Origin of the sequence: Bifidobacterium sp. SO1, assembly GCF_018555335.1 — a bacterium.
Taxonomy (GTDB): domain Bacteria; phylum Actinomycetota; class Actinomycetes; order Actinomycetales; family Bifidobacteriaceae; genus Bifidobacterium; species Bifidobacterium simiiventris.
The window spans coordinates 1-57,671 of record NZ_JAFEJR010000010.1 but is presented as its reverse complement, the minus strand read 5'-3'; the positions used below and the strand labels follow the sequence as shown (position 1 = coordinate 57,671).

The window sequence follows — 57,671 nt, the reverse complement described above, 5'->3', positions numbered from 1 at the left end:
GTGGGCCGACCGCGCCCGCGCGATCGTGTGGAACTGGTACAACGGCTGCGAATCCGGCACCGCGCTCGCCGAGACGCTGCTCGGCCGCGTCAACCCGAGCGGCCACCTGCCGGAGACGTTCCCGATCGCACTCGCCGATTCGCCGGCGCACTCGGTCGGCACGTTCGGCCCCGGCCTGCACGTGCGCTACGACGAGGACATCTACGTCGGCTACCGCTACTTCGAGACGCGCCACGTGCCGGTGCGCTTCTGCTTCGGCCACGGCCTGAGCTACACGACGTTCGCGTACTCGGATCTCGACGTGCGCCGCGTGGACGACGAGGTGCGCATCGCGTTCACCGTGACGAACACGGGGGAGCGGGCCGGCAAGGCCGTGCCACAGGTGTACTTCGGCCTTGAGGGTACCGGCGAAGACCGCCCGGTCAAGGAGCTGCGCGGATTCGAGAAGGTGGCGCTGGCCGCGGGCGAGAGCCGTCAGGTCGAGATCGCGCTGCCGGCCGCCGAGGCGCTGCGCTACTGGGCCGTCGGCGCCGAGGGCAAGGGCGCGTACGGTCCCGGCGCGTTCGCTGTGGCCCCGGCCGCCGCGGTCTATGTCGGCGAGTCCGTCGACGATATCCGCTTGACCGGTCATCTCGACTGATCCGACCGGAAGTGGCGGAAAACGCTCGCTGAGGCCTGCCTCAGCGAGCGTTTTCCGCCACGCGATCCAGCTGCAGCCGGTGAAATCCGTCAGGCGAAATTCGCGACCGCGGCGTGTCGCATCTTGTTATTTATAGACTTATAAATAAGATAAAAAACAAGCAAGGCCGTCTTCCCACGGAAGGGTCGTCGGCAATCTCGCAACGAAGGAGAAGCAACAATGAAGTTCCTCAACGGCGGCTGGCTCGTCAAGGACGGCTTCAGCGTCAAGTACGCGGCCAACGTGTACACCGCGAACGTCGAGCCGAAGAAGCTCACCCTGTTCTGCCCGTTCGGCGTGCCGATCCACCACCCGGGCCAGACGCTCGACGGCGGCATCCTGACCATCGAGGTCACCTCCCCGCGCGAGGACATCATCACCACGCGCCTGATCAACTTCAAGAAGGATCGTCGCCACTGCCCGAAGTTCGCGCTCAACGAGTCCGACCCGGTCGTCACCATCGACGAGACGGACGACAAGTGGTCCTTCACCTCCGGCAAGCTCACGCTGGAGATCTCCAAGGGCGAGACCATCGACTTCACCTACAAGTACGACGGCAAGACCATCGCCCACTCCGGCTGGCGTGCCAAGGGCCTCGTCACCGATCCGGAAGGCCGCCTGCACGTCTCCGAGCAGCTCGACCTCGGCGTGAGCGAGAAGATCTACGGCCTCGGCGAGCGCTTCACCAACTTCGTCAAGAACGGCCAGACCGTCGACATCTGGAACGAGGACGGCGGCACCGGCACCGAGCAGGCGTACAAGAACATCCCGTTCTACCTGTCCAACAAGGGCTATGGCCTGTACGTCGACAACCCGGGCAAGGTCAGCTTCGAGGTCGGCTCCGAGAAGGTCTCCCGCGTGCAGTTCTCCGTGCCGGGCGAGGAGATGAGCTACTCGGTCATCGGCGGCAAGGACTTGAAGGGCATTCTCAACACCTACACCGACCTGACCGGCAAGCCGCCGCTGGTTCCGGACTGGAGCTACGGCCTGTGGCTGTCCACCTCGTTCACCACCGACTACGACGAGAAGACTGTGATGGAGTTCGTCGACGGTATGGCCGAGCGCAACATCCCGCTGTCCGTCTTCCACTTCGACTGCCGTTGGATGAAGGAACTCGAGTGGTGCAACTTCGAGTGGGACGAGACCAAGTTCCCCGATCCGGAAGGCCTGCTCAAGAAGCTGCACGACCGCGGCCTGAAGGTGTGCGTGTGGATCAACAGCTACATCGGCCAGAAGTCCCCGCTGTTCGAGGAGGGCGCCAAGAAGGGCTACTTCATCAAGACCACTGACGGCGAGGTCTGGCAGTGGGACAAGTGGCAGGCCGGCATGGCGATCGTCGACTTCACCAACCCCGAGGCCACCAAGTGGTACCAGGACAAGCTCAAGCACCTCGTCGCGCAGGGCGTCGACTGCTTCAAGACCGACTTCGGCGAGCGCATCCCGACCGAGGGCGTCCAGTACTACGACGGTTCCGATCCGGAGCTGATGCACAACTACTACACCTACCTGTACAACAAGGCCGTCTACGACGTGCTCGTCGAGACCAAGGGCGCCGACCAGGCGATCCTGTTCGCCCGTTCCGCAACCGTCGGCGGCCAGCAGTTCCCGGTGCACTGGGGCGGCGACTGCTCGTCCAACTACCCGTCGATGGCCGAGTCGCTGCGCGCGGGCCTGAGCTTCGGCATGTCCGGCTTCGGCTACTGGAGCCACGACATCGCCGGCTTCGAGGACAAGCCGACCCCGGACCTGTTCAAGCGTTGGACCCAGTTCGGTCTGCTCTCCTCCCACTCCCGCTACCACGGCTCCACCGAGTACAAGGTGCCGTGGCTGTACGGCGACGAGGCGGTCGAGGTGTCGCGCGAGTTCACCGAGCTCAAGCTGCAGCTCAAGCCGTACCTCGAGGCGATGGCCAAGGAAACCCACGAGACCGGCGTGCCGATGATGCGCGCGATGGTGCTCGAGTTCCCGACCGACCCGGCCTGCGAGGACATCGACACCCAGTACATGCTGGGCGACGACCTGCTCGTGGCCCCGGTGTTCTCCGAGGACGGCACCGCGCGCTTCTACGTGCCGGACGCCGGCGGCGATCACGCGGGAGAGGCGTGGGCCAACCTGCTGACCGGCAAGACCTACGAGCCGGGCAAGTGGTACACCGAGCAGTACGACTACCACACCCTGCCGGTGCTCGTGCGCCCGGGTTCCGACCCGCTGCACGTCAACGCCTGATCGGTTCCGGATTTCCGGCTAAGACGGCATTGATCTGATTTCGCGGCGCGAATCGTTGTGTTCGATTCGCGCCGCATTTCGTACTGTCATCTCACTACAAGGACGTTTTCCATGACTCTGTTCAACTGCAAGCCGGCGCGCCGCATCGCGTCCGGATTCCACCCCGATCCGACCATCTGCGAGACCCCGCAGGGCACGTACCTGATGGTCAACAGCTCGTTCGAGTTCTTCCCCGGCCTGCCGGTCTTCGAATCCGAGGACGGCATGCACTGGCGCAAGATCGGCGACGCGATGAACCGTCCCGGCCAGTTCCCGTACGAGACGATGGGCAACAGCCAGGGCATCTATGCGCCCACTCTGCGCTATCACGACGGCGAGTACTACCTCATCGTCACCAACGTGAACAAGGGCAACATGATCCTCACCTCGGCCGATCCGCACGCCGGCTGGTCCGAGCCGATCTGGGTTGAGGGCTGGCCGGGCATCGACCCGAGCCTGTTCTTCGACGACGATGGCACCGCATACATCTGCGGCAACGAGGGCGGCGAGCCCGACGAGAACGGCGAGCGCGAGCCGGCCGGCATCTACCTGTCGAAGATCGACGTCAACACCGGCACCGTGCTCACCAAGCGCCAGCGCATCTGCGGCGGCATCACCGGCTCGAATCCGGAAGGCCCGCACATGTACAAGCGCGGCGGCTTCTACTACCTCATGTGGGCCGAAGGCGGCACCGAATCCGGCCACATGGAGAACATCGCGCGTTCGACCAGCCCGACCGGCCCGTACGAGATGTACCCGGGCAACCCGCTGATCACCAACCGTTCCACGCACCTGACGCTGCAGGCCATCGGCCACTGCGACTGCGCGCATTTCGACGGCGACCGCACGCTCATGGTGTTCCACGGCACGCGCAACAACGACGAGTACCCGGCGCAGGGCTGGGTCGGCCGCGAGCCGTACGCCGTATGGTTCGAGTGGGAAAACGATTGGCCGAAGCTCGCCGACCAGTCGTACGACTGCGAGCTCAACGGCTGCGGCGAGTCGCTCGAAAGGGACGTCGAGTGGATCACGCCGGCGATCGACAAGACCGGACGGTTCACGGTCGGCGGCGGCGACAAGCGCATGACCGCGGGTCCGGTGCCGCGCGAGGATGGTTCGCTGTGCGATTCGAACGGCGTGACGGTCGACATCCACGCGGCCGAACAGGACTTCTCGCTGGACGACGGTCCGACGATGGTTGGCACACGGCAGACCGATTTCCGGTTCGAGTTCGGCGCGACGCTGTCCGACGCCCGCGAACTGACCGACGGCGAGACCGGCGTGGCCGTGTACGCGAACGCGAACCACTACCTGACGATCACCGTGCACGCTGCCGACGACGAGGATCTGCTGCGCGTCGAAGCGGTCGCGCACAACGCCGGCCTCGTCTCGGTCGTTGGCTCGGTCAACGAATCCGCCGACGCGACGCTGCGTCTGATCGTGCGCGGCGACGACCGCGGCTACGCGTTCGCCGTGAAGAACACGTTCACCGGCGAGGAGCAGCCGCTCGGCCGCATCCCCGGCAAGGTGCTCAGCTTCGTAAACGCCGGCGGCTTCACCGGCATCCTGCTCGGCGTCTACGCGCACGGCCGCGGCGAGATCACGTTCAGCGACGTGCGCTACACGGTGTGACCCTGCCGGCGGCGTAAGGAAAGGAACGGAACCAATCATGACGAAGCCCTTATTCGACAGCTTCCTGTTCGGCGGCGACTGGAACCCCGAACAGTGGCCGGAAGACACGTGGGAGCACGACATCGAGATGCTCGAGCACGCGCACATCAACGAGGCCACGATCAACGTGTTCTCGTGGGCGCTGCTCCAGTCCGACGAGGAAACGTACGATTTCGGCAAGCTCGACAAAATCGTCGGCCTGCTCGTCAAGCACGGTTTCCGCATCGTGTTCGCCACCGCCACCGCGGCACTGCCCGCATGGCTCGTGCGCAAGCATCCCGAGACGATCCGCACCACGTTCAACAGCCAGCGCCGCGTGTTCGGCGGTCGTCATAACTTCTGCCCGAACTCGGCCGTCTACCGCGAACTGTCGGCCGCGCTCGCCGGCAAGCTCGCCGAGCGCTACGCCGGCACGCCGGGCCTGGTCGCCTGGCACATCTGCAACGAGTACGGCGGTGGCGGCGGCCTGTGCTATTGCGAGGCGTGCGCGGCCGCGTTCCGTGAGTGGCTCAAGGCCAAGTACGGCACGCTCGACGCGCTCAACCACGCGTGGTGCGCGAATTTCTGGAGCCACACGATCCTCGACTGGAACGACATCGTGCCGCCGGTCGAACTCGGCGACGGCATCGGTTCCGACTGGGATTTGAAGAAGTGCGTGATCTCCGGGCTCATGATGGACTACCGCCGCTTCCAGAGCGAATCGCAGCTCGGCTGCTACGTGAACGAGCGCGACGCGGTGCGCAAGTACGATGCGACCACGCCGATCACCACGAACCTCATGGGATCGTTCAAGGACCTCGACTACTTCGCGTGGGGCCGTGAGATGGACGTGGTGAGCTGGGACAACTACCCGGGTATGGGCATGCCGGCCAGCCGCGTGGCCATGAACCACGACCTGATGCGCGCCGTGGGCGGTGGCAAGCCGTTCATGCTCATGGAACAGACGCCGAACCAGCAGAACTGGTTCCCGTTCTGCAAGGTCAAGAAGCCGGGCGAGGTCGCGGCGCTGAGCTGGCAGGCCGTGGCGCATGGCGCCGACACCGTGCAGTTCTTCCAGATGCGCCAGTCGCTCGGCGGCTGCGAACGCTTCCACGGCGCCGTGATCGCGCACGACGGCACCGAGGAGTCGCGCGTGTTCCGCTCGGTCAAGGCGCTCGGCGCCGATCTGGCCAAGGTCGCGCCGCGGATCATGGGCTCGGACGTGAAAGCCCACGTGGCCGTCATGTTCGACTGGGAGAGCTACTGGTCGCTCGAAGGCTGCGTCGGCCCGACCGCCGGATTCGCGTATCCGGAGGAGGTGCACCGCTTCTACCGCGCGTTCAACAAGCGCGGCATCGCCGTCGACATCATCGAAAGCACGACGCCGGCCGACAGACTCGCGCAGTACGCGATCGTCGTCGCGCCCGCGCTCATCATGGTCAAGCCGGGCGTCGCCGAAGCGGTCGATGCGTACGTTCGCGGCGGCGGACGGTTCGTCACCGGCTACATGAGCGGCATCCACGACGAGCACGACCTCGTGATCCCCGGCGGCTACCCGGGGCCGTTCCGCAAGCTCGCCGGCGTGTGGGCCGAGGAGATCGACGCGATCGAACCCGGCAAGACGATCCCGGTCGAGTTCTGCGGCGGCGCCGATTGCGCCGGCCGCGCCGACGCGTGCGCCCACTGCGCGGGCCGCACCGCGTCCGTCGAGGCGAGCGGCGAGATCGTGGCCTCCATCATGCACCTCGAGGGCGCGCGTGCGCTCGCGGTCTACGGCGGTGACGAGTTCTACGCCGGAACCCCGGCCGTCACCGCGAACACGACCGGCGAGGGCGTGACCTACTACGTCGGCACCCCGCTCGACGAGGCCGGCATGGACGCGTTCGTCACGCCGGTCATCGCCGAGGCCGGACTGGCCGCGCACGACCTGCCGGACGGCGTCGAGTTCGCCGAGCGCGTCGCCGACGACGGCCGCACGTTCACGTTCGTGCTCAACATGACCGACAAGCCGCAGACGGCCGCCGTGCCCGAACTGGCCGGTGCCGCCGACCTGATGGCCGACGGCGCGGCGCTGGGCGGGCAGCTCGAGCTCACGCCGTATCAGGTCGTCGTCGCTGCGCGATAACCGCCGCGAGCGGCGGCTATGATGATGCCGCCGGAACCCGGAACGATGCCCGTTTCCCGGTTCCGGCGGCATCTTGCTATGTATGGTGCGGGCGCGGTCGGAATCGCGTCGCAGCTGTGTGAGCAGAAAATTCTTGGGCTTTATTTATAAAGTTATAAATAAAGCCTGTGAACGGGCGTATAATGTATGCCATACAACACAGCCGGGGCTTGTTATGACGCGGGCCGCCGGCGACCGCGCGGCCGGACGACGACCCGTACATGGCGTGCTGGTAGTGTGTACCGAGCCGCGCAAGCAACGACAAGGAGGTTACGATGGCGCGTAAGGAAAGCAGCCGGGTGCTGACGTTCGACATCGGCCGTCGCTTCACCCGTCACGCCGTGGTGACGAACGGCATCCAGGATGTGCCGTCCTCGTTTGCGACCCCGACGGAACATTCCGAGGATTTGTTCAACGCCATCGCCAACGTCGTCCGGCAGCAGCGCGACACCATCGACGGCGTCTCGCTAAGCATGCCCGGCTTCATCGACGTCAAACGCCAGCGCTGCATCCTCGGCGGCGCGATCAGCTCGCTGAACCGCCAGGACGTCGGCGCCGAACTGCGCAGCCGTCTCGGCGACGATCTGCCGATCTGGATCGAAAACGACGCGAACTGCGCGGCCATCGCCGAAAAACATGCTGGCAATGCGCGCAAACTCAACGATTTCGTGGTCTTCACCGTCACCGACGCGGGTGTCGGCGGCGCGCTGTTCCTCGACGGGCACGTCCGGCGAGGCCGCGACTGGCGTGCGGGCGAACTCGGCATGATGGTCACCAACTACCAGCTCGACGGCGCCCGCTCGCTCCACGAATACTCCTCGACCGATGCGCTGAGCCGCCGGTACGCCGAACGATTCGGCGGCCAGGCGGAAAGCATCGTGCCGTCCAGCCTGATGCGGCGCATCGCCGAGCCGGGCATCCGAGAGCTAGTCGACGAGTGGATCCGCTACATCGCCATCGGCATCTACAACATCGTGGTGTCGTTCGATCCCGAATGCGTGCTGCTCGGCGGTTCCATCTGCCAGGAGACGATCTTCCTGCCGCTCGTGCGCGAATCGCTTGAATCGATCCCCTCATGGAAGGATTTCAATACGCCGATCAAACGGTGCCGCAACGTGAGCTACGCGGGACTGATCGGCGCGTACTACGCGTTCGTCGAGGAAGTCGTACACGCGCAGCTGACCACGGCCGACTGACCGGCCGATCGCGTCGCTCCGCCTGTTGACGAGACCGCATGACGCAACCGACAACACGAACGAAAAGGCCGTCGGACATCATCGCGGATGTCCGACGGCCTTTTCGTCATCGTTCGGTCTTAGTGATCAGCCTTCGCGCGCCTGCAGTGTGAACGGCATCAGGCACTGTCCGCTGGCCGGATCGTATTCGCTCGGATCACGGAACCCGTGCCACGTCGCATCGGGGAAGATCTCGTCGGAGAACGCCAGCCATTCCTCGAGCAGGTTCACGGAATGGTCGGCGAGCCAACGGTACTGCAGGCCGTCCATCGCCGACATCGCCAGCGTGTAGACGTGATAGAAGCGTTCCTCGTCGTAACCCTCCGGCAGGATCCAATCCATCGAACCAACCTGCTCCCAGTTGCGCAGGTGTCGGCCGATGAAGAACCGGTGCGCCGGATGCGCGGGATTGAGCGCCTCGCCGTTGAGCATGGCGAACAACTGCACCATCTCAGGGCGCTGCAGGTTGTAGAGCACCACGTTGACGCAGTAGCGGGGGAAGCAGTAGAAATGGTGGCCGTCGCAGTCGGTCACGGTCGAGGTGGTGGCGTTGTACTCGTCGGCTTCCGGCGTATCGTAACCTTCGGCGAGCACCATGTTGAGCAGCTCGTTCTTCGAATCGATGTAATGGTAGAGCGCGGCCTCGGTGATGCCGATCTCGTCGGCGATGTCCTGCAGCGACATGCCCCAGAAGCCCTTGGATGCGATGATCTTTGTGGCGGCCTGCATGATCTGCAGGTGGCGTTCCTCAGGGCTCATGCGCTTGCGTTTGGTGAACGTGGTGCCCGAGGTCGTGTCGCGCACCATCGCATGCTCCGTGGTGCGCGAGGCCGCCGGCCAGCTCGCCTCGTCGTTCAGGAACCGTTCCCAAGCCGCAACGGTCATCGTCATCTCCTTTGGATTCACGGACGATTCCTCAGTCTACCCCGACCGGAATGGCCCATATGCGCATCGTCTGTGATGCCGGAAACGACCGTAGTTGAATCGTGATTGCTGATGGGGACTCAGGTACGGTCGCTATTCGTGTCGCGACGACCATAACCGAGTCGGGATGGTATGGCGTGGACCCAGTTACGGTCGCCACCGACGTGACGACGGTCGTAACCGAGCCCACATGATGCAGGTCAGCCGAAGAGGCGGCCGAGCCAGTCGATGGCGAGCTTGGGCCAGATCTGGATGCAGGGGAAGATGTTGCCCTTGCCGCCCCACGCGGTCTCCTCGGTGCCAAGCGCAAGGCCGTGGCCGCCTTCGGGGAACAGGTGCGCCTCGACCGGCACGCCGGCCGCCTTGCACGCGGAAATCATCATGAGCGTGTTCTCCATCGGCACGCAGTCGTCCGGCACGGTGTGCCACGCGAACACCGGCGGGGTCTTCGCATCAATGTGCTGCTCGATCGACAGCTTGTCGAGCCACGTCTGATCATCCTTTCGATCCGGGCCGAGCAGCGCGTCGAAGCTGCCGCGGTGGGCGAGCGGACCGGACGTGATGACCGGGTAGCCGAGCATGAGCGCGTTCGGACGCACCGCATCCGGGTCGTAGCCGTGCGCGGCCAGATCGTCGTCGCCGGCGGTGGTGGCGAGGTTCGCGGCCAAATGACCACCCGCGGAGAAGCCGATCACGGCCACGCGATCGGGATCGGTGTGCCATTCGTCGGAGTGCGAGCGGATCAGCCGCATCGCTTCGGCCGCCTCGCACAGCGCGGTCGGATACACGCTCGGCATGCACGAGTAGCGCAGCACGAACGCGTTGTAGCCGGCGCCCACGAACTTGAGCGCGATCGGCTCGGCCTCACGGTCGGAGGTCATCGCATAGCCGCCGCCCGGAATCACGAGCACGGCCGGACGCTGGCGCTTCGGATCGACCTCGTCGCTGTTGTCGATCACATAGCCGACGAACTTGGCTTCGGTACCGTCGATGCCGGTGATGGTCTGATCGATGTATTGCATGAATCCTTCTTTCCCCAAACACTATGACAGCAGATCATTTCGACCGAGCGATAGCGAGCGGAGCAATCTTATATTGCAACAGCTTCGAAAGATTTCTCCGCTCGGCTACGCCTCGGTCGAAATGACACGGTCGAAATGACACGGTCGAAATGACACGATATGGCTGAAATGTATCAGCCGATCATCAGAACGTGGCCACGACGTCCACGGTGGTCGAGCCGTCGGTCGGCACCGGCACCGTGGTGCCCTCGACCGTGGCGCCGTTCACCGTGAGCGTGCGCTCGCCGGTGCGCTGCAGCTTGATGCGGTAAGTCACGCCGCGGTACACGCGGGTGACGGTCAGGTCGGTGTACTCGGCCGGCAGGTGCGGCTCGATCGCGAGACCGTCGAGCGTCGGACGCACGCCGAGCAGGTACTGCGACACGTCGACGAACGTCCACGCGGCGGTGCCGGTCAGCCACGAGTTCTTGCCCTCGCCCGGAATCGCGGCCTCGGGGCCGGCGACCATCTGGCAGTAGACGTACGGCTCAACCTTGCGGATGTCGGACTTGTCCTCCAGCCAGGCCGGGCAGTTGCGGCGGTAGACAGCGAACGCCTCCTCGTCGTTGCCGGCGAGCGCGTTGGCGATCGACACCCACGGGTTGTTGTGGCAGAAGATGCCGCCGTTCTCCTTGTAACCGCGCGGATAGGTCGAGATCTCGCCCAGTTCGATGCGGTAGGTCGAGTACGCGGGCGCGAGGATCGCGGTGCCCCACTCGCAGGTCAGACGGTCCTTGACGGACTTGAGCGCGGCCTGCGCCTTGCCGTCGTCCAGGCCGATGCCGGCCATCACGCACATGCCCTGCGGCTCGATGTAGATCTGGCCCTCGGTGTCGGTGTGCGAGCCGACCGGACGCGAGTACGCGTCGTACGCGCGCACGAACCATTCGCCATCCCAGCCGGCGGTCTTCACGGCCTCGGTCATCGCGTCGATCGCGGTGCGAACGTTCGCGACCTCGGCGGCGACCTCGTCGGCGCTCATGCCGCTCGCCTCGCCGTAGTGCGCGAGGATGTCGGCGTACTGGCCGCCGTAGAGCACGAACATGCCGCCGATGAACACGGATTCGGCGACGCCCGTATCGTTGTTCTCCACGGTCTGGAAGCTCTCGCCCGGGGTGGCGGAGAAGCAGTTGAGGTTCAGGCAGTCGTTCCAGTCGGCGCGGCCGATGAGCGGCAGCTTGTGCGGACCGAGGTGGCTCATCGTGAAGTTCGCGGAGCGGCGCAGGTGCTCGAGCAGCGGAACCTCGGAGCCCTCGACGTTGTTGAACGGCACCGGCTCGGTCAGGATCGACGCGTCGCCGGTCTCGGCCAGGTACGCGTTCACGCCGGCGATGAGCCACAGCGGATCGTCGTTGAAGCCGCCGCCGATGTCGGCGTTGCCCTTCTTGGTGAGCGGCTGGTACTGGTGCCACGCGGAACCGTCCTCCATCTGTGTGGAGGCGATGTCGATGATGCGCTCGCGGGCGCGTTCCGGCACGAGGTGCACGAAGCCGAGCAGATCCTGGTTGGAGTCGCGGAAGCCCATGCCGCGGCCCATGCCGGACTCGTAGTAGGACGCGGAGCGCGACATGTTGAACGTGACCATGCACTGGTACTGGTGCCAGATGTTGACCATGCGGTCGAGCTTCTCGTCGCCGGACTCGACGCTGTAGATGTTCAGCAGGCCGTTCCAGTAGTCCTTGAGCTCGGCGAGCGCCTTGTCGACCTCGGCGACGCTGTTGAAGCGCGAGAACAGCTCGTGGGCCGGCTTCTTGTTGATGATGCCGACCTTGGCCGGATCGTTCGGATCCTCCCACTTTTGGTCGTTCGGCACTTCGATGTAGCCGAGCATGAAGACGAGGGACTTGGTCTCGCCCGGGTCGACGGTGACGCGCACGCGGTTCGCGGCGATCGGGTACCAGCCGTGGGCCGCGGAGTCGTGGGCCTTGCCTTCGGCGATGACCTGCGGGGTGTCCCAGCCGTTGAACTGGCCGAGGAACTCGTCGCGGCTCGTGTCGAAGCCGACGACCGGGGCGTTCACGCCGAAGAACGCGTAGTGGTTGCGGCGTTCCTTGAACTCGGTCTTGTGGTAGAGCAGGGTGGCGTCCTCGAGGCGCTCGACCTCGACCTCGCCGGTGGACAGGTTGCGCTGGAAGTTGCTGGAGTCGTCGACGGCGTTCCACAGGCACCATTCGACCAGGCCGGTCACGTCGACGGTCTTCGGGGCGCCGTTGATATTGGTGATGTCGAGGCGGTTGATCTCGGCGTTGGTATGCAGCGGGACGAATGCGGTCAGCTCGGTGCGGATGCCGGACTTGGTGGCCTCGAAGACGGTGTAGCCGATGCCGTGGCGGCACTTGTAGCTGTCGAGCGGGGTCTTGACGGGCAGGAAGGTGGGGGAGAAGGTTTCGAGCGGCTTGGCGTCCGGGGCGTCGCTGCTCATGATGCTCACGTAGTAGTTGCGTGCGCCGTTGTCGAACGGGACGTTGTTGTAGCGGTAGCGGGTGATGCGGCGCAGCTTGGCGTCCTTGTAGAAGGAGTAGCCGCCGCCGGTGTTGGAGATCAGCGAGAAGAAGTCCTCGTTGCCGAGGTAGTTGATCCACGGCAGGGGCGTGGCGGGGGTTTCGATCACATATTCGCGGGCGGCGTCGTCAAAGTGACCGTATCGCATGGGTGGTGTCCTTTCGACTGCTTCGTTGCGGTGCCGTCGGCTGCGCGGGCGTGCGACGTGCGGTGTCTTCTCCCGATTGGCCTGCGGCGGCGTTGTTATTACTGAATCGTCCCCTAGTATAGCACGTTATTTATAAGGTTATAAATAAGGACGATTCGGGAGTGTTGCGGCGGTGACGGCGGGCGTTCGCCCTTTGCGGGGGCTGGCGTTTGCTCAGGGTTGTTCTGGCGGAAAACGGACGTGCGGAGGCATTCCAGAGGGTGTTTCCCTCTAGGGTTCATTGGTCTTGGTGGAAAACGGACGCAGGATGGCGTCCTAGAGGGCGTTTCCGTCCAGATCGGTACGGTTCCTGGCGGGAAGCGGACGCTGCCGGTCGCTTGAAGGGGCATTTTCCGCCAGATACGGCGTTGTTCTGGTGGAAAACGGACGCACGGGCCGAGCTATGGCGGGATAGGGCGGCATCCGATACGGTAAATGGCGGTTTTCGTTCGCTGAGGGAGCGCTCAGCAAGCGAAAACCGCCATTTGGAAAGGGGCTGGCCGACCGGGCCGGGAGATGATGCGGCCAGACATCAGCGAACGTGCCTGATGGGTGCCGGCGGCCGACCGAACCGTCAGCGGGGCGCATGCCCGGGGATTGCCGTCAGCGGGCGTGCTTGGGGGCCGCCGTCGCATCGGCGGCCGCGTCATCGGCGCCGTCGGCCGGCTTCTTCTTGCCGAACTTGGCCTTGAGCAGGCCGACGATCGTCGGGATCAGCGAGACCGCCAGGATCAGCACGATCACCAGCTCGAAGTGCTTCTGCACGGCCGGAATGTTGCCGAAGAAGTAGCCGAGCAGCGTGAACAGCGACGACCAGATGAAGCCGCCGAGCACCGAGAACGGCGTGAACCGGCGCCAGCGCATGCCCGAGATGCCGGAGATGAATGGCATGAACGTACGAATGAACGGGAAGAATCGGCCGAGGAATACCGCCAGCGGGCCCCACTTCTCGATCATCGCCTCGGTTTTGGCGATGCGTTCCGGGGTCATCGCCTTGACCTTGCCGGATTCGATGATGCGACGGCCGAAGAAATGGCCGATGAAGTAGTTGCACTGGTCGCCGATGATCGGCGCGCACCACACGACCGGCAGCAGGTAATGCAGTGGCAGCGCGACCTGGCCGGTGGTCGCGTCGGGAGCCGCGAACACGCCCGCCGCGAACAGCAGCGAGTCGCCGGGCAGGAACGGGAAGAACACCACGCCCGTCTCGATGAACACGATGAGGAAGATGAAGCCGAGCGTGGGGGCCACGCCCATCGCGATCCAGCTGGCGATGGCCGCGCGCGGGTCCTTGAGCAGCTCGATGATGAAATTGATGAAACCCATGAACATCCTGTCAGTATCAATGCAAACGTCAAATCAACAGTCTGACAGCACGATACCAGTCGCCATGTAAGAATCGGCTAAGCGTGCGGCGGGCGCGACGCGAAGCGCAGTGCCGGTTCCGCGCGCGGGCCGCGACGTGTGCGGGATGTGTGCCGGTCGCGTGCCGCGTTCACGCATCGTTCAGCGATTTACAAGGAAGTGGGATAGTCTTGAGGGCATGACGGAACTCAATCAAGTTGACAATCATGCGCAGGGCGGCGAAGGTCGGCGGCCGCTGTCCGTATCGGCGTGGCTTGGTCGCTTGCAGTTCCATAATTCGGGCAAATTCCGTGTGCTGCAGCTCGCCGACATCCAGGACGGTCCGAAGGTCTCCAAGGACACGATCGCGCTGATCTCCGCGGCGCTCGACGCCGCCCGGCCGGACATTGTGATCTTCACCGGCAACCAGATCGCCGGATACGACACCGCGTTCTCGGCCACGTTCCGCAAGCGGCACTGGACTCCCGCGAAACCGGGTCACGGCGACCGTCTGGACGAGACGATGATGGCGGTGCGCGGCGAGATCGCGGCGTTCCTCAAGCCGCTTGTCGACCGTGGCATCCCGTTCGCTGTGACGTATGGCAACCATGATTTCCAGTGCGGGCTGAGCAACGAGGAACTGGACGCGATCTACCGCGAGTTTCCGGGATGCCTGAACGTGGTGCCGCATGAGTGGGGCGGTCGCGTCGGCACGGCGGAGCGCAGCGGCGCGGATGGCGGTGCGAACGTTGCCGTAAACGATGACGGGCACGCGGGTGCGAACGTTGCCGCAAGCGGCGACTCGGCCGGCGCGGCCGCAAAGGTTGGCATGATCCCGGCAGGCGTCTACGACATGCCCGCGCCGTGCGCCGTGCCGATCTCGGGCATGCCCGACCAGAAGGTGTATCCGTGCGGGGCTGGCACGTTCGCGTTGCCAGTGATGGACGCTGACCGTACGCATGCCGTGCTGGCGCTGGTCGTGGCGGATTCGGGGGATTACTCGCCGGAGGGCGGGTACGGCAAGCCGGCCAAACGCACGCTCGATTTCCTGTATTCGGTGCCGGAGGCGCTGGGAGCGAAGTCGCTGGTGTTCCAGCACATGCCCGTGCCGCAGTACTACGACCTGCTCAAGGCCGTCGAACCGGACGCGCCGGGCGCGATCCAGGGATACCGTGCATACGAGTCGCAGTATTACGTGCTGGACGACGACAAGACGCAGCCTGGCAGCTATCTGGGCGAGGGCGTCAGCTGCCCGGACTATGACAGCGGCGAGTTCGCGCTGCTGCGTGACGGCGGATATTTCGGCATCGTCGCCGGTCATGACCACCGCAACGGATTCGTCGGTGAATCCGAGGGTGTGATGATGGTCGCGACGCCGACCTGCGGGTTCGGATCGTACGGTCCGGCGCCGGAAAAGCGCGCGGCGCGGCTGTTCGAGTTCGACATCCGTCACCCGCACCACCCGCGTACGCAGCTGCTCGAATTCGGCGATCTGGTCGGCAAACCCAGCTCGCGCAAGGCGTATTCGTACGACATCGCGTCGGTAAAGCCCGACAGCGAAGGCATGAACCTGCTCCACAAGAAGACGCTGTGGAGCAGGATCCGCGAGTGGCTGCGGCGGTAGGGCCGCGGTCGATCAGCGGCCGGAGGAGGCCTTGATCAGCGCGTCGGTCAGATACTTGCCGGCGGCCATCACGAGCGGCGCGTACCGGCGGCCCGGGGCGTTGCCCATACGGCCGGACGGGCCGGAGATCGAGATCGCGGCGATCACCTGGCCGGACGCGTTGCGGATCGGCGCGGAGATCGAGCATACGCCCTCCTCGCGTTCGTTCACCGACTCGCTCCAGCCGCGCTTGCGCACGGCGGCCAGCTTTGCGGCGCTGAACTTCGCGTGGCGCAGGCCCTGATGCATACGTTCGGAATCCTCCCAGGCGAGCAGGATCTGCGCGGCCGAGCCGGCCTCCATCGACAGCATTGCGCCCACCGGGATCGAATCGCGCAGGCCGGACGCGCGTTCCACGGCCGCGATGCACACGCGCTGATCGCCCTGACGACGATAGATCTGCGCGGACTCGCCGGTACGGTCGAGCAGCGTCTGCAGGATCGGGCCGGCCGCGGTCAGCAGACGGTCCTCGCCGGCGGCCGCCGCAAGCTCGGCGAATCGCGAGCCGAGCGCGAAACGGCTGTGCTGGTCACGCAGCACGAAACGGTGCCGTTCGAGCGCGATCGCCAGGCGGTGCGCGGTCGGGCGCGCCAGTCCGGTCGCGGCGACGAGCTGACCGAGCGTGGCCGGGCCGGACTCGAGCGCGTCGAGGATCTTCACGGTCTTGTCGAGCACGCCGACGCCGGAGTGGATCTCGCCGTCGTTCGCGCGCTCCTCGGCACCGTCGTTCTCGTCGTCCGCGGTCTGGTCGTTCTCTTCGATCTGGTCGGTCATCGTCTCGCCTTCGTCAAGCCGCTCTTCGGGCATGGTTGGTTCGTCTGCTCTGGAGGAAGTCATAGACGACGATTATGCCATCTCACATAGTGAAACGCAAAATGCGGCCGGGCGGGTTGCGAGGTATTGCGCGAGCGAACCCGTTTGAGATGGTCCATTCCATATCTCATATACCGGCCGCCCAGGGCGGCATCCGGGCGCCAAACCATAGGCTATATACCACGAAGGCCGCGAGAGTACAAGACCCCGCGGAAAAAAATTAGGAGGAATTCCGAATGGGAACGACACTGGCCGAGAAGGTCTGGGCCGATCATTTGGTGCGCAAGGGCAGCGATGGGGCACCCGACCTGCTGTACATCGACCTGATGCTCATGCACGAGGTCACCAGCCCGCAGGCGTTCGAGGGCCTGCGACTCGCAGGACGCAAGCCGCGCCACGTCGATCAGCTCATCGCCACTGAGGACCACAACACGCCGACCGTCGACATCGACCGGCCGAATCCGGACAAGACGAGCGCCCTGCAGCTGAGCACGCTCGAAAAGAACTGCAAGGAGTTCGGCGTGCGTCTGCACCCGCTGGGCGACGCCGATCAGGGCATCGTGCACGCGTTCGCGCCGATCCTGGGACTGACGCAGCCGGGCATGACGATCGTGTGCGGCGATTCTCATACCTCGACGCACGGCGCGTTCGGCGCGCTCGCGTTCGGTATCGGTACGAGCGAAGTCGAGCATGTGATGGCGACGCAAACGTTGTCGTTGAAGCCGTTCAAGACGATGGCGATCAACGTCAACGGCGAGCTGCCGGCCGACGCGACTGCGAAGGATGTCATCCTCGCGATCATCGCGAAGATCGGCACCGGCGGCGGCCAGGGCCACGTGATCGAATACCGCGGCGAGGCGATCCGCAAGATGAGCATGGACGAGCGCATGACCGTGTGCAACATGTCGATCGAGGCCGGTGCCCGCGCCGGCATGATCGCGCCCGACGAGACGACGTTCGAGTACCTCAAGGGCCGTCCGCACGCGCCGGAAGGCGAGATGTGGGACAAGGCAGTCGAATACTGGAAGACGCTGAAGACCGACGACGACGCGGTGTTCGACAAGGTCGTTGACATCGATGCGACCAAGCTCGGACCGTTCGTGACGTGGGGCACCAACCCCGGCCAGGGCCTGCCGATCACGGCGAACGTGCCGGTGCCGAGCGAGATCGCGGACGCGACCAAGCGCGCCGCCGCCGAACGCGCGCTCAAGTACATGGATCTCGAGCCGGGCACGCCGATCAAGAGCATCCCGGTCGACACCGTATTCATCGGATCGTGCACGAACGGCCGTATCGACGACCTGCGCGCCGCCGCGGCGATCATGAAGGGCCATCACAAGGCCAAGTCGATCCACCGCGTGCTCGTCGTGCCGGCATCGTCGCGCGTGCGTCTGCAGGCCGAACGCGAGGGACTCGACAAGATCTTCAAGGACTTCGGCGCGGAATGGCGCAACGCCGGCTGCTCGATGTGCCTCGGCATGAACCCCGACAAGCTCGTGCCCGACGAGCGGTCGATCTCAACGTCGAACCGCAACTTCGAAGGCCGCCAGGGCAAGGGCTCGCGCACGCACCTCGCCTCTCCGCAGGTCGCCGCCGCCACCGCCATCCGCGGCACGATCTCCTCGCCGGCCGACCTGTAACGTGATCTCGTCGATCTTGTAAAGGACTGATATTCCATGGAAAAACTCACCACGTTGACCGGCGTGGGCGTGCCGCTGCGCCGCTCCAACGTCGACACCGACCAGATCATTCCGGCCGTGTTTCTGAAGCGCGTCACCAAGACCGGCTTCGACGACGCGCTGTTCTACGCGTGGCGCCGCAACCCGGATTTCGTGCTCAACAAGCCCGAGTACGCGAAGGGTCAGATCCTCGTCGCCGGCCCTGACTTCGGCATCGGCTCCTCGCGCGAGCACGCCGTGTGGGCGCTGCACGACTATGGCTTCCGCGTGGTCATCGCGCCGCGCTTCGCCGACATCTTCTACGGCAACACCGCGAAGAACGGCGTGCTAGCGGCGATCATGCCGCAGGAGTCCGTCGAACTGCTGTGGAAGCTGCTCGAAGAGGAACCGGGCCGCACGATGACCGTCTCGCTCGAGGACCGCACCGTGACCTGCGGCGACGTGACGCTGCCGTTCGAGGTCAACGACTACGTGCGCTGGCGTCTGATGAACGGCTACGACGACATCGACCTGACGCTCCAGCACGAGGACGACATCGCCGCGTACGAGAAGATGCGCGCCGAGCGGTTCCCGTTCAAGCCCAAGACCATCCCCGCCAAGCACCTGCCCGAGGAGCCCATCGCCTCCGCCCGCGAACCGCAGGAAACGGAGGAATGGGCCGGTCCGATCGCTGATCGCGACTAGCGTTTCAATATTCGATTCCACGCCGTGGCCGGTGCACATGTCCGTTGCGCCGGTCACGGTTTTTGTTATATGAGCGGAACCGGCTATGCGCGGCGGCGTCTAGGATGGAAAGAATGATGATCCGTCGGAAGGGGCGCTGATATATGGACTGGCACGCGTCGGTATACGGTTCCCGTTCGGGATCGGGCAGCTATCGCAGCTACGACGATGATGACGACGATTACGGCACCGCGTACGGCGCATATGACGAGGCCGACGATTACGACGCGTACGGCGAGCCAGTCCGCCGCCGCGCGGGATTCTCCGGCGACACCGCATACGGTGCCCCCACCGTCAGTGACGCGACCCTGCGCAGACGCGGCGGCAAATCCTACGCCCGCGCCCGCGAGGTCATCACCTCGAACCGCATGCACCGGTTCGCCTGCACGCCATCCGGCACCGGCATCCACCTGACCGCGCTCGTCACCGCCGCCGACCGATACGCCGACGACTACCAGGTCTTCGCCGACATCGACGCCGGCGACATCACCGCATCGCACTGCACCTGCCCCGCATACGGCCGGTTCTACAGCATCTGCAAACACGTCGTCGCGCTCGTCATGGCCTACAACGAGCACCGCGACTGGTTCCAACGCATCGACGGCGGCGCGCCGGGCGCCGGCATCCAGCCGCTGCGTCCCACACGCCGCACCTCGCGCGAACTGGCCACCTTCATGCGCCAGCGCGACGCGGCCATGCAGGACAAGGCGAAAAGCCGCCAGCTCGACCTGCTCAAGGAGATCGGCAGCATCGCCGATGCAGGCGGCACCAGTGCGGGCGGCCAAACCGGCGCCGTACGCCACATGCCCATCGGCAGCGTGTCTCTGCGGCTCACCCTCGAAACGCGCGACACGGCCGGCTGCGTCATCAAACTGCGCATCCAGGTCCCCTCGCGCGGCATCTCGTACGTGGTCAAGGACATCGCCGGACTGATCGACGCGGTCGCCAATCAGGAATTCATCTCCTACGGCAAAAAACTCGCGTTCATCCACACGCGTGACGCGTTCGACCGGCGCTCGCAGGCCATTCTCGGCATCATCGAACGCGCGCAGACCATCCGCAGTTCGATCGACAGTGATCCGTATGAATACCTTCGCAAGACCGACGCGTCCGGTATGCGGCTGTCGGACGGCGAGATCACCGATCTGTTCGAGGTGTACGCCGGTACGGACGAGACGATCGACTATGCGCCGTCCGCGCGGTATTACATGCCGTCCATGCCGGCGCGAGTGGTGGATGGCACGCCTGATCTGGGGCTGGCTATGGAGCGGGTCGATGGCGCGGATGACGGCAATGCGAACGGTGGCACGAACGGTGGCGCCACGACGGGACGTGGCGGCGGTGCGGCCTCGGGCGTGAATCCGGGTGGCTACGTGTTGCGGCATACGCAGTGCGTGGAACGGTTCATCGCAGGCCAGAAGGCGACGTATCTGATCGTGCGGCCGTTGTCGCAGGCGGTGCTGGACGCCGATGCGAACGATCGTGTGGGCGGTGCGGGACATGCGGCCGGTTCGGCGCGATCGGGCGGCATCGGCGGCCCGTTCGTCAACGGGTTCCCGAAAGACATCACGAACGGCGCGGACGTGGTGGACTGGCTGCGGGCCAACGCGTCGCGCTCGCGAGCGGGGATCCAGCCGGCGACGATCTACCGTTGCGATGCCGGGTTCGTCCGCAACCGCGAACTGCTGGAACTGCTGTGCGGCGACGACGAGCGGGCGTCGCTGTATCTTGGTGCGGCGGACGTGACGATGTTCGCGCGGACGATCCTGCCGTTGCTGACCAACGCTGCTCACGTTGGCAATCCCGGGCAGGACAACGTTGGCGATGACAACGTTGGTGACGGTCATGCCGACAACGATCCCGCCGTGCCGTCCCCGGACATCGACGACGACGCTAGCTGGTCATCGAACGGGCTGCGCATCGACCTGCCGCCGGAACTTCTGCGGCTCGTGCGCGTGCCCTGCCGCATCGCCATCTACCTCGACCGCGACCGAACGGGCATCACCTGCGATGTGCAGGCCCGCTACGGCGACAAGCGCTACCACGTCTTCGACGGCATCGGCAACACGTCCGACGATCTATTGCGGGACAAGGACGCGGAACGCCTGGCGGTGGAGGCCGTGCTGCACTATTTCCCGCGTCCGGCCGGCTCGGTCGCGTTCATCCCCGAATCTGACGACAACGCGATCTACAAACTTCTGACCGAAGGGCTGCCCGTCCTGCGCGGTCTCGGCGACGTGTACGCCACGCCCGCGTTCGACGGACTGTCGGCCATGCCGCGGCCGACCATCAAGGTCGGTCTGTCGGTCAAATCCGGTCTGGTCGAGATCTCGCCGATCGCCGACGAAATCGACCCGGATGAAGTGCCTGCCCTGCTTGCAAGCTATCGCAAACGTAAGCGGTTCCATCGTTTGCGCAACGGGGCGTTCGTCGACATGCGCACCGTCGACACGAGCGCCGTGGACGAGATCGCGTCCGACCTCGGCCTGCGCGCGGCCGACGTCGAATCCGGCTCGCTCACCGTGCCTGCGTTCGAGGCGTACTATCTCGACCATCAGGTCGACGACGCCGGCAAGGACGCGAGCTTCCGCGCATACCTGGACGGTCTGCGCGTAATTGACCCGAACATGTATCACGTGCCCGAGCCGCTGTCCGACGTGCTGCGCTCGTATCAGACTGAGGGCTTCCGTTGGCTCAATGCGGTGTGCGACAAGGGATTCGGCGGCATCCTCGCCGACGAAATGGGCTTGGGCAAAACCGTGCAGCTGCTTTCGTTCCTGCTCGCGCGGCGCGACGAATCGCGGGCGGCCCGGCAACCGAACCTGATCGTGTGCCCGGCGTCGCTCGTATACAACTGGGCCGCCGAAGCGGCGAAATTCACGCCCGGACTGCGCGTCGAAACGGTCGCTGGCTCCAAGGCGGCGCGACGCGCGATATTGGACGGGATACGCCTCGTGCAGTCGCCACAGTCTTCTCGGCAGGGAAGTGCGGTGGACGGCGCCGAGGACATGCCTGACCTGATCGTCACGTCATACGATCTGCTGCGCCGCGACATCGAAGACTATGCGGGACTTGAGTTCTTCTGCATGACGCTCGACGAGGCGCAGTACATCAAGAACGCGGCCACCAAAGCCTCGAAATCGGTGCGCGCGATCGACGCGAGGCACCGGTTCGCGCTGACCGGCACGCCGATCGAAAATCGTCTGAGCGAACTGTGGAGCATCTTCGACTTCCTCATGCCCGGCATGCTCGGCTCCTACGCGCATTTCCGCGACCGGTTCGAAATGCCGATCCTCAGCGGCGACGAGACCGCGCAGGCCAAGCTGCAGGCGTTCGTCGGCCCGTTCATCCTGCGTCGTCTCAAATCGCAGGTGCTCAAGGATCTGCCCGACAAGATCGAAAACATCATCACCGTGCAGCTCGCCGGCGAACAGCGCAAACTGTACGCGGCGCTCGAACAGCAGCTGCGGTCGGCGATCCTCAAGCAAAAACCGGCCGACTTCAACACCGGCAAGATCCAGATCCTCGCGCAGCTGACCAGACTGCGGCAGGTGTGCTGCGATCCGCGGCTGCTGTACGCCAACGCCGGACGTGACGCGGGCGGCGGCGCGACGGCGGGTGCCGGTGCCCCGAACGCGACTCAACCGGCTGCTGGCACGAACGACGCGTCCGTCGCCAAGACGGTTCCCAAGCCATCCTCCAAACCGGGCAAGATCAGCTCCGCCAAGCTCGACGCGATCGCCGAACTGGTCGACTCGTGCCGCGACGCCGGCCGCAAGATGCTCATCTTCTCGCAATTCACCAGTTATCTTGACCTCATCGCCGAACGGCTGCGCGCGAACGGCGTCGTCTACGACACAATCACCGGGGCCACGCCGAAAAAGCGCCGCCTCGAACTGGTCGAGCAGTTCAACCGCGACGAGACGCCCGTGTTCCTCATCTCGCTCAAGGCCGGCAACACCGGCCTGAACCTGACCGGCGCGTGCGTGGTCGTGCACGCCGACCCGTGGTGGAACGCGGCCGCGCAGAACCAGGCCACCGACCGCGCGCACCGCATCGGGCAGACACAGGACGTGAACGTGTACCAGATCGTCGCCAAGGACACGATCGAGGAGCGCATCCTCAACCTGCAGCGCTCGAAAACCGATCTCGCTCAACGGTTCGTGGACGCGGCCTCCAGCGCGTCCGGCCATTCGGTTGCTGCGCTCACCAAAGACGACCTGCTCGCGCTGCTCGGGTGAGTCTCACCGATTCATCCGGGTTCGCAGTCTAGACTGGTGTTATGAGTGATAACAACGCAACGCCGCAGACGCCGTTCGGCAACGATCCGCAGTCCCAGTCCTCGTCTTCCGCATACCCACAGGGCACCCAGTTCGGGTACGATCAAACGCCGCAGGCGTCCCCGGCGGCCGAACCCAACCCCTTCCAGCCGCAGCAACCGGATGCCGCCGGCTATGCTCAGCAGCCGGTTGCGTCTGCCGGCCAGCAATACTCGCAGACGTCGCAGCCGGCCGACGTCGGCCAGCCGTATGCGCAGCAGCCGCAACCAAATCCGTATGAGCAGGATCATCCTTACGCGCAGAATGCGCAGAACGGGCCCGAATTCATCGCGCCCAACCCGTACGCGCAAACAGGTTACGGGTATGCGGGCGGTGCCGCAGGTGGTCCGCAGTCCGGTCAGCTTGGTCAGCCGTACCCGCCGCAGGGGTACGCCTACCCGTATCCGCTGCCGGCGAACCAGCGTTGGAACACGATGTGCATCGTCGGATTCATCTTGGCGTTCGTGTTCGCGCCGGTCGGTGTGGTGCTGTCGGTCATCGCGATGATCCAGATCAGCAGGAGCGGCGAGAAAAGCAGGGGCATTGCGCTCGCGGGCATCATCGTCGGTGCGGTCAACACGGTGATCCTGGTGATGGTGATCGTGGCGATCGCCGTGGGAATCGGCTCGTTCATGGATGCGGTCGAGCGCGGCTACACGTATAGCGACGACTCGTACTCCACGGATTGCACGCTTACGATCGACGGCCAGTGCGTCGGGCTCGACGAACTGTACAAGTATGGCATCGATCCGGATGATCTGGACGATCTGCGGGGCCTGCAAGGGCTGTTGCCGGGTTTGGAGTTCAATGGGCAGTCGACCGGTTGGGATGGTGCCGTGACCGTGACGCGGTGATCGCGTGGCGCGATGAGCGGTGCTGGGTGTGCGCGGCGGGCGGCGCTGAGCATGCACGGTACTGAGTGTGCGTGGCGGGGTGGTGCGACACGCCGATGAGGGCGTCTTCTCGATGATTTCAGGCTGGTTTTCGCGGTGAAATCAGCCTGAAACGCTACGTTGCCCACTGTGATGCGGCGCATGACGATGAGGGCTTAAAAAGCCTGTAATTGTAACGGTTTTAGGGTATTTTGCGACGTGATCGGCGAGCGCGACACGCCGAGAGTTGCGCTCGGCTCGGATATCTGTAATATATCTACTCGTTGCTTCGCACAACGAACAACACGGCCCCGTAGCTCAGTTGGTTAGAGCGCCGCCCTGTCACGGCGGAGGTCACCGGTTCAAGTCCGGCCGGGGTCGCTTGAATAGCTAAGAAACCCGGTTCGCCGGGTTTTTTTCAACTGTTCACTGGCTCTGTAGCTCAGTTGGTAGAGCGAACGACTGAAAATCGTTAGGTCAGCGGATCGATGCCGCTCGGAGCCACCGCCAAAACCCCGCAAGCCCAATCATTCCAAGGCTTGCGGGGTTTTCTGCATTCCGCGCCGAAGTCCGTAAAAACGGACTAATCCGTATTTGATCCGTAGATTCGATGCTAACGGGGTTATAGGCCGACATTCGGTGGCGTAAGGTTCGCGCCCACATTCTCCCGGGCATACGGCCGGTTTGGGGTGCGGAAACGGCCGTAAGCCCGGGAGGAGCGTGGGGGCTTATGACCCTCAGGGCTGCGGCCGCATTCTCCCGGGCATACGGCCTGCTGTTGCGTCTGAAACGGCCGTATGCCCGGGTAGGGGGTGACCGTGACTGCTGCTCCCCGGGCATACGGCCGGTTTGGGGATCCGTAGAGACCGTAAGCCCGGGAGTGGGCCATACCATCCTAGGCAACGGTCTTTCCCCGGGCATACTGCCGGTTCGGAGGCCAAAACTGGGCGTATGCCCGGGCGGAGGCGAGATTTCGGGCTCAGTTCCCGGGCATACGGTCTGCTGTTGCGCCTGAAACGGCCGTAAGCCCGGGAAGGACGTGGGCTTGGCCTCTCTTCTCAGGCCTGCGGTTACATTCTCCCGGGCATACGGTCGGTTTGGGGTGCGGAAACGGGCGTATGCCCGGGAGGGGCGCGCGAGATATGGTGCGGCAAAGATGAAGATGCGGAGAGGACGGAACGGTGCCGCGGGAGGGAGAAAAGATGTCACCACGGCACTCGCGGAGTCCTCTTGTGCCGGATCCGCACAGGCAGATCAGGGTGTATGCCGCCGCGGCGCCCGCGGAGCCTCCCTCAAGGGAGACGCACGTACCGGACGGCGGCCATACGTTTGTGACTGATGTCGCTCATGAATCAGTCCTCCCAGATGTCATCACCCAGCGACTGGATGAACGCGGTCAGTTCGCGGGCCATCTCCTCGTGCTCGGCCACGCGCGGATGGCCCGGCGTGGCGGCGCCGTTGCGCGAATACAGGAAATGGTAGGCGACGGCACCGTGCTCATCCTTGGGGTGCGTGAGGTCCGTGGCGGTGCATGCCGCGGCCGTGCCGGTCACGGCGCGATGCGCACTGTCCGCGGTATCCGCAGCGGCGTACCGGGTCGTGCCGAACGGTTCGCTCGTCGGCTCGCCAATCGTCGCGTTAAACTCGCGTACGGCCTCGTCGATGGCTCGATCCCATGCCGGGTCGTGGCGCAGCACGGTGGTCGTGCAGATGATCGTCGCCTTCGGATATCGCGCGTGGATGCCGCGCAGGAAATCCACGTACCGGGCGCGCCAGTGCGACGCCTGTTCGCCGTGGTAGTCCTCGGCCATGAAATCGACCGGATGGGAGTCGTTCTGCCCGACCGCGACGATCACGACGTGCGGCGTGTACCGCGCGAAATCCCACGGTTTCGTCTCGCCGAGCGCCGGGTTGTACTCGATGCGGTCCCAGATGCTTTCCTGACCGATGTAATCCGGTCCGCAGAACCAGCCGATGCCGTCGATCAGCGCCGCGCCGCCCTGCGACGTGTCGTGCAGCGCCGCGCCGAGATTGCGCGCGGTGATCGCCGCATACGAATACCACGCGTTGCTGTACCCGCTGAGGTCGACGTCCGGGTCGGCCTTGCCGACGTACAGCGCGGCCTCGTTGCGCTCTCCGCAGGAGACGGAATCGCCGAACACCTCGATGCGGCGGGTCGGTGCAGGATCGAGCGGCGGCATGATCTCGGCGCCGGTGTCGAGTCCGAATCCGAGGATCTCGAGGTAGTGCATGCCGTCCTGGCGCTTGAACACGACCGCCTCGTGTTCGATGTTCGGCAGGTTCTCGGCCAGCGTGACCGTGACCGGGCCGTATACGTTGCCGTCGGCGTAGGCGGTGTTGGCTGTCGGGTCGGCTGCTCCGGAAGGGATTCGTACGGCGGTCTGCATGCCGTCGATGATGACGCCGATCTTCGTATCGCCGTAATTCCAATGGTTGACGACGGTTGCGGTGAGCGACGTGCCGGTGAAGCGGAACGCGGCCTGCGTGTATGGGAAGACCCAGATCGGACGTTCGGGGTCGGCGTCGTCGATACGGCCCATCGTGCGCAGTGCCGGGTTGCCGGGGGTGATGGTGACGTGATCTGTGGATGCGGTGGCGGATGCGTGACCGTTGTGCATGGCGTACTCCTGGCTCTTCATTGATTTGGATGATGCCAACTGTAGTCCGGTGCACGGCGTCGCGGTGATTACTGACTTGTCGAATCCAGTATGCGCAACATCTTAACCGGTTAATGGAAGATGTGGTGTCCTGAACGAACATGGAGTAAACTACCAATTGGTCGCTAATGATGGCGGCCGTTGCCGATTCGTCGGATACCCAAACAGATGAGCCCCGCCATACCCCCGTACGATTGGCCAACGTTGAACAAGCGATCACGTGAATCGAGAAAGGAACCACCCATGAAGCTGCCCAAGGACTTCATGCTCGGCACCGCCACCGCCTCCTACCAGATCGAAGGCGCGGTCGACGAGGACGGTCGCTGCCCGTCCATCTGGGACACGTTCTCCCACGCCGGCCGCATTGTTGGAGAATGTGTTGGACGGAAGAACGTTGTGGCCCCACGGTATTTGTGCAACAGCCTGTCGCAGGAATTGATTGGTCGCAGATGCCGGCGCGTTGCATCGTGTCGTATTGGAGCATCAGGAGCGGCTGGTGACGTGTTGGCCGTTCGGTCTGCCTGATTTCGACGATGATTGACCATATCATGCCTCGTCATCGGTGATATCTTAGGCATTCGAATGCGTTGACGAGATATTTCAGCAAACAAGGATGTTTACCATGACCCACACTCCCGAAACCTTCCGTTCCATCACCGACGGCTGGACCGTCCGCGCGCTCAACCCGCAGGCCGCGCCGGCCGAGGTGCGCGATGCGATAGCCGCCGGCATCCCGGCCGTCGTGCCGGGCGAGGTCACGCTCGACTTGCTGCGCGCCGGGCTGATCGACGAGCCGTTCGACGGCGACAATGAGAGCCGCCAGCAGTGGATCGGCGACGTCGACTGGCAGTTCGAGACGACGTTCGACTGGCATGCGGATGGAAAGACACGCCATGATCTCGTCGCGTACGGGCTCGACACGGTCGCCACCGTGATGCTGAACGGACGGCTTGCCGGCTTCGCGCAGAACTATCACCGCTCGTACCGCTGGGACGCGCGCGGCCTGCTGCGCGAGGGAGCGAACACGCTGACCGTCACGTTCGCATCGTCCGTGCGCGAATCCGACCGCCGCGAGCAGGAACTCGGCTACTATCCGCACACCGAGCACCACGCGTTCAACCAGCTGCGCAAGCCGAGTTACCAGTTCGGCTGGGACTGGGGCATCGACGTGGCGAACGCCGGCATGTGGCGCGAGATCGGCATCGATTCGTGGTCCGGCGTGCGGTTCGCCGCGGTGCGTCCGCTGGTCGACGTGCGTCCCGACGGCACCGGCGCGCTCACGACCACCGTCGAGATCGAACGAGCCGGCGAGGGCCGTGTGATGAGTTTCGATGACGCGCATGCAGGCCGGCGGCCGGTGCCGGTCATCGTGACCGTGGACGGTCCGGGATTGACTGAACCGGTTACGGTGAACGGCGAGGTCGGGTACGGCCGCGACAGTGCGACGATCGTCGCAGTCGTGCCGGATGCGCGGCTGTGGTGGCCGCTCGGCTACGGCGAGCAGCCGCTGTACGACGTGACCGTGACCGCCGGTGGCATGGCTGCCGGCGGTGCGGCTGTTGACGGTGCAGACACCGGCGGTGCGGACGCGGTGGTGGACGATGCGGCCACGGATGCGGTCACGGCCCCGGACGCCGTATGGACGGGCCGCGTCGGCTTCCGCACCGTGCGCGTCGACACGCGCGCCGACGCGCACGGCCGGCCGTTCCAGATCTACGTCAACGAGGTGCCGGTGCACGCGCGCGGCTACAACTGGGTGCCGATCGACGCGTTCCTGAGCCGCGGGGACCGCACGTTCTACGCCGCGCGATTCAAGGATCTCGCCGAATCCAACTCGAACATGGTGCGAGTCTGGGGCGGCAGCATCTACGAATCCGACGACTTCTACGACTTGGCCGACGAACTCGGCGTCATGGTCTGGCAGGACTTCCCGTTCGCATGCGCCGCCTATCCGGAGGATGCGGCCACGCGCGCCGAGATCGAGGCCGAGGCGCGCGAGAACATCAACCGTTTAAGCCCGCATCCGAGCCTGACCGTGTGGAACGGTTCCAATGAGAACTATGTGGCCTACGCCGAATGGGGCGGCTTCAAGCAGGCGCTGCGCGACGACGATCGCCCCGCGAACAAGTACGGCTACGGCGAAAAGGGCTGGGGCGACTGGTATTACAGCGAGCTGTTCCCGAAGCTGCTCGCCGAACTCGACCCGACGCATGTCTACCTGCCGAGCTCGCCGATGAGCTTCACCCCGTTCGTGAACGCGAATCAGGACAACGACGGCACCATGCACATCTGGGACGTGTGGAACCGCGTCGACTACACGAAGTACGCCGACTACGCGCCGCGCTTCGCCGACGAATTCGGCTACCAGGCGCCGCCCGCGTTCAGCACGCTCACGCGCGTCGTGCATGATGAACCGCTTGACCCGTTCGGCAGGCAGATGCTCGTGCATCAGAAGGCCAACGGCGGCAACATCAAGCTTGCCCGCGGCATGCGCGGCCACCTCACGCCGGGCAACATCGACGACGTGAGCTACGGCGGCGTGGTGAACGGCAGCCCGTCCGACGGCGAGCACAGCTGGCTCATCCCGACCGACGAATGGACGTCGATCGAGGACTGGCACTGGGCGTGCCAGCTCCAGCAGGCGCAGGCGGTGCGGTTCGGCGTCGCGCACATGCGCTCGCTGGAACCGGTGAACGCTGGCGCGCTGGTCTGGCAGCTCAACGACGACTGGCCGGTCGTCTCGTGGGCGGCCGTCGACTATTACGGGCACCGCAAGCCCTTGTGGCATGCGTCGCGCGACTTCTTCGCGCCGCGCTTCGCGACGATCCAGCCGCGCGTGAGCGAGTCGTTCCGTGCCGAGCACAGTTGGGAAGGCTCGCCGGTCGCGCCCGATCATCTCGAACTGGTCGTGCTCAACGACACGCGCGAACCGTGGTCCGGCACGTGGACGGTACGCCGCGTGACGCTCGCCGGCGAGACGCTGTCCTCGCAGACGTTCAACGTGACGCTCGGCGCGACGGGCCACGTCAGTCTGCCGATCGCGGCCGACGTGGCCACGTTCGGCGATGCGGCGAACGAGCTGCTGGTCGCCGAGCCGGATCGCCCGACTTCCTCGGTTTCGGCTGAGGGAACCGTCGGCAAAGCCGACCGGGGGAGCGGCGACGAGACGTATGCCTGCGATCTCGGCTTCGCCCGCGTGATCCACAACCCTGCCGAGGTCATCGATCAGCGTCTTGACCGCACTCCGTTCGAGGCGAGCGTCGCGCCGAACGCCGACGGGCGCGGCGGTTACGACCTGACCGTCACCGCGCGATCCTACGTGCGCGACCTGTTCTGCATGGTCGACAAGGTCGACCCGACCGCGCGCATCGACGGCGGCATGGCGAGCCTGTTGCCGGGCGAATCGGTGACGTGGCACATCACGGCCGCCGCCGGTCTCGACCCGGCCGCGTTCGCCGCGCCGAACGTGCTGCGCTGCGCCAACGACCTCAAGCGTTGACGGGTCATGGTTCCGGCCTCTTCGTTACGAGGGGCCGGAACGCCGCGTCGTCATTGACGGTCATTGACGATCGTTGACGGTCATTGACGGTGACATGGGTTGCGGCATGTCTTCGGCGGATTTAAGTACAGTATTCAGTAATACTGAAATATTTAAGTAGAACGGGGCGGCGCATGCTGAAGTCAAAGGTGACCATCTCCGACGTGGCCGAGGCGGCAGGGGTATCCACCAGCGCCGTCTCGTACGCCCTGAACGGCAAACCCGGCGTTTCCGTCGAGACCCGCGACAAAGTGCTCAAGGTGGCCGATCGTCTGGGTTGGCGGCCGAACAGCGCGGCCAAGGCGCTGTCGAACGCCAGTGCGAACACCGTCGGACTGGTGATGACCCATACCACGCAGGTGCTCTCGGTCGAAACGTACACGATGGAACTGATCGCCGGACTGACCGCCGAACTCGAGAAGGACGGCTATTCGCTGACCGTGCGGTACGCGAACAGCCAGCAGTCCGAACTGGAGGTGCTGCGCGACTGGATCGCGACAGGCGCCGTGGACGGCGTACTGCTCATGAACGTTGAACTGGGAGATCCGCGCGTCAAATTGTTCTCCGAGCATTCCGAAATACCGGTGCTGCTGCTGTGCGATTCATCTGCGGCGAACGGGCTGACCACGCTGTCGGACGACGAACAGAGCGCCGCCCACCTGCTGGTCGATTACTGCAACGAGATCGGTCATCAGCGTATCGCCCGTATCGCCGGACCCGAGGAACTGACCCACACCTTCATCCGCGACAGCGCATGCATGGAGGAAACGGCCGCGCTCGACATGCAGTACAGCTGCTTCCATACCGACTATTCCCCGGAGGAAGGCGACAAATGCACCGAACGGCTGCTGTCGCTGCCGCAGCCGCCCACGGCCATCATCTACGACAACGATGTCATGGCCGTTTCCGCGGTTCGTACGGCCATGCGACTCGGCGTGCGCGTGCCCGAGGATTTGTCGGTCATCGCCTGGGACGATTCGTTCCTGTGCCGGGTGAACAGTCCGTCCGTCACGGCGCTCAGCCGCAACATCGTCGAACGTGGGCGTCGCGCCGCGCGCATGCTGCTCGATCTGATCGACGGCAAGACGGTGCGATCCGTCGCCGACGCGGCCAGCGAGCTCATCTTCCGCGAATCCAGCGGCCCACTTGCCTCGTAAACGCTTCGCCTTCCATCTGGGAGCACGGTCGGATCGGCGCCTGAATCATATGCCGGGCTCCCCGTCTGTCGTTGGTTTGAACGGGTTCCTCTGTGCGTGCATAGCTACTTCTCATCCTTGATATATAGCCAAATCAAAAATATCAAAAATATCAAAAAACAGCCGAACTTCTGATGGGGTGGTGGACCGTTTGGCCAGGATGCGGGTGACGCGCGATGGGTTGCCGCATCGATGCATGACAGGGAGTGATGCGATATCTTAAGCGGTTAATATACTGGCGGGCAGAGCGGCAGACAAGCCGCGGGTACGATGGTGGCGGCGGGGCGCCGATCGGATCGCGTCCGCCGGAAAGGCAAGTGAGGCATCAATGACGAACACGCAGCAATTGATTCAGGACGCGATGGACCGTGCGGTGGAGCGTGGCGAGGTGGCCGGTGCGAACATGCTGGCCGTGCAGCACGGCGAGGAGCGCTGGTACGCCGAATCCGGCATGCGCAGCATCGAACGCGGCGAGAAGATGACGCGCGACACGATCTTCCGCCTGTATTCGCAGACCAAGCCGGTCACCGGCACGGCCGCGATGATCTTGGTCGAACGCGGACTGGTCGATCTCGGGGCGCCGGTCAGCGAGTATCTGTCCGGATTCAAGGGGCAGCGGGTCACCACCGAATTCGCCGCCGCGTCCGGTGCCGACGATCGTCTTTCCAACGACGTCCCCACCGACCAGGCCGGCTCAACCGGTTCAGCCGCCGGTGACGGCGAGCGCACCGTCCCGGCCGCCCGCGAAGTCACCGTCAAGGACCTGCTCACCATGACCTCGGGCATTCCATACGGCGACGCGAGCTTCGAGGCCGGTCGCCTCGTCGGCAAGGTCTTCGACGAACTCGACGGCCGACTGCACGGCCCGAACCCGATGGGCACGGTCGAACTGGCGAACCGGCTCGGCCAGTGCCCGCTGCGCTTCCAGCCCGGTTCGCACTGGATGTACGGCACGAGCGCGGACATCATCGGCGCGATCGTCGAGGTCGTGTCCGGCAAGCGGTTCGGCGACTTCCTGCACGACGAGATCTTCGAACCGCTCGGCATGGACGACACCGCGTTCTATGTGCCGCAGGGCAAGCTCGGCCGTCTCGCCGCGGTCTACGACAATCCGAACAACCCGATCGACCCGGCGAACGCGGGAGGCCCGCTGCGTGAGGTCGTCATCGACCATCTCGGCGTCGAATACGCGCCGATCGCCGACCCGGCGTACCAGGCCGGCGGCGCGGGCCTGAAGTCCACGATCGACGACTACGCGAAGTTCGCGCGCATGCTGCTCAACGGCGGCGAATACGGCGGCGAGCGCATCCTGCACCCGCTCACCGTGCGCATGATGACCTCGGGCGCGCTGTCCAAGCGGCATTTCCCCGATTTCGAGGAATGGCAGCCGGGATGCAGCTACAACACGTTCATGCGCATCGTCAAGGAACCGGGCAAGTCGATCATGGTCTCGCACAAGGGCGAGTATGGCTGGGACGGCTGGCTCGGCACGTATTTCATCAACGATCCAGCGGCCGATTCGACGTTCCTGCTGAACATCCAGCTCACCAACATCGGCACATCGCCGCTGGTGCGCAAGGTGAAGAACATCGTCAACACGCACCTGTCGTGACAGCGTGCGGCGGCTGATGGCTGTCGGCTAGCGGCGACGACCGGCGCGCGCTCGATATGGCATGTATATGATCGCATATAACATACTTATGTAATACGTATAAAGGAGTATGTGATATGGATCGCTCGGCAACCGACGCCCCGGCATCGTCATCCCGCACTGTTTCGCAGGCCGCGCTGGCCCGCCTCGGCTATTGCGGCGCGGTCGGCTCGTTCCTGGGATCCTCGGCTATCGTCGGCCTGTCGACCACGATCACGATGTGGCAGGCCGGTCTTGGGCTCGACGCCACGCAGGTCGGCGCGCTAAGCGCGGTGCTCAACTTCGCCATCGCGGCCGGATCGCTGCTCGCCGGCTGGTTGTGCGCGCGGCTCGGCATGACCCGCGTGTTCAACTGGATCAACCTGGTCTCGACGGTCGGGTTCGTGATATGCGCGGCGGCTCCGGATTTCTGGTCGCTGCTGATCGGCGTGACCATCGTGGGGTTCGGCACGGGGCTCGACCTGCCGGTGTCGATTTCGGTGATGGCGCGCGACGCGCAGGATCCGGCCGCCGGCTCGACGCTTGTGACCGTGACCCAGCTCGGATGGCAGATCGGCATGTTGGGCTCGGCGCTGGTCGCCTTCGCTGTGTCGCGGATGCCGGGCGCAACGGGCGGACGCGTGGTGTTCGCGCTGTTCGCGGCGGTGGCCTGTGGGTTGTGGCTGTGGCGCGTGCGTTCGGGGGAGTTCGCGGCGCTGCATGCGGCGGCCGAACGGGGTGAAGGCGCTACTGTCATTTCGGCCGAGCGCAGCGAGCGGAGAAATCTTGCCGGAGCCAGAGCGACGGATGGGAATGGAAGATCTCTCGACTCCGGCTTCGCCTCCGCTCGAGATGACAACACAAGTAGTACGACCTCAGCGCGAGATAGCAACAAAGCCGCCGGACCGTTCGGCATGCCGAAGCAGCTCATTCCCGCGTTCGCGTCGTTGCTCGTGTTCTACATCGGCTGGAATCTCGTGGCGAACACGTGGGGCCAGTTCCAGACCTACATGCTCGTCAACGCGCACGCCTCGCAAAGCCTCGCCACGGGCCTCGGCATCATCCTGTACGTGGTGATGTTCGCCGCGAACTGGGTGGTGTCCGCCACGGTCAACACGCGCTGGCGCAACCCGCTGTTCATCGCGGGCGGCGTGATCGCTCTCGCCGCGATGGTGCTGATGGCTGCGGGCGGCGGCTCGCTGTGGGTGATCGTCGCCGCCACAGCCATCATGTATGTCGGTCTGCCGCTCGCCGGCGAGGCGATCTGCAAGGTGTGGACGCAGGAGACGTTCCCGGCCGAATCCCGCGCCGCCGTGCAGGGTTTCATCCTCGGTTTCTCGCGCCTGCTGTGCGGCCTGTTCGCGTTCGTCACCCCGGCGCTCGTGCTGCCCGGCACGATCGGCACCACGCTGTGGGGTTTCGTCGCGGTCGTGGCCGTGTTCGTCGCCGCCGGCTGCCTGTTCATGCGCGTGCGCCGCGCGGGGTAGCCGCGTATCGCCCCCGTGCCGTCATGAGCGTGCCCGCTGTCGAGGTCGACTAAGGTGGTATGCAATCAGCGTGGCAAAGGATGCGGGCGATGAAGGCAGTCGAATTCAATCATGGGTGGGAGTACCGGCATCTCGACGCGACCGGCGAACCGTTCAAGCCGGTAACGCTGCCGCACGACGCGATGCTGGGCGAGCCGCGTTCGCCGTTCGCCACCAGCGGCGTCAATTCCGGATGGTTCGAGGGGCGCGACTACGAGTATGTGAAGCGGTTCACGCCGGGGGAAGATCTCGCCGGCTGCGCGATGATGCTGGAGTTCGAAGGCGTGTACCACGACGCCGAGGTGTGGATCGACGGCGATCTGGCGGCGAGCTGCCCGTATGGATACTCGGATTTCGCGGTCGATGTGACCGATCGGCTTGCGGCCGGCCGCGAACATGAGATCCGTGTGATCGCGAGGAACGCCGACCAGCCCAATTCCCGATGGTATTCGGGGGCGGGCATCTACCGGCCGGTGACGCTGTGGGTCGGGCCGCGCGATCATATCGTGTACGACGGGGTGGGCGTGCGGACGCTGGACATCGGTGCGGAAGATGGCTCCGCGCCAGCCCGCGTGCGATTCGAGATCGAGACGACCGCTCCCGGCACGGTGAGCGTGGAGGCTGCGGCAATCGGGGCGTTGTCGGGGGTGACGCTACCCCACCCGGCTTCGCCGGGAGCCCCCTCAACCGAGGGGGCCGAGGCTTCCGCCGGCTTCTCGAGCGCGTCGGCAGACGTCTCTTCGTCAACCGCTTCGGCCGTATTGGAGCGTAAGGCAAACACCGCCGTCATCGACCTCGCCATCCCCGATCCGCGCCTGTGGTCGCCTGACGAGCCGAACCTGTACATCGCCCGCATCCGTTATGAATCGGCGAACATCAACCCAAACACCGCCCATCGCGATGACGACGAAGCCACCGTCACCTTCGGCATCCGCACCCTCGACTGGAACGACCGCGGCTTCCAAGTCAACGGCAACCGCATCATCATCCAAGGCGCGTGCGTCCACCACGACAACGGCGTCCTGGGCGCATGCGCCTACGCGGACGCCGAGGAACGCAAGGTCGCCCTGCTCAAACGCGCCGGCTACAACGCGATCCGCTCCGCCCACAACCCCTGCTCGAAAGCCCTCCTCGCCGCCGCCGACCGACTCGGCATGCTCGTCATGGACGAGTACATCGACCACTGGTACATCCACAAAACCCAGCACGACTACGTCGACCGGTTCCGCAACCACTGGCGAGACGACCTCGCGAGCATGGTCGCCAAGGACCGCAACCATCCCAGCGTCATCATGTACTCCATCGGCAACGAGGTCAGCGAAACCGCACAACCGCGCGGCATCCGGCTCGCCCGCGCCATGACCGAACACCTGCACCGACTCGACCCCACGCGCCCCGTCACCTGCGGCATCAACATCTTCTTCAACTTCCTCAGCTCGATCGGTCTCGGCTTCTACTCGGACTCCAAGGCCGCGAAAGAGGCCGCGAAAGCCGAACGTCTGCGCCGGCGCGGCAAACTGCCCGGGCGCCGCCGTCTGGTCGGCAGCGAATTCTTCAACAAGCTCACCGTCGTGCTCGGCGCGCGGGTCATGAAACGCGCGGCCGTGCTGCCGCCGTGCGACTGGGTGACGCGCGGCGCGTTCGCCCAGCTCGACATCGCCGGCTACAACTACGGCATCGAACGCTACCTGCATGATCTGCGAACATACCCGCACCGGCTCATCCTCGGATCGGAAACGTTCTGCGAGGACGCGTACCGGTTCCGCGAGCTCGCCAAACGGCATCCGCGCGTGATCGGCGACTTCGTATGGGCCGGCATGGATTACATGGGCGAGGCCGGCATCGGCTCGTGGGAGTACGAGGACTACGCGCCGCTCAGGGTCGGGTTCGGCTGGCTGACCGCCGGTTCCGGGCGGCTCGACCTGACCGGGCGGGCGCTGGGCGAGGCGCTGTACACGCGTGTCGCGCTGGAAGCGGGCGGCGACCGCGGCCCGTACATCGCGGTGCGGCCGGTCAACCACACCGACGACAAACATTCGCCGAGCGCGTGGAAGATGACCGACGCGATGCCGTCGTGGAGCTGGAACGGTTGCGCCGGGCGGCTTGCGCACGTGGAGGTGTACGCGCGGGCCGCGTCGGTGCTGCTGCTGGTCAACGGGCGTGAGGTCGGGCGGCGGGTGCTGCGCGACGACTGCGTGGCGCGGTTCGTGTGCGCGTATCGACCGGGGACGATCGAGGCGGTCGCGTACGACAAGGCTGGACGCGAGATCGGTCGGCGGTCGTTGCGCAGTGCGAACGATCGCACCGAATTGCGGGCGACGGTCGAATGGCCGGTTGGCGGTTGGATGCCGGAGACGGATGGCCGTTCGGTTGACGGGCTGACTGCCGGTACTGCCGGTGGGCAGGGTGACCGTTTGATTGGCGGGTCGGCCGACAGCCGGATCGACGACGGCCAGACCGTCGGGCTCAGTGCCGTCGCGCCCGGCCATCTCGCGTTCGTGCGCGTGGGGTACACCGACGATCACGGCATCGTCAAACCCCTTGAGCGCGGCCTGCTGCACGCCCGCGTGACCGGCGGCCGGCTGCTTGGATTCGGTTGCGCCGCGCCGTACAACCGCGGCAGTTTCGTGACCGGCGAGACCGGCACGTATTATGGCGAGGCGCTCGCGGTCGTGCAGGTGCCTGAGGATGCACGCCCGGGCGATACGGTTACGTTGAATGTCGCCGACGAGGAATCCCACACGGCAAAGGTCGTCATCGGCGTCGCGTGATCGTCGCGCGTCCGATTCGCTTCGTCTGATTGCCGACGACCGCTCAGCGCAGGTAATCCTCGATGTGCAGCGTCTGCGCGGCGACCTGCTTGATGACCGCGTCCGGCGTGTCCGGATGCAGGCGGATCAGCGAGATCAAGCCGACAATCAGCGTGTAGAACGTCTCGTGCACGTTGTGGATCGGCAGTCCGTGCAGCGTCTCGAAGTCGAGCACGGTCGTCTCGCAGAAGAAATCCGCGATCCGGTCGGCCGCGTGGTCGATGAACTTGATATACAGCTCGGCGTTGCCGGCCTGCATGAGCTTGGCGCTGAACGGGCCTTCGTCGGCGATGATCGCGCGGGTGAGCCGCACAATGTCGTCGAGCGCCTTGTCGATGTTGCCGGCCTCACGTGACTTGTCCCAGTGATCGAGCTTGCCGAGCATCGCGGAGATCGTGTCGTCGATCACCGCGTCGGCCACCTCGTTCTTGTCGGCGAAGTAGTGGTAGAACAGCGAGCGCGTCATGCCGGCACGTTCGGCGATGTCGCTGATGGTGAGTTTGGAGAAGCCGGTGTCGAGGCACGCCTCGCGGGCGGCCCGTATGATCTGCTCGCGCCGCGCGTCGCCGCGTGATGCTGTGGTGTCGTTGCGTCGTTGCTGTGCCATGCGTCGCTCCTTGTTGGTGATGGCCGGCGATGGCGGATTGCCTCGCTGTTGGAATTGAATCCCTGCCGTAAGTGTATGCCGTAAATTGACGTTGTGTCAACTTGTGTGGGTTCGGGCGTTTGCTGATGATGCGGGTGCGGTTGGGGCGGGACGGGGTTCGTGGGGCGTGGCAGTCGTGGGATCGGTGGGATGCGGGTGCGGGCATGCGGATGCGAGCCGTGGAAGTCCGCGGCCGGTTGCGCGCGGCCTACGCCGGCCTGACGAACAGTTCGCCCGGAAAGCCGCGGCTGAAGACGGCGGTGCGATCGGGGCGCAGCACCGCGCACGAGAAGGGAAAGCGGCCGGCGAGCGTGTTCGGGTCGGCGACGAACAGTGCGGTGGCCAGTCCGTCGGCCAGCGCGGTGGGATGGGGGGCCGCGTCGGCGGCGACGGTGACCCAGGTCGCGGCGACGGAATCGGACGGACGGCCGTCGATGGCGTTGATCAGATGATGCAGCCGGATCCGGCCGGATGCTTGCCAGTGACGGCGGCTGGGCGCGCTGGCGCAGCAGGAGCCGTTCGATACGGCCGCCGTGCCGACCGCGCGTGTGGCGTCCGCCGGATCCTCGAGTGCGATCGTGATGGGCTGCGAGGATCGGACGGTGAGATCGCCGCCCGCGTCGATCAGCAGCTCGGGGGAACGCTTGGTCTGACCGGAGCGGTTCGCGAGCCGTTCGGCCGACTGGCCGGGGGAGTGCGTGAGCCGTTCGGCCAGCAGGTCGACCAGATAACCCTTGCCGCAGGCACCGAAGTCGAGATGCACCGGTCTGCGCGTGATCAGCGTGGTGCCGTGCCGTTCCACGTCGCCTCGCCATGTCGGCCGGCCGTGAACCGAGCCGAGACGCGCGTCCGCGTCGTCGGCGATCGTGAACGAGTATGCCGCGTCGTATCCGAGCCGGATCAGATCCTCGCCGACGCACGGGTCGATGGCGTTGCCGGTCGCGTCGGCCAGTCGGTCGTAGAGATCGAACAGTGCGCCCGCCCAGTCGGGGAAGTCGAATCTGCCGCCGTATTCGGCCCGGCCCATCGCCGTCACCGTCGAGTCGGTGCGGAACCGCGACAGTATGGACTCGTATTCGTCGATGAACGCGGCGATGCGCGGCCGGTCAATCGGTTCGGCGGAACGTATGATCAGTCCGGTGCCCAGCGCGCGCGGGAATGCCGCGGTGTGCGGCATGCGGTCACACAGAGTATTCATGATTCCGATTATGGCTGATCGCCGGTGAACGGTGATGGCTGTTGTTGATCATTGATATGGGTATGGCGAGGGGCGGGTGCGTGTGGAAGTGGATATGTGCGGGATGCATGCAACGCGCATATACCCATGTGTGCGGCGTGCGCGGCCTCGCGCATAAGACGCATGTTCCCCGGCTCCGCAGACGGATGAGACGCCGTCGCGGAGGCCGGGGAACATGATCAGGCTGCTGATATGACGATGTCTCAGTGGCAGACCGGACGCGGACGGTTGCCCGCGTACTGGATGGAGCCATGCACCAGCGCCGCGGTGAAATGCGCCGCGCACATGCCTGAGTCCACTGCCTCGTGACTGCAGCCGACGATGCTGCAAACGTTGCGTTCCATGATATGTTCCCCTTCCTCGGGATCCCCCAGTGGCTTTCTTCTCTGCCGTCTTCTGTGTCGGTAGTATCCACGATACATGCAGATGGTCATATTGTGAACGGCAAATGCGTGATTTCGTGTCGCGACTCACATTTTTCGGCGTGTTTAGCGCGACAATACCGGAAAATAGTGAGTTTTGTGGCCCGTTGCACAGTTGTCCGCGGCGGTTGGCGACCTCGGAGACGCGATGCGTCGCCGGCGATATCGATATTGTTTACACTGTAAGATATATTGATGGCGGTCGTTGTCGATTTCATGATGGAAGGTGCGGCTGATGGGATTTGAGCAGGATGCGGTTTCCGAGCTGTGGCGCACCGCCTGGTGCCATCGCTCGGACATGCAGCGCGAGCTGACGCGCGGCGCGCAGGGCGAGATGTTCGCGATCCGGCAGCTGGCCCATCACGGCACGATGACCCCGTCGCAGCTGGCGGCCGCGCTCAACGCGACGTCCGGGCGCATCTCGACGCTGCTGTCCTCGATGGAGAAAAAGGGTCTGATCACGCGTGAAACCGATCCCGACGACCGCCGCGTGGTGCTGGTGAACCTGACCGACGCCGGGCGTGAACGCGGCCGGAAGGACATGGAGGAGATGCGCGATGCGGTGTGCTGGATCTTCTCGCAGATGGGGGAGCGGCGCACGCGCGAGTTCGTCGATCTGACGCGCGAGTTCATGACGTACATGTCGATCTGCAAGCCTGGCCAGCCACGCCCGACCGCGGAGGAAGTGCGCAAGGCGTTCGAGCGTCGGGAGTGAGGCTCCGGCGGTTGTTCTGACGGAGTTTGCCGTATCGGACGAATCGGTCTTCGGTCGGTCTACTTGGGCGGGCCTGTTGTTGTCATTTTGAGCGAGATGTGTTCTCATTCCTGTCATTTCGAGCGAGGCGAAGCCGAGTCGAGAAATCTTTGATGGGTGATGGGGTGTAAAGATTTCTCCGCTCGCTGTGCTCGGTCGAAATGACCGGTTCAGATGTTGCGCTCGGTTGAAATGGCATTGTGGACGTTTCGCTCGGTCGGAATGAACATGGTCGGGGCGGCGCGGGTGCCTGATTCTCAGGAAACACGCAGGATCAGGTGTAATATCTTACACTGTAAGTAATTTAATACTGGAAACTAACTAATCGATAGATGTCTTCGATAATCAACACGCATAGGAGGAATCGATGCTACGCATCATGAAATACCTCTCCAAAGCGGAGATAGGCCAGATGCTCATCGCGCTGGTCACCATCGTCGGCCAGATCTGGTTCGATCTCGAACTGCCGGATTATATGTCCGACATCACCACGCTGGTCGAGACGCCGGGCAGCGAGATGCGCGACATCTGGATCGCCGGCGGCAAGATGCTGCTCGTCTCGCTCGGCTCGGTCGCGTGCGCGGTTGTGACCGGCTTCATCGCGGCCCGCGTCGCTGCCAGCTTCAGCCAACGTTTGCGTTCGCTCGAGTTCGCGAAGGTCGAATCGTTCGGCCCGGCCGAGATGAACCGCTTCTCGACTGCGAGCCTTATCACTCGCTCGACCAACGACATCACGCAGATCCAGATGTTCATCACGATGGGCCTGCAACTCATCGTCAAGTCGCCGATCATGGCCGTCTGGGCCATCATGAAGATCGCCGGCGATGGCTTCGAATGGACGCTCGCCACGGCCATCGCCACGGTCATCCTGCTCGTCGCGATCGTGATCCTCATGACGCTCGTCATGCCGAAGTTCAAGGCGATGCAGCAGCTCACCGACAACATCAACCTTGTTTCACGTGAAAACCTCACCGGTCTGCGCGTCGTGCGCGCCTACAACGCCGAGGACTATCAGGAGGCCAAGTTTACCAAGGCCAACAAGGATCTCACCGACACCCAGCTGTTCACGAACCGCGCGATGGCCGTGATGATGCCGCTGATGAACACTGTGATGAACGGCCTCATGCTCGCCGTCTACTGGATCGGCGCGTATCTGATCGACGCGGCCGCCGCGACCGACAAGCTCACCGTGTTCTCGAACATGGTCGTGTTCTCCAGCTACTCGGTGCAGGTCATCATGAGCTTCCTCATGATGAGCATGGTGTTCGTGCTCTGGCCGCGCGCCGACGTGTCCGCGCAGCGCGTGCTCGAAGTGATCGACACCGAGCCGCTCGTCAAGGATGGCGGTGACAAGGCGGCCGACGTGGCGCGTATCGGCGGCGGTCAGACCGGCACCGTCGAATTCCGCGACGTGAGCTTCGCGTATCCCGACTCGCGCGAGCCGATCCTCGAGCATATCTCGTTTACGGCCGAACGCGGCCAGACCGTCGCGTTCATCGGCTCGACCGGTTCCGGCAAGACATCGCTGATCAATTTGGTTCCGCGCTTCTACGATGTCTCGGCCGGACAGGTGCTGGTCGATGGCGTGGACGTGCGTGGCTGGGACCTGACTGCGCTGCGAGACACGATCGGATACGTGCCGCAGAAGTCGGTGCTGTTCAAGGGGACGGTTGCGGGCAACATCAGCTACGGCGACGACGCGCATGCCGGTGCGACCGGCGACGGTCATGCGGCCGGCGGACGCACAGCCGTCCATAAAACCGGCGTCGCTGCGAACGATGGCATACCGGCCGACGACTACCGCGAACGTGTGCAGGAAGCGGCCGACGTCGCGCAGGCGACCGAGTTCGTCACCCGCATGGACGGCGGCTTCGACGCGGCCATCGCGCAGGGCGGATCGAACGTGTCGGGCGGCCAGAAGCAGCGCCTGTCGATCGCGCGGGCCGTATACCGCGACCCGGAGATCCTGATCTTCGACGACTCGTTCAGCGCGCTCGACTTCAAGACCGACCGCGCGGTGCGCGACGCACTCGCGGAACACGCCAAGGGCGCGACCAAACTGATCGTCGCGCAGCGCATCGGCACGATCATGAATGCCGATCGGATCGTCGTGCTCGACGACGGCAAGATCGTGGGGCAGGGCACGCATCGCGAACTGCTCGAAAACTGCGATGTCTACCGTCAGATCGCCGAATCCCAGCTCAGCAAGACGGAACTCACCGCGTGACGTACAACCCCGTCATATCGGCCGAGCGCAAGCGAAAGGTTGCCGTTTCGACCGAACGCGAGCACGGTGTTGTCATTTCGACCGAGCGACAGCGAGCGGAGAAATCCTAAGCGCCAAGGGGTCTGAAAGATTTCTCGACTCGGCTTCGCCTCGCTCGAAATGACACGTAGGAAAGGACTTATATCATGCCAGGACCAATGGGACGCGGGCCGCACGGCCCGGCGGGTGGCGGCCCCGCGGAAAAGCCGCAGGATTTCGGCAAAGTCATGGGCAAGCTCGTCCATTACTGCCGCCGGTACATCCCCGTCATCGTCATCGCGCTCATCCTCGGCGCGGCCGGCACGATCTTCCAGATCATCGGACCGGACAAACTCAAGGACATGACCAACGAGATCACCAAGGGCCTGCCTGCGGTCGTCCACGGCAAGCCGGTCGTCGGATCGATCGACTTCGACGCCGTCGGCCGCATCGGCTGGCTGCTCGTCGCGCTGTACGTCGGCTACGCGGTGCTCAGCTATCTGCAGAGCTGGCTGATGGCGAACGTCACGCAGCGCACTGCCCAGCAGCTGCGCGAATCGATCAGTCACAAAATCAACAAACTTCCGCTCAGCTACTTCGACAAAGTCAGCTACGGCGACGTGCTCAGCCGCATCACCAACGACGTCGACGCGATCGGACAGACCCTCGGCCAATCGTTGGGATCGTTGATCACCTCGGTCACCTTGTTCGTCGGTGCGCTCGTCATGATGTTCTGGAACAACTGGATCATGGCTCTGTGCGCGATCGGATCGAGCCTGATCGGAGTGATCATTATGGGCGTGATTATGAAGGTTTCGCAACAGTATTTCGTCCGTCAGCAGGCCGCGCTCGGCGACGTGAACGGACATGTGGAGGAAATGTATGCGGGCCATCTGATTGTGAAGGCCTATAACGGCGAGGCCGACGCGATCGACCGCTTCGAACGCTACAACGCCGACCTGTACGATTCCGGCTGGAAATCGCAGTTCCTGTCCGGCCTCATGATGCCGCTCATGCAGTTCGTCGGCAACTTCGGATACGTGGTCGTATGCGTCGTCGGCGCGGCGCTCGCGATGGACGGACAGATCGAATTCGGCGTGATCGTGGCATTCATGATGTACATCCGCCTGTTTACGCAGCCGCTCAGCCAGTTCGCACAGGCGTTCCAGAACCTGCAGCGTTGCGCTGCCGCATCCGAGCGCGTATTCGGATTCCTTGAAGAACCGGAAATGGCCGACGAATCCGACAAGCCGGCGCTGCTCGGCACAGACGGCCACGGCAACCCGCAGCCGGTGCGCGGCGACGTCGAATTCAGCCACGTACGCTTCGAATACGAGCCGGGCAAGCCGATCATCAACGACTTCTCCGCAACCGTCAAAGCCGGGCAGAAAGTCGCGATCGTCGGACCGACCGGTGCGGGCAAAACCACGATGGTCAACCTGCTTATGCGCTTCTACGAGATCGCCGGCGGACGCATCACCATCGACGGCGTGGACACCAAGTCCGTGCCGCGCTGGAACGTGCACGAGCAGTTCTCGATGGTGCTACAGGACACGTGGGTGTTCCGCGGCACCGTACGCGAGAACATCGCATACTCGAAGCCGGGCGTGACCGACGAGCAGATCGTCGAGGCGTGCCGCGCGGTCGGACTGGACCACTACATCCAGTCGCTGCCCGACGGCTACGACACCGTGCTCGACGAGAACTCGTCGCTGTCCGCCGGGCAGAAGCAGCTGCTCACCATCGCCCGCGCGATGGTGCAGGACGCGCCGATCCTCATCCTCGACGAGGCGACCTCGTCGGTCGACACTCGCACCGAAGAGCTCATTCAAAAGGCGATGGACTCGCTCACCATCGGCCGCACGTCGTTTGTGATCGCGCACCGCCTCTCCACCATTCGCGACGCGGATATGATCCTCGTCATGAACCACGGCGACGTGATCGAGCGCGGCACCCACGACGAGCTGCTCGCGGCGGGAGGGTTCTACGCCGACCTCTACAACAGCCAATTCACGCTCACCAGCTGACGGAGCGTCCTCGGCGCCGCACAGGACTTGACGTACCGTCGTACGCCGGCGTCCTGTGCGGCACCGAGACCGCACGCGTCAGCTGGCTCGCTACGCTCGTTGGATAACGGAGTGTCCGCTACGTTACGGGAGGCTCGACGTACCTTCGTACGCCTTCGCCTCCCGCGCCTTGCGGACACACGCGTTATCCAACGAGCTACGCTCACTGATTGATGGAGCGTCCTCGTCGTTGCTCCGGCGACCGTAACTCAGCAGAATCGTGTCCTTCTTATTGAGTTACGGTCGTTTTCGGCTCTACAGGAGACCGTAACTCAACAGTGGGGAATAGATAATGTTGAAATACGGTCGTTTGGAGGGGTGAGGAAGACCGTAACTCAGTGAGAGGGACGGGATGGTGTTGAGATACGGTCGGCCGGCCGAGGTCGGGCCGCGCGGGTCGGATACCCGGCTTGCGGTAGGTTGGTGGGCATGGCACTTGCACTGTATCGACGTTATCGACCGGACACTTTCGACGGGGTCATCGGGCAGGATCAGGTCACGATCCCGCTGATGCGCGCGCTCGACGCGGGCAAGCTCACCCATGCCTACCTGTTCTCCGGCCCGCGCGGCTGCGGCAAGACCAGTTCCGCGCGCATCCTCGCCCGGTGCATCAATTGCGCGAAAGGCCCGACCTCGCATCCGTGCGGCGAATGCGATTCGTGCCGCGACCTCGCCACCGGCGGCCCCGGCTCGATCGACGTGGTCGAGATCGACGCGGCCAGCCACAACGGCGTGGACGACGCCCGCGAACTGCGCGAACGCGCCGGATTCGCGCCCGCCCGCGACCGGTACAAGATCTTCATCCTCGACGAGGCGCACATGGTCACGCAGCAGGGCTTCAACGCGCTGCTCAAGATCGTGGAGGAGCCGCCGGAACACGTCATGTTCATCTTCGCGACGACCGAGCCGGACAAGGTGATCGGCACGATCCGCTCGCGCACCCACCACTACCCGTTCCGTCTGGTCCCGCAGGAGATCATGGGCCCGTACCTGGAGACGATCTGCGAGAAGGAATCGATCAAGCCGGAACCGGGTGTGCTCAAGTTGGCGATGCGCGCGGGCGGCGGTTCGGTGCGCGACACGCTTTCAGTATTGGACCAGCTGATGGTCGGTTCCGTGGGCGGCGTGATCTCGCACGATTCCGCGGTGGCGCTGCTCGGCTTCACCCCGGAAGCGCTGATCGGCGAGGCCGTCGACGCGGTAATCGACCGCGATGGCGAGGCGCTGTACGGCGTGATCCAGAAGGTCGTGGTCGGCGGATTCGATCCGCGGCGATTCGTGGAGGATCTGCTGGCCCGCGTTCGTGACCTGCTGGTGCTGCTGTTGGCCGGCGAACGTGCGGAAACGGTGATGTCGGACACCGCCGAGGGCGAGAGCATGGCCGACTTGCAGCGGCAGGCCAACGCGCTTGGATTGGGTGCGCTGACGGTGATGGCCGACACGATCAATGCGACGCTGGGATCGATGACCGGTGCGATCTCGCCGCGTATGCGATTGGAACTGCTTGCCGCGCGACTGCTCGCTGGGCGTGAGGGCGCGCTGATGGGCGCTGGTTCCAATTCCGAGGTTGGCGGAGCCTTGGCCCCCTCGGCTGAGGGGGCTGTCGCGTATAGCGCGACTGGGGGAGCGTCTACCGGCTTCGCCGGTGCCAAGCGCAACCAGCCGCAAACCGGTTTCGCGGGAGCCGCCCGCAACCAGCAGCCCACCGGCTTCGCCGGCGCGGCCCGCAACGTTGAATCTTCCTCCAATGGGCACTCCGACTCTTCAGCGTTGTCGGGTGTGCCCTCCCCCAGTCAGCCTTCGGCTGACAGCCCCCTCAACCGAGGGGGCCAAGAAGGTGGTGGTTTCTCGACTGTCGTCGAGCCTTCGCCTAGAAACGCCTCTGGCGTTTCATTAACGGATCAGCCCAACCGAGGGGGCCGAGGAAGTTCTGAAGCTGGCGGAGCCTCGGCCCCCTCGGTTGAGGGGGCTGTCAGCCGAAGGCTGACTGGGGGAGGGGACACTCCTCAACCTCAGGACACCTCAACGCCTCAAGCCCCCGACACCCGCACCCCCGACCAGAAGTGGGATGCGCTCGTCGCCGCCCTGCCCGAGGGCGTGCAGCGTTACGTCAACCGCACCAGGATCCCCAAGATCCTGCTTGCCGCCGACCAGTCGCACCCGGATCGCCAGCGGCTGTGGCTCAAGTTCGACAAGTCGTTGAGCAAGTACGCCTTCGCGCTTGCCGTGGCTGACGAGGCCGTGGACGGCACTACGAACGTGGTCGCCATCGTGCGCGCGGAGGTTCACAAGCTCTTCGGTGAGAGCGTGACTATCGCGCCGACCAACAAGATGGCTGACGGCAGTGTCGCACCCCCGTTCAGCAAGCTGCCGCAGGATCAGCAGCAGAAGGTCAAGGCGCAGCTGTTGCAGGAGAGCCTGCAGGCGGCCGTCGCCAAGACCGCGTCCGAATCCGCGACGACTTCGACCGAGTCCGGCGATCGCGAGAACAGCGATGCCGGTTCGGCCGACGCGTCCGCGAAGACGGACGACGACGAGGTACATCGAGCCGGTTCCTCCGCGTCTGTAGCGGACGACGATCCGTGGAACGTGCCGGACTCCGGCAAGTTGGACGACAATGCCGATCCGTGGACGACACAGTCCGGTGTGTCTCAGATCGACGGCTCGCAATCCGCGGCTGCCGACGACGATCCGTGGGCGCAACCGGACGGTACCGTGCATCCGCTGCACGCCGCCGACGCGCATGACACCGCTCGTCACCCGCAGACCGAGCCGCACAAGAAGCATGTCGCCGTCCCTGATCCGACCGACGACACCGATCCGTGGGCCGTTCCTGCGCAGCCTGCGGCTGCAACCGCCTCCGAAGCTGGCGGAGATTTGGCCCCTTCGACTGAGGAGACTATCAGCCATGGGCTGACTGGGGGAATGCACGCCCCGTCGATTCAATCGACCGGAGCGGCCCCGGCATCTGCCGCTGATCCGTGGAACCAGCCCATGCCGGCCGCGCCCGCCTCAACGAGCGTGCCGTCCGCCCCGCTCACGCAATCCGCGGCTTCCGTCCAGCAGGTTCCGGCTGACCCGTGGGATCAGTCGATCCCGCTGCCTGACGTCGCCCCGCCGGACGACGATCCGTGGTCGTCGGCACCGTCGGCCCCGCAACCGATGCCGTCGTTCGCGCGTCAGCATGAGTCCCAGCCGAATCAGAACCAGCCGGTCAGTCATTTCAACATGCATCCGAACGGTGCCGCGGCAGGAGTCGCGGCCGGCGTTGCCATGCCGCTCGCCGCCGGTGCGGATCTGTGGAACGCCTCGGCGAACGCGAACGCGCCGTCCGTTGCCGAATCGGCAGCGCCGCAGGTCGACCCGGACGATGACGAGTATTCGATGGACGACGAGTCGCTCGGCAGCGTGACCGCGATGAGCGTGGACGAGCTCAAGCAGTTCTTCGAGGTCAAGAAGGTCGAGGAGTTCAAGGCCGACGACCCGAAGAACCCGCGCAACATCGCCCGCAACAAGCACGAGGAGTAGCGGTGCCGTCGTACACGACGATGAGTCGTATCGTGTTCGGAAGACGTGGCATCGGGTGATGATTGCATATTTTTCATGGGAATAAAATGCTCTATTTGCATATTTTCTCCATGAAAAATATGCATTATTGGATACATGGCCATGTTCCTGTGATTCGGGCGTTGTATGTGCCGATGCGGCATAATGAAGCCGCACACGTTCATCCGTGACGGATCCGGGAAGGAGCACGACCACATGGCACTCGCATATGACGGCGCGATCCAGCGCCTGATCGACGCGTTCGCACACCTGCCCGGCATCGGGCCGAAGGGCGCGCAGCGCATCGCCTTCTACATGCTGTCCGCGTCCGACGAGGAGGCGCAGCAGCTCATCGACGCGATCACCGAAGTCAAGGAGAAGGTGCGCTTCTGCGACGTATGCGGCAACGTATGTGAGACGAGCCCGTGCCCGGTGTGCGTCGACCCGCGCCGCGACCGCAGCATGATCTGCGTGGTCGAGGAACCGAAGGACGTGATGAGCATCGAACGCACGCGCGAATATCGCGGCCTCTACCACGTGCTCGGCGGGGCGATCAACCCGATGGCGAACGTCGGGCCGTCCGACCTCAACATCCCCAAGCTGCTCGACCGGCTCAAGACCAGCGAGGTCAAGGAGGTTATCCTCGCGCTCGACCCGAACATCGAGGGCGAGGCGACCACCACGTACATGAGCCGACTACTCAGCCCGCTCGGCATCAAGGTCACCAAGCTCGCCAGCGGCCTGCCGGTCGGCTCCGACCTCGAATACGCCGACGAGATCACCCTCGGCCGCGCGCTCGCCGGCCGTCGCGACGCGTGATCGAGCGCCTGGCTCCAAGGTGGATTAACGATAAGGTTATAAAGTGGGTTAGCGATCAGGGTTCGAGGTGGATCTGTGGGCGGATTCGCGGGATATTCGCCGTTGACAATATGGTGCGATACGTTGTTGTTGCGGCGATATAACGATGAATCAATGTGATTGTTTACGATCGTTGGTGATCGTTGATGAATGATTGTTGCCAATGAAAACAATGGCAAATGCTGCGTGTGATTGATGGGCGAAGGGTTTTCGCCGTTGGCGTGAATATGGTGAACATGCACACGATATGACGTTATGTTACGTAGTTTGATCGGTCGCAGGAGCGCCGGCCAAGCGGCTGTGTCGTGGGCCGTCAGCCTTACTCGCGATTGGGTTTGTTGAAGGGTTGAACAATCATCGACACGCCGATGCCGGGTGCGTTAACGCTCACGGGCAATGTGTGCATTTTTGCGGGTTGTAGCGCGATAATATCAGATTAACGTAACCCTAACTTGTCGTCTTATCCTCCTATATTTCGGGGGTAGGAGAAACGTTAGGAAAGACGATCGTAGCCGATCGGACTTTTCGCGGAGGAGTATTTCGGATATGAAACATCCCGTGTGGAGACGTGTATCCGTAGCCGTATCGGCTGCGGTGGCGACGGCGTTGCTGTGCTCGTTCGGCGGCGTCACCTTCGCCGAGAACGATACGTCGGCGACCCCCGGTGCCACCGTTTCGACCAATACCCCCCCGATACGGATTCCACCAAGCCCGACGCCCAATCCGCTGACGCCGCAGGCGCTTCGACCGATGCCGCGGCAAACGCGTCGTCAGATACACCGGCGACTTCCACGACCGACACCCAGTCCGGTACCGATACCGCCGATCAGACTCAATCGGCCGCCGATCAGTCCGACAGCCAGTCCGGCCAATCCGCTGCGACCGGCTCATCCGCTGACGCCGCTTCCTCCGGGGACGCCGATTCGTCAGCGAGCACTGACACGACCACGCCGTCCGATACCCCGTCAACCGACGCATCCGACACGGGCGACACCACTGATACGCCGTCCGCGGCGGATTCGGGGCAGCAGTCCGGCGATGCCGGCAACGATACGAACAGCAATCCCGGCGCCGACAATGCCCCGTCGGATGGCAACGCCGCGGGCGACTCCGCATCCGCCGACCAGCCCGCCGCGGCCCCCGCCGCCACCGTCGACTGCACCGCCGTCGCCGACTGGCCCACCCTCAAACAGTGCATCGAACAGGAAACGGCCGAAACCGTGACGATCACCAAGGCCATTCCTGCGGCTGGCACCATCACCGTTGCGCGCAATGTAACGATCGATATTGCTGCCGATGCTGAAAAAGATGCCGGCATCAACGGGTCTCTCGAGGGCAGCATTCAGTCTTCCGCCTCAATCTTCACTGTGAACGCCGGAGCATCGCTCACCATCAAAGGCGGCACCTATCAGCATCTGACTTCCAATACGGATGGAGCGCTTGCCGATGTGCAGGGCACGGTGAATGTTGTGAACGGAACATTCACGAACAACGTGGCGACAGGGAAGAGTGGCGGCGTTTTTAAGCTGGAATCCAAAGCAGCGGCTCATATCATAGACGGAACATTCGCGAATAATACCGCCGTCAATGCCGGTGTTGTCATGATGAACGCCGGATCGACATTGACTATCGATGGCGGCATGTTCTCGAACAACAACGCTACCGGTACTGATGATTCCAAGGGTGGTGGTGTCATTCGCAACACCGGCGGCACCGTCGTCATCAATGACGGCACGTTTGACGGGAACCGTACCAGCGGCCAAGCTCGTGGCGGCGTTATCTTTTCGTGGAACGGCGGTAAACTGACTGTTGCTGGCGGCGCATTCACCGATAATTCCGCGAATTATGGTGGCGTTGTCCTCAATGAGGGCGATCTGAAGATCAGCGGTGGCACGTTTACCGGTAATGAATCTCGTAATGATGGCGGTGTCGTTTCGAATAATGGCACGCTGGAGATCAGCGGTGGCAAATTTGCCGATAATAAAGCACTTGGTGACGGCGGCGGTGCCATTTCGCAGGATCGTGGGTCTACCAGCATCATCGCCGCTATAGGTGATACAGACACCGATACGACTGGTACTGGTATCACTTTTACCGGTAACAAGCAGACTTTCGAATCGAATGGTCAGTCTGTCAACTGTACGAATGATGACCCCCACGGATGCCGTAAGATGCGCGGTGGTGGCGGCGCCGTTCGCTTGGACGGTGGTTCTCTGACCATTCAGGGCAAAGTGACATTCGACCATAACTATTCGCGTGCATACGGTTGGGGTGCCGGGGGTGGTGCAATATACGTGCAAGGAACCTTGTATATCCGCAACGATTCGCAAGGAAACAAGCCTTCGTTCGATCATAACTGGTCTGGTATCTACGACACACAGTATGTGAAAGATGCCGACGGGAAGGAGCAGACTCCTAACGGCGGTGCCGGTGGTGCACTGTTTGTGCAGGATGGCAATTCAACTGCTTATCTGATGGGCGGTTCATTCACGAACAACTCTTCCGGCTACCTTGGCGGCGCAATTTATACTGAGGAGGAGTCCACAACCTATATCGCCAAAGCGGTAGCTAGCGGTAATACTGCTGGTCATTTCGGCGGTGGTCTATGGCTGTGCCCTTCGGGAAGCGGTGAGGCGTCCAAGGGCGGCAATATCGCCTTGTTTGACAATCGGGTCGATAAATCAATTGATCCGAATCAGAAAAACCAGAATCCGAACACTAGCACCGAGGATGGCAGCGAGAGCTCGGCCGATGGAACCGAGGCCGGCAGCGATTTCGCGATTATGAACCCGTACCATAAAAAGCATGATGATACGAGTTTCGTGCTGATGGATACATGGTTCACCGACCGCACGAAGTCTGCCGTCACATGGTATCGCGATGGTATTCCGGTCCGGAACGCCAGCGGATACGACGATGAATATCAGAATCCTCATCATGATACTTGGGATACGATTATGAAACCAGGCGGCAACAATGTTGCCGTTACCAAATATGGCGGACAATATGCCGAGAACGGTACCAATGAGAAAATCGATAAGTACTCGGATCATATGTATAAGCTGACCTTGGGTTCTGATCACGATAGTTATAAGACGAAAGCGGAATTCAAAGACCGCGGCGTTGCGCTTAAAGCCGTGATCACCGGTTCTGCTAAGGAACAGCAAGCCAAGAAAGACGCTGCCACGAATACCGCCGCTGTCGTTATTACAGGCAACCGCGCGCGTTTGTCCGGTGGCGCATTCGGCACGAATGGCAACGTGCTCTTCTCGACCCCGTGGATCGCATCATGGAGCAAGGTGGATAGTAAGGATTCTTCCAAGCAGCTGGCGGGCTCCCAGTGGGATCTGACGACCCAGACCAAGACCGTAAACGCTGACGATGTGCGCTCGACCGCGAATACGGAAGAGGAAGCCATGATCGCGGCGGTAAAGAAGTCCGGAGTGAGCGGCCCCTATAGCATCGATTATTATCCGACTCTCTGTAGTGCGACATACGCTGACAATCAAACGATTTCCGCATACGATGCTGGGTATACATCAGGAAAATGCTGGAAACCGACTTTTGAAAACTATCAGGTCAAATCTGGTAATGATCAAACCGGCAAACCGAACGTTACCGTTTCATTCACTTCCGTGACGCTGTCTGCAGTCGTCATTGATGATATGGGCAAGAGCGGAACCTATATCGGATTCGATAACAATCCGGAAGCGGGCGGATTCGACTTAAACAATCTTGCGCCGGGAACGTACTCTCTCAAAGAACGTGTCGCGCCTACGGGTTATGAACTTAATCCGCGTGAGTACCAGTTCAATATCGTCAATGGACCGGCAAAATGGTATGAGCTTGATTCGAATGGTGATCAGATCACTAACAACGGATTTGTCAATACGGACATCAACATCCCCGACAAGGCGCTCCCGGGCGTCTCGTGGGGCAAGGTCGATGCCGATACGGCTGAGAAACTGCCGTATTCCGAATGGACGGTGACCAAGTATCAAGCCGATGGTGAGACGCTCGACGCCAAGTCCCGCTGGATCGTGCAGGATTGCACGAAGATCACGGACGAGGATATCGACTGCGCCCGAGGCGAGAACGGCGGCGAATATCTTGCCGATCATTCCAACGACGCCGGCAAGTTCAACATCAGCGGTCTGCAGCCGGGCAAGTATCTGTTGCAGGAGACCATCATTCCGAATGGATATTGGAATCCGGAATCCGGTGATCGGTACGAGTTCACGATTCCTGCTAATGCGCAGGAGACAGTGAAGCTGACAAAGATCGATACACATACGGAAGTCACCGACATCGCCAACAAGCTGCCACAGATCGCGTGGAAGAAGGTCGCCAAGGACGGTGGCGCGGTGATTGTTTCCGGAAAGAGTTCGTGGACGATCACCGGACCGGAAGCTGTGATTGTACAGGGCGATATTGAGACCGACGCTACGGCTGAGGCGGATTCGGTGACTGCCGCTGTGGTGGACTGCCAATCGTTGAGCGGGTCGACTGACCCGTGTAGTGGTCATGCCACTGGTCTTCAGACGCAGACTGATGAGAGCGGTAATGCCGTTTCATATTCGTACAACGATCTGAACAATGACCTCGGCCAGCTTAAAGTGTCCGGTTTGCAGCGTCCGACTTCGGAACAGGCGGCTCGTGGCATCGTGTTCCGGTATACGCTGACCGAGACGGCTGCTCCTGACGGCTATGTGAAGTCAACCAAGCAGTATGTCTTCACTATCGGTGCGACCGAATCCGGGTCGTCGCTGGACCTGGGGGAGACGTGCTCGACGGAGGTCGGCGGTACGAACTGCATCCCAAACGTGAAGATGGTCGCGGCGCTCCCGCTGACGGGCGGCCCGGGGAACTGGGCGGCTCGCGACTGGATGCTGGCCGGCGGTGGCATTGCAGCGGTCGCGATCGCGGCGCTGGCGCTGACGAACGAGTGGCTCAAGCGCAAGGCGGTGATCGTATGATCACGCGTCACTGCCACGACCCGGGTGCCGTGCCTTAGCGTACGCCCGATTATGCGGCGCAGCCGCCTCGGCTCCCTCGGTTGAGGGAGCTGTCACGACGAAGTCGTGACTGAGGGAGCGTCACACCCGACCACCTCACAACACAAGATTTGCGGATCGCGGAGCCGGCCATCTGGCCGCCCGTTCTCCGCGATTGCAGAAAACACATAAGGAAACAAGAAGGAACAAGAAAGAAGGTTTCTCATGCGAATGAGGAAACTATTCGCCGGCCTCGCCGCCGCGGCCACCCTCCTCGGCGGCCTCGCCCTCGGCTCTGTCTCTGCTGTCGCAGATGACACGCAGACCAGTGGTGGTGTGTTGGTCTCGGATAATGCGACGTTTACGTTCACTGCGAATGACCCAGACCAGTGGCAGAACCGTAAGGTCAAGTACTACAAATTGGCTGATTATGTGAAGTACGATTCAGATACCACGGATCAAAACAAGCCTGTATACGGTGTGCAGACTGCGTCAACTGCGAATAAGAGTGCTCTAACTGCAGCGCTTGAGGCGGCCGTGGCTGATTCTGATCCTCAGCTTACTGTGCCGGACTATAGGAATACCGATCTAATGGCGTGGGCGTTGCAGCAAGGTGCGTTGGACAGCGAATCCCAGCCATGGACGGGATCGACTCGTTTGTTTGCTGATTCTTTGGCGAAGAACACCAAGGTGACCAAGTCCAAGAATTTTAAGACCATTGACTTCGGTACACAGGCCGGTACTGATCGTACCGTGCAGTTGCCTGCCGGCGTCTACCTGTTCGTGGACGTGACTGTGAGCAATGGTAACCCTAGTAGTGGTACTGGTAACAAAGCGAACAACGGTAACATCTCGAATGGTACTGAGCAGAATCCCACTGATCCTCGTAATGAGAATGGCGGCAAGGTTGTCACCCAGTCGGCGCCGATCGTGCTTGCTTCCGGAACCGTAGCAAACAATACGATCTCTGACCCGGTGAACGGCAGCAACACCGTTGCGTTCAAGAACCATGTGACCCCGGTCATCAAGGCTTACGATGACAAGGATGGCACGGTGTCCGTCGGCCAGACGGTCAATTACATGCTGAAGACCACGCTGCCCGCATTCACGACTGGTTTTACTGATTACACGTTTACACTTACCGATACGCCCGGTATTGGTCAGGACATCGATTTGACCGGTCTTCAGGTAAAGGTTGATGGAACCCTTATTGGACAGGGAGATGGTGACAACCAGTATCAGCTGTTGTTTAATGACCAAGTCACTGCTGACGAGCAGACGCAGAAGAAGTTCAAAGCGAATGGTTCGAAGACCTTCATCCTCGACTTCAGCAAGTATGTGCGCAACCATACGTTCGACGGAACTACCGCGAAGGGCTTGGTCGATGTCAAATACCAAGCTGTGATCAACAATGAGGCCACCCCAAGTCAGAGTGTGGTGAACTCGGTTGAAGTCAACGACAACAACTCCAAGGCTGAGGACAAGACTAAGCTGACCACCGGTGAATTCTCCTTCGTTAAGACGGACGCGCAGGGTAATCCTCTCAAGGGTGCTACCTTCATGATCTCTGGCTCTGACGATAACTACGATGACGACATTGTTCCGATCGCTCCGACTGATGGAAACGTTCAGACGTCCGATGAGAACGGCAAGGTCACGTTCACTGGACTGGCCGACGGTGTATATAAGGTTTCTGAAACCAGTGCTCCTCAAGGATTCCTTTCGTCAGCTCGTGCTGAGTTCAAGGTCACCATCAAGAGCGGCAAGGCCGTGTACTTCGACGGTACTGACTTCTATGGTCTTGCTAAGGACTCTGGCAACTCTGATCTTAGCGGTTCTGAAATTACCAAGTATTCAGTGATCAATGTCCGCAACGTCACGCAGCTGCCGCTGACCGGTGCTGCGGGCATCATGCTGTTCACGGTGGCGGGTCTGCTGCTCGCCGCGGCGGCTGGTCTCGTGTACACGAAGTCCCGTGCCACGAGCCGTGCGCTGCGTCGTCACTGATCAGTCGGTTCGTTACCGATCACCGGTCATCGCACCGCGTGATCGGTAACGTTACCGCTCATCAGTCGTAATCCGAACCATCACAGGAGTCCGGCATCCCATCCAACGGGATGCCGGACTCCTTGCGTATGTACAGAGATCGTCGTCCGTGTCATCTTCCGAATTGCTTTCCGGCAAACTCGTCCGGAGTGACGATCGCAAGATCGTCGACGGAAACATCCTCAAAATCTCGGTCTACGGTAACGAACACATCGGCGTGCCCTACAATCACTGAATACAGTATCGGGTAGTCCAATGGGTCCCGTATATCAAACAATCCCGGAGTCGGATTCTCCGGTGTGACTATGGTCTCATAGTCAAGCTGGTGAAGGTACTCATCCAATGCATGTATTCTTCGGCCATTTGCGTGTGACGACGGCGCGGGCCTCCTCAAGCGAGCGCGTGGAGAGAAGCAGTGTGTTGCCTCCTGAACTTGCGGTAAGGATCGTGGCGACCACGGTATGCGAGCCGAAGATGATTGCGGAAAGCAGCACGTTGGTGTCTATCATGATGCGCATGGGATCACCCGTGCCTTGGCGTGCGTTCGGCGCGTACTTCTTTGACAAGTCGGATGAGGTCGTCCTCTGATTGAAGTCCTGCCTCCTGTGCCGCTCCGGCGAAGCTCTCCTGAGCGACGGCAATGGCTTCGAGGTTGGCGTTCCGCAGCGTGATGCTGCCGTCATCTGTGCGAACGAACAGGATTTTGTCGCCTTCGCGCACGCCGATTGCTTGGCGCACGTCTGCCGGGATGGTGATCTGTCCCTTAGCGGTTACCTTGGCAATGTTCATGACTTCATTCATGAGAAACCTCTTACTTGTAAGGAAATCCTTACTGTCAGTATAAGGTCGTTTTCTTCTGACTTGTGCGGACGGGGACGGTGCGGTGACGGTCATGACGCTCCTTTGCGGCTTATTCGCTGGGCGGTTGCGCAATCTTCGGTTGAATCGCGAAGATCGGTAGCGCTAGCATACCGGATGCGCGAAGCGCGTCGACTGGTTTTCGGCTTATGTGGTCGAAGGCTTGAAATCGTTGGAAAATGGCGGATTGTGTTTCGGTACGGGGGTGTGGATAACTTTTGGATAGCATCTGCCGTCTGCTGGCAGGAATATCACCCGAATCAATCGCAACTTTCCTCGGGAATCATCCTATGTTCCGTAAATAGTCGCACTAAACCCAATCGAAGTCCCGAGCTGAGTTCTGACAGATCAATCACTGTATTCGGCTGAACAAAAAATTGGGTGCAACCACTTTCGTGACTCCGCCCTATAAAAAAGGCGCTTGTGTTGTTTTCGTGGGTGTGGGTTCGTCGTTGAGCCGTTGAGGGAGTAAGAGAAGAGCGCTTCCTGGGTAGGATGTTTTCGACCAAGATAAACAAGCAACCAGCAAGCGCCTGATGAA

The 57,671-nt window shown here is 63.2% G+C and carries 33 protein-coding genes, 2 tRNA genes and 1 pseudogene (1 of these 36 running past the window's edge); 25 read left to right on the top strand and 11 right to left on the bottom strand.

The features are described from left to right. The 5 genes from JS541_RS09020 to JS541_RS09000 all read left to right on the top strand — a co-directional run. A protein-coding gene (locus tag JS541_RS09020; protein ID WP_214374131.1) for a glycoside hydrolase family 3 C-terminal domain-containing protein crosses the window boundary here: on the top strand, positions 1-640 show its 3' portion. It extends 1,538 nt beyond the left edge of the window; only the last 640 of its 2,178 coding nucleotides appear in the window; its start codon lies beyond the left edge, outside the window; the stop codon is at positions 638-640. A gap of 219 nt (positions 641-859) precedes the next feature. Further along, positions 860-2,905, top strand: a complete 2,046-nt coding sequence (yicI, locus tag JS541_RS09015; protein WP_214374130.1) for an alpha-xylosidase — start codon at positions 860-862, stop codon at positions 2,903-2,905. A gap of 111 nt (positions 2,906-3,016) precedes the next feature. Continuing rightward, entirely contained in the window at positions 3,017-4,576 is a 1,560-nt protein-coding gene (locus tag JS541_RS09010) for a glycoside hydrolase family 43 protein (RefSeq protein WP_214374129.1), read from the top strand. A gap of 37 nt (positions 4,577-4,613) precedes the next feature. After that, positions 4,614-6,719: a beta-galactosidase gene (locus JS541_RS09005; protein ID WP_214374128.1), complete on the top strand. Its 2,106-nt coding sequence runs from the start codon at positions 4,614-4,616 to the stop codon at positions 6,717-6,719. A gap of 314 nt (positions 6,720-7,033) precedes the next feature. Next, a complete protein-coding gene (locus tag JS541_RS09000) occupies positions 7,034-7,954 on the top strand; it encodes an ROK family protein (protein WP_214374127.1) in 921 nt (306 codons plus the stop codon). Between the two features lie 126 nt (positions 7,955-8,080). Here JS541_RS09000 and JS541_RS08995 read toward each other — a convergent pair whose 3' ends face one another. The 4 genes from JS541_RS08995 to JS541_RS08980 all read right to left on the bottom strand — a co-directional run bounded on the left by JS541_RS08995 (position 8,081) and on the right by JS541_RS08980 (position 13,993). After that, positions 8,081-8,878 carry a TetR/AcrR family transcriptional regulator gene (locus tag JS541_RS08995; RefSeq protein ID WP_214374126.1) on the bottom strand — a complete coding sequence of 266 codons (798 nt, stop codon included), beginning with the start codon at positions 8,876-8,878 and terminating at the stop codon, positions 8,081-8,083. Between the two features lie 239 nt (positions 8,879-9,117). Then, entirely contained in the window at positions 9,118-9,939 is an 822-nt protein-coding gene (locus JS541_RS08990; protein ID WP_214374125.1) for an alpha/beta hydrolase, read from the bottom strand. Positions 9,940-10,123: 184 nt separating this feature from the next. Beyond that, a complete protein-coding gene (locus tag JS541_RS08985) occupies positions 10,124-12,628 on the bottom strand; it encodes a glycosyl transferase (RefSeq protein ID WP_214374124.1) in 2,505 nt (834 codons plus the stop codon). 642 nt (positions 12,629-13,270) lie between these two features. Continuing rightward, positions 13,271-13,993, bottom strand: a complete 723-nt coding sequence (locus JS541_RS08980; RefSeq protein WP_214374123.1) for a VTT domain-containing protein — start codon at positions 13,991-13,993, stop codon at positions 13,271-13,273. A gap of 217 nt (positions 13,994-14,210) precedes the next feature. Here JS541_RS08980 and JS541_RS08975 point away from each other — a divergent pair, with 217 nt between their 5' ends. Further along, entirely contained in the window at positions 14,211-15,635 is a 1,425-nt protein-coding gene (locus JS541_RS08975) for a metallophosphoesterase (RefSeq protein WP_214374122.1), read from the top strand. 12 nt (positions 15,636-15,647) lie between these two features. Here the strand turns inward: JS541_RS08975 and JS541_RS08970 are convergent, their stop codons facing one another. Further along, on the bottom strand, positions 15,648-16,511 hold the full coding sequence (locus JS541_RS08970; protein ID WP_214374121.1) for an IclR family transcriptional regulator: 864 nt from the start codon (positions 16,509-16,511) through the stop codon (positions 15,648-15,650). 212 nt (positions 16,512-16,723) lie between these two features. Between JS541_RS08970 and leuC the strand changes: the two genes are divergently transcribed. The 6 genes from leuC (at position 16,724) to JS541_RS08930 (ending at position 24,584) form a co-directional block, all read left to right on the top strand. Further along, a complete protein-coding gene (gene leuC, locus JS541_RS08965; protein WP_214374120.1) occupies positions 16,724-18,127 on the top strand; it encodes a 3-isopropylmalate dehydratase large subunit in 1,404 nt (467 codons plus the stop codon). Positions 18,128-18,163: 36 nt separating this feature from the next. Next, a complete protein-coding gene (leuD, locus tag JS541_RS08960) occupies positions 18,164-18,850 on the top strand; it encodes a 3-isopropylmalate dehydratase small subunit (protein ID WP_214374119.1) in 687 nt (228 codons plus the stop codon). 143 nt (positions 18,851-18,993) lie between these two features. Next, positions 18,994-23,130, top strand: a complete 4,137-nt coding sequence (locus tag JS541_RS08950; protein WP_240539306.1) for an SNF2-related protein — start codon at positions 18,994-18,996, stop codon at positions 23,128-23,130. Positions 23,131-23,171: 41 nt separating this feature from the next. After that, complete coding sequence (locus JS541_RS08940; protein ID WP_214374118.1) at positions 23,172-24,062, top strand: DUF4190 domain-containing protein; 891 nt, start codon at positions 23,172-23,174, stop codon at positions 24,060-24,062. Between the two features lie 325 nt (positions 24,063-24,387). Next, a tRNA-Asp gene (locus JS541_RS08935) sits at positions 24,388-24,461 on the top strand. 50 nt (positions 24,462-24,511) lie between these two features. Further along, a tRNA-Phe gene (locus tag JS541_RS08930) sits at positions 24,512-24,584 on the top strand. Between the two features lie 848 nt (positions 24,585-25,432). Here the strand turns inward: JS541_RS08930 and JS541_RS08920 are convergent. After that, a complete protein-coding gene (locus tag JS541_RS08920) occupies positions 25,433-26,719 on the bottom strand; it encodes a GDSL-type esterase/lipase family protein (RefSeq protein WP_240539305.1) in 1,287 nt (428 codons plus the stop codon). 282 nt (positions 26,720-27,001) lie between these two features. Between JS541_RS08920 and JS541_RS08915 the strand changes: the two are divergent. The 6 genes and pseudogenes from JS541_RS08915 to JS541_RS08890 all read left to right on the top strand — a co-directional run. After that, positions 27,002-27,127 (top strand): annotated as a pseudogene (locus JS541_RS08915) (family 1 glycosylhydrolase); the annotation flags it as partial. A 253-nt stretch (positions 27,128-27,380) separates the two neighbouring features. Beyond that, complete coding sequence (locus tag JS541_RS08910) at positions 27,381-30,257, top strand: glycoside hydrolase family 2 protein (RefSeq protein ID WP_214374117.1); 2,877 nt, start codon at positions 27,381-27,383, stop codon at positions 30,255-30,257. Positions 30,258-30,430: 173 nt separating this feature from the next. Then, entirely contained in the window at positions 30,431-31,453 is a 1,023-nt protein-coding gene (locus JS541_RS08905; RefSeq protein WP_214374116.1) for a LacI family DNA-binding transcriptional regulator, read from the top strand. A 367-nt stretch (positions 31,454-31,820) separates the two neighbouring features. After that, the gene (locus JS541_RS08900; protein WP_214374115.1) at positions 31,821-33,104 is read left to right on the top strand and encodes a serine hydrolase domain-containing protein; all 1,284 of its coding nucleotides are present in this window, start codon (positions 31,821-31,823) and stop codon (positions 33,102-33,104) included. Positions 33,105-33,220: 116 nt separating this feature from the next. Continuing rightward, entirely contained in the window at positions 33,221-34,609 is a 1,389-nt protein-coding gene (locus tag JS541_RS08895; protein ID WP_214374114.1) for an MFS transporter, read from the top strand. 89 nt (positions 34,610-34,698) lie between these two features. Then, positions 34,699-37,419: a glycoside hydrolase family 2 TIM barrel-domain containing protein gene (locus JS541_RS08890; RefSeq protein ID WP_214374113.1), complete on the top strand. Its 2,721-nt coding sequence runs from the start codon at positions 34,699-34,701 to the stop codon at positions 37,417-37,419. A gap of 43 nt (positions 37,420-37,462) precedes the next feature. Here the strand turns inward: JS541_RS08890 and JS541_RS08885 are convergent, their stop codons facing one another. From JS541_RS08885 to JS541_RS08875, 3 genes are all read right to left on the bottom strand, one after another. Continuing rightward, a complete protein-coding gene (locus JS541_RS08885) occupies positions 37,463-38,065 on the bottom strand; it encodes a TetR/AcrR family transcriptional regulator (RefSeq protein ID WP_214374112.1) in 603 nt (200 codons plus the stop codon). Between the two features lie 247 nt (positions 38,066-38,312). Next, on the bottom strand, positions 38,313-39,302 hold the full coding sequence (locus JS541_RS08880; RefSeq protein WP_240539304.1) for an FAD:protein FMN transferase: 990 nt from the start codon (positions 39,300-39,302) through the stop codon (positions 38,313-38,315). A gap of 242 nt (positions 39,303-39,544) precedes the next feature. Beyond that, entirely contained in the window at positions 39,545-39,685 is a 141-nt protein-coding gene (locus JS541_RS08875) for a hypothetical protein (protein ID WP_214374111.1), read from the bottom strand. Positions 39,686-39,998: 313 nt separating this feature from the next. Here JS541_RS08875 and JS541_RS08870 point away from each other — a divergent pair, with 313 nt between their 5' ends. The 7 genes from JS541_RS08870 to JS541_RS08840 all read left to right on the top strand — a co-directional run bounded on the left by JS541_RS08870 (position 39,999) and on the right by JS541_RS08840 (position 56,233). Continuing rightward, positions 39,999-40,478, top strand: a complete 480-nt coding sequence (locus JS541_RS08870) for a MarR family transcriptional regulator (RefSeq protein WP_214374110.1) — start codon at positions 39,999-40,001, stop codon at positions 40,476-40,478. A gap of 406 nt (positions 40,479-40,884) precedes the next feature. Beyond that, positions 40,885-42,744, top strand: coding sequence for an ABC transporter ATP-binding protein (locus JS541_RS08865; protein ID WP_214374109.1), 1,860 nt, complete (start codon positions 40,885-40,887; stop codon positions 42,742-42,744). 185 nt (positions 42,745-42,929) lie between these two features. Continuing rightward, positions 42,930-44,789, top strand: coding sequence for an ABC transporter ATP-binding protein (locus tag JS541_RS08860; protein ID WP_214374108.1), 1,860 nt, complete (start codon positions 42,930-42,932; stop codon positions 44,787-44,789). Between the two features lie 468 nt (positions 44,790-45,257). After that, entirely contained in the window at positions 45,258-48,356 is a 3,099-nt protein-coding gene (gene dnaX, locus JS541_RS08855) for a DNA polymerase III subunit gamma/tau (RefSeq protein ID WP_214374107.1), read from the top strand. A 234-nt stretch (positions 48,357-48,590) separates the two neighbouring features. Then, positions 48,591-49,193 (top strand): recombination mediator RecR, encoded by a 603-nt coding sequence (gene recR, locus JS541_RS08850; RefSeq protein WP_214374106.1) that lies wholly within the window; start codon positions 48,591-48,593, stop codon positions 49,191-49,193. Between the two features lie 599 nt (positions 49,194-49,792). Continuing rightward, on the top strand, positions 49,793-54,208 hold the full coding sequence (locus JS541_RS15050; protein ID WP_214374105.1) for a SpaA isopeptide-forming pilin-related protein: 4,416 nt from the start codon (positions 49,793-49,795) through the stop codon (positions 54,206-54,208). Between the two features lie 249 nt (positions 54,209-54,457). After that, on the top strand, positions 54,458-56,233 hold the full coding sequence (locus JS541_RS08840; RefSeq protein ID WP_214374104.1) for a SpaA isopeptide-forming pilin-related protein: 1,776 nt from the start codon (positions 54,458-54,460) through the stop codon (positions 56,231-56,233). A 374-nt stretch (positions 56,234-56,607) separates the two neighbouring features. Here JS541_RS08840 and JS541_RS08835 read toward each other — a convergent pair whose 3' ends face one another. Next, a complete protein-coding gene (locus JS541_RS08835) occupies positions 56,608-56,790 on the bottom strand; it encodes a PIN domain-containing protein (RefSeq protein WP_214374103.1) in 183 nt (60 codons plus the stop codon). A gap of 4 nt (positions 56,791-56,794) precedes the next feature. Continuing rightward, positions 56,795-57,166, bottom strand: coding sequence for an AbrB/MazE/SpoVT family DNA-binding domain-containing protein (locus tag JS541_RS08830; protein ID WP_214374102.1), 372 nt, complete (start codon positions 57,164-57,166; stop codon positions 56,795-56,797). Between the last annotated feature and the right edge of the window lie 505 nt (positions 57,167-57,671).

Excerpts from the sequence above, each read along its gene's own strand:
- yicI (WP_214374130.1), top strand. The coding sequence starts at position 860 with ATGAAGTTCCTCAACGGCGGCTGGCTCGTCAAGGACGGCTTCAGCGTC.
- JS541_RS09010 (WP_214374129.1), top strand. The coding sequence starts at position 3,017 with ATGACTCTGTTCAACTGCAAGCCGGCGCGCCGCATCGCGTCCGGATTC.
- JS541_RS09005 (WP_214374128.1), top strand. The coding sequence starts at position 4,614 with ATGACGAAGCCCTTATTCGACAGCTTCCTGTTCGGCGGCGACTGGAAC.
- JS541_RS09000 (WP_214374127.1), top strand. The coding sequence starts at position 7,034 with ATGGCGCGTAAGGAAAGCAGCCGGGTGCTGACGTTCGACATCGGCCGT.
- JS541_RS08995 (WP_214374126.1), bottom strand. The coding sequence starts at position 8,878 with ATGACCGTTGCGGCTTGGGAACGGTTCCTGAACGACGAGGCGAGCTGG.
- JS541_RS08990 (WP_214374125.1), bottom strand. The coding sequence starts at position 9,939 with ATGCAATACATCGATCAGACCATCACCGGCATCGACGGTACCGAAGCC.
- JS541_RS08985 (WP_214374124.1), bottom strand. The coding sequence starts at position 12,628 with ATGCGATACGGTCACTTTGACGACGCCGCCCGCGAATATGTGATCGAA.
- JS541_RS08980 (WP_214374123.1), bottom strand. The coding sequence starts at position 13,993 with ATGGGTTTCATCAATTTCATCATCGAGCTGCTCAAGGACCCGCGCGCG.
- JS541_RS08975 (WP_214374122.1), top strand. The coding sequence starts at position 14,211 with ATGACGGAACTCAATCAAGTTGACAATCATGCGCAGGGCGGCGAAGGT.
- JS541_RS08970 (WP_214374121.1), bottom strand. The coding sequence starts at position 16,511 with ATGACTTCCTCCAGAGCAGACGAACCAACCATGCCCGAAGAGCGGCTT.
- leuC (WP_214374120.1), top strand. The coding sequence starts at position 16,724 with ATGGGAACGACACTGGCCGAGAAGGTCTGGGCCGATCATTTGGTGCGC.
- leuD (WP_214374119.1), top strand. The coding sequence starts at position 18,164 with ATGGAAAAACTCACCACGTTGACCGGCGTGGGCGTGCCGCTGCGCCGC.
- JS541_RS08950 (WP_240539306.1), top strand. The coding sequence starts at position 18,994 with ATGGACTGGCACGCGTCGGTATACGGTTCCCGTTCGGGATCGGGCAGC.
- JS541_RS08940 (WP_214374118.1), top strand. The coding sequence starts at position 23,172 with ATGAGTGATAACAACGCAACGCCGCAGACGCCGTTCGGCAACGATCCG.
- JS541_RS08920 (WP_240539305.1), bottom strand. The coding sequence starts at position 26,719 with ATGCACAACGGTCACGCATCCGCCACCGCATCCACAGATCACGTCACC.
- JS541_RS08910 (WP_214374117.1), top strand. The coding sequence starts at position 27,381 with ATGACCCACACTCCCGAAACCTTCCGTTCCATCACCGACGGCTGGACC.
- JS541_RS08905 (WP_214374116.1), top strand. The coding sequence starts at position 30,431 with ATGCTGAAGTCAAAGGTGACCATCTCCGACGTGGCCGAGGCGGCAGGG.
- JS541_RS08900 (WP_214374115.1), top strand. The coding sequence starts at position 31,821 with ATGACGAACACGCAGCAATTGATTCAGGACGCGATGGACCGTGCGGTG.
- JS541_RS08895 (WP_214374114.1), top strand. The coding sequence starts at position 33,221 with ATGGATCGCTCGGCAACCGACGCCCCGGCATCGTCATCCCGCACTGTT.
- JS541_RS08890 (WP_214374113.1), top strand. The coding sequence starts at position 34,699 with ATGAAGGCAGTCGAATTCAATCATGGGTGGGAGTACCGGCATCTCGAC.
- JS541_RS08885 (WP_214374112.1), bottom strand. The coding sequence starts at position 38,065 with ATGGCACAGCAACGACGCAACGACACCACAGCATCACGCGGCGACGCG.
- JS541_RS08880 (WP_240539304.1), bottom strand. The coding sequence starts at position 39,302 with ATGAATACTCTGTGTGACCGCATGCCGCACACCGCGGCATTCCCGCGC.
- JS541_RS08875 (WP_214374111.1), bottom strand. The coding sequence starts at position 39,685 with ATGGAACGCAACGTTTGCAGCATCGTCGGCTGCAGTCACGAGGCAGTG.
- JS541_RS08870 (WP_214374110.1), top strand. The coding sequence starts at position 39,999 with ATGGGATTTGAGCAGGATGCGGTTTCCGAGCTGTGGCGCACCGCCTGG.
- JS541_RS08865 (WP_214374109.1), top strand. The coding sequence starts at position 40,885 with ATGCTACGCATCATGAAATACCTCTCCAAAGCGGAGATAGGCCAGATG.
- JS541_RS08860 (WP_214374108.1), top strand. The coding sequence starts at position 42,930 with ATGCCAGGACCAATGGGACGCGGGCCGCACGGCCCGGCGGGTGGCGGC.
- dnaX (WP_214374107.1), top strand. The coding sequence starts at position 45,258 with ATGGCACTTGCACTGTATCGACGTTATCGACCGGACACTTTCGACGGG.
- recR (WP_214374106.1), top strand. The coding sequence starts at position 48,591 with ATGGCACTCGCATATGACGGCGCGATCCAGCGCCTGATCGACGCGTTC.
- JS541_RS08840 (WP_214374104.1), top strand. The coding sequence starts at position 54,458 with ATGAGGAAACTATTCGCCGGCCTCGCCGCCGCGGCCACCCTCCTCGGC.
- JS541_RS08835 (WP_214374103.1), bottom strand. The coding sequence starts at position 56,790 with ATGCGCATCATGATAGACACCAACGTGCTGCTTTCCGCAATCATCTTC.
- JS541_RS08830 (WP_214374102.1), bottom strand. The coding sequence starts at position 57,166 with ATGACCGTCACCGCACCGTCCCCGTCCGCACAAGTCAGAAGAAAACGA.